At 47.4% G+C, this 55,133-nt stretch carries 70 protein-coding genes and 1 riboswitch (1 of these 71 running past the window's edge); of the genes, 65 read left to right on the top strand and 5 right to left on the bottom strand.

The genetic code is table 11. From position 1 onward, the window contains the following. The 32 genes from ACFQ3W_RS23425 to ACFQ3W_RS23270 form a co-directional block, all read left to right on the top strand. Positions 1-98 carry the 3' portion of a hypothetical protein gene (locus tag ACFQ3W_RS23425; RefSeq protein WP_379321649.1) on the top strand. 223 nt of this gene lie to the left of the window's left edge, so the window shows 98 of its 321 coding nt (coding positions 224-321); its start codon lies off the left edge, out of view; the stop codon is at positions 96-98. Between the two features lie 54 nt (positions 99-152). Next, complete coding sequence (terS, locus tag ACFQ3W_RS23420; protein ID WP_379321648.1) at positions 153-896, top strand: phage terminase small subunit; 744 nt, start codon at positions 153-155, stop codon at positions 894-896. Continuing rightward, positions 896-2,170, top strand: coding sequence for a PBSX family phage terminase large subunit (locus ACFQ3W_RS23415; RefSeq protein ID WP_379321647.1), 1,275 nt, complete (start codon positions 896-898; stop codon positions 2,168-2,170). The genes terS and ACFQ3W_RS23415 overlap by 1 nt, the downstream gene beginning before the upstream one ends. Positions 2,171-2,181: 11 nt before the next feature. Beyond that, a complete protein-coding gene (locus ACFQ3W_RS23410) occupies positions 2,182-3,618 on the top strand; it encodes a phage portal protein (protein ID WP_379321646.1) in 1,437 nt (478 codons plus the stop codon). Continuing rightward, the gene (locus ACFQ3W_RS23405) at positions 3,587-3,862 is read left to right on the top strand and encodes a hypothetical protein (protein ID WP_379321645.1); all 276 of its coding nucleotides are present in this window, start codon (positions 3,587-3,589) and stop codon (positions 3,860-3,862) included. The genes ACFQ3W_RS23410 and ACFQ3W_RS23405 overlap by 32 nt, the downstream gene beginning before the upstream one ends. Before the next feature lie 2 nt (positions 3,863-3,864). Continuing rightward, on the top strand, positions 3,865-4,887 hold the full coding sequence (locus ACFQ3W_RS23400) for a minor capsid protein (protein WP_379321644.1): 1,023 nt from the start codon (positions 3,865-3,867) through the stop codon (positions 4,885-4,887). Positions 4,888-4,900: 13 nt separating this feature from the next. Then, positions 4,901-5,167: a hypothetical protein gene (locus tag ACFQ3W_RS23395; RefSeq protein WP_379321643.1), complete on the top strand. Its 267-nt coding sequence runs from the start codon at positions 4,901-4,903 to the stop codon at positions 5,165-5,167. A gap of 120 nt (positions 5,168-5,287) precedes the next feature. Next, positions 5,288-5,932, top strand: a complete 645-nt coding sequence (locus ACFQ3W_RS23390) for a phage scaffolding protein (RefSeq protein WP_379321642.1) — start codon at positions 5,288-5,290, stop codon at positions 5,930-5,932. 195 nt (positions 5,933-6,127) lie between these two features. Beyond that, on the top strand, positions 6,128-7,084 hold the full coding sequence (locus ACFQ3W_RS23385) for a major capsid protein (protein WP_379321641.1): 957 nt from the start codon (positions 6,128-6,130) through the stop codon (positions 7,082-7,084). 13 nt (positions 7,085-7,097) lie between these two features. Then, on the top strand, positions 7,098-7,283 hold the full coding sequence (locus ACFQ3W_RS23380; RefSeq protein WP_379321640.1) for a head fiber protein: 186 nt from the start codon (positions 7,098-7,100) through the stop codon (positions 7,281-7,283). Positions 7,284-7,296: 13 nt separating this feature from the next. Next, on the top strand, positions 7,297-7,524 hold the full coding sequence (locus tag ACFQ3W_RS23375) for a hypothetical protein (protein ID WP_379321639.1): 228 nt from the start codon (positions 7,297-7,299) through the stop codon (positions 7,522-7,524). Next, positions 7,511-7,894, top strand: a complete 384-nt coding sequence (locus ACFQ3W_RS23370) for a DNA-packaging protein (RefSeq protein ID WP_379321638.1) — start codon at positions 7,511-7,513, stop codon at positions 7,892-7,894. The genes ACFQ3W_RS23375 and ACFQ3W_RS23370 overlap by 14 nt, the downstream gene beginning before the upstream one ends. Positions 7,895-7,896: 2 nt before the next feature. Further along, positions 7,897-8,253: an ABC transporter ATP-binding protein gene (locus ACFQ3W_RS23365; RefSeq protein ID WP_379321637.1), complete on the top strand. Its 357-nt coding sequence runs from the start codon at positions 7,897-7,899 to the stop codon at positions 8,251-8,253. A 1-nt stretch (position 8,254) separates the two neighbouring features. Continuing rightward, the gene (locus tag ACFQ3W_RS23360; protein WP_379321636.1) at positions 8,255-8,674 is read left to right on the top strand and encodes an HK97 gp10 family phage protein; all 420 of its coding nucleotides are present in this window, start codon (positions 8,255-8,257) and stop codon (positions 8,672-8,674) included. 1 nt (position 8,675) lies between these two features. Further along, positions 8,676-9,113, top strand: a complete 438-nt coding sequence (locus ACFQ3W_RS23355) for a phage tail terminator family protein (protein WP_379321635.1) — start codon at positions 8,676-8,678, stop codon at positions 9,111-9,113. Further along, the gene (locus tag ACFQ3W_RS23350; protein WP_379321634.1) at positions 9,106-9,291 is read left to right on the top strand and encodes a hypothetical protein; all 186 of its coding nucleotides are present in this window, start codon (positions 9,106-9,108) and stop codon (positions 9,289-9,291) included. Before ACFQ3W_RS23355 ends, ACFQ3W_RS23350 begins: the two co-directional genes overlap by 8 nt. Then, the gene (locus ACFQ3W_RS23345; protein ID WP_379321633.1) at positions 9,292-10,608 is read left to right on the top strand and encodes a phage tail sheath family protein; all 1,317 of its coding nucleotides are present in this window, start codon (positions 9,292-9,294) and stop codon (positions 10,606-10,608) included. Between the two features lies 1 nt (position 10,609). Further along, positions 10,610-11,071, top strand: a complete 462-nt coding sequence (locus tag ACFQ3W_RS23340) for a phage tail tube protein (RefSeq protein ID WP_379321632.1) — start codon at positions 10,610-10,612, stop codon at positions 11,069-11,071. Between the two features lie 22 nt (positions 11,072-11,093). Continuing rightward, entirely contained in the window at positions 11,094-11,510 is a 417-nt protein-coding gene (locus ACFQ3W_RS23335) for a phage tail assembly chaperone (RefSeq protein ID WP_379321631.1), read from the top strand. A 222-nt stretch (positions 11,511-11,732) separates the two neighbouring features. Next, on the top strand, positions 11,733-12,236 hold the full coding sequence (locus ACFQ3W_RS23330) for a hypothetical protein (protein ID WP_379321630.1): 504 nt from the start codon (positions 11,733-11,735) through the stop codon (positions 12,234-12,236). A 75-nt stretch (positions 12,237-12,311) separates the two neighbouring features. Further along, entirely contained in the window at positions 12,312-14,402 is a 2,091-nt protein-coding gene (locus tag ACFQ3W_RS23325; RefSeq protein ID WP_379321629.1) for a tape measure protein, read from the top strand. Further along, positions 14,399-15,088: a LysM peptidoglycan-binding domain-containing protein gene (locus tag ACFQ3W_RS23320; protein WP_379321628.1), complete on the top strand. Its 690-nt coding sequence runs from the start codon at positions 14,399-14,401 to the stop codon at positions 15,086-15,088. The genes ACFQ3W_RS23325 and ACFQ3W_RS23320 overlap by 4 nt, the downstream gene beginning before the upstream one ends. Positions 15,089-15,098: 10 nt before the next feature. Further along, positions 15,099-16,055: an XkdQ/YqbQ family protein gene (locus ACFQ3W_RS23315; protein ID WP_379321627.1), complete on the top strand. Its 957-nt coding sequence runs from the start codon at positions 15,099-15,101 to the stop codon at positions 16,053-16,055. Next, on the top strand, positions 16,052-16,393 hold the full coding sequence (locus tag ACFQ3W_RS23310) for a DUF2577 domain-containing protein (protein WP_379321626.1): 342 nt from the start codon (positions 16,052-16,054) through the stop codon (positions 16,391-16,393). The genes ACFQ3W_RS23315 and ACFQ3W_RS23310 overlap by 4 nt, the downstream gene beginning before the upstream one ends. Then, positions 16,390-16,785, top strand: a complete 396-nt coding sequence (locus ACFQ3W_RS23305) for a DUF2634 domain-containing protein (protein ID WP_379321625.1) — start codon at positions 16,390-16,392, stop codon at positions 16,783-16,785. Before ACFQ3W_RS23310 ends, ACFQ3W_RS23305 begins: the two co-directional genes overlap by 4 nt. Further along, positions 16,778-17,854: a baseplate J/gp47 family protein gene (locus ACFQ3W_RS23300; protein WP_379321624.1), complete on the top strand. Its 1,077-nt coding sequence runs from the start codon at positions 16,778-16,780 to the stop codon at positions 17,852-17,854. Before ACFQ3W_RS23305 ends, ACFQ3W_RS23300 begins: the two co-directional genes overlap by 8 nt. Further along, positions 17,851-18,435: a putative phage tail protein gene (locus tag ACFQ3W_RS23295; RefSeq protein WP_379321623.1), complete on the top strand. Its 585-nt coding sequence runs from the start codon at positions 17,851-17,853 to the stop codon at positions 18,433-18,435. Before ACFQ3W_RS23300 ends, ACFQ3W_RS23295 begins: the two co-directional genes overlap by 4 nt. Further along, complete coding sequence (locus ACFQ3W_RS23290) at positions 18,432-18,716, top strand: ketopantoate hydroxymethyltransferase (RefSeq protein ID WP_379321622.1); 285 nt, start codon at positions 18,432-18,434, stop codon at positions 18,714-18,716. Before ACFQ3W_RS23295 ends, ACFQ3W_RS23290 begins: the two co-directional genes overlap by 4 nt. Beyond that, complete coding sequence (locus ACFQ3W_RS23285; RefSeq protein WP_379321621.1) at positions 18,716-19,735, top strand: hypothetical protein; 1,020 nt, start codon at positions 18,716-18,718, stop codon at positions 19,733-19,735. Before ACFQ3W_RS23290 ends, ACFQ3W_RS23285 begins: the two co-directional genes overlap by 1 nt. 109 nt (positions 19,736-19,844) lie before the next feature. Then, positions 19,845-20,123, top strand: a complete 279-nt coding sequence (locus tag ACFQ3W_RS23280) for a hypothetical protein (RefSeq protein WP_379321620.1) — start codon at positions 19,845-19,847, stop codon at positions 20,121-20,123. 13 nt (positions 20,124-20,136) lie between these two features. After that, complete coding sequence (locus ACFQ3W_RS23275; RefSeq protein WP_379321619.1) at positions 20,137-20,343, top strand: holin; 207 nt, start codon at positions 20,137-20,139, stop codon at positions 20,341-20,343. Continuing rightward, entirely contained in the window at positions 20,340-20,987 is a 648-nt protein-coding gene (locus ACFQ3W_RS23270) for a M15 family metallopeptidase (protein WP_379321618.1), read from the top strand. Before ACFQ3W_RS23275 ends, ACFQ3W_RS23270 begins: the two co-directional genes overlap by 4 nt. Before the next feature lie 232 nt (positions 20,988-21,219). Here ACFQ3W_RS23270 and ACFQ3W_RS23265 read toward each other — a convergent pair whose 3' ends face one another. The 3 genes from ACFQ3W_RS23265 to ACFQ3W_RS23255 all read right to left on the bottom strand — a co-directional run bounded on the left by ACFQ3W_RS23265 (position 21,220) and on the right by ACFQ3W_RS23255 (position 22,618). Next, positions 21,220-21,459 carry a hypothetical protein gene (locus tag ACFQ3W_RS23265; RefSeq protein ID WP_379321617.1) on the bottom strand — a complete coding sequence of 80 codons (240 nt, stop codon included), beginning with the start codon at positions 21,457-21,459 and terminating at the stop codon, positions 21,220-21,222. Positions 21,460-21,600: 141 nt separating this feature from the next. Next, positions 21,601-22,026: a hypothetical protein gene (locus tag ACFQ3W_RS23260; RefSeq protein WP_379321616.1), complete on the bottom strand. Its 426-nt coding sequence runs from the start codon at positions 22,024-22,026 to the stop codon at positions 21,601-21,603. Positions 22,027-22,405: 379 nt separating this feature from the next. Beyond that, a complete protein-coding gene (locus tag ACFQ3W_RS23255) occupies positions 22,406-22,618 on the bottom strand; it encodes a helix-turn-helix domain-containing protein (RefSeq protein ID WP_379321615.1) in 213 nt (70 codons plus the stop codon). Between the two features lie 80 nt (positions 22,619-22,698). Here ACFQ3W_RS23255 and ACFQ3W_RS23250 point away from each other — a divergent pair, with 80 nt between their 5' ends. From ACFQ3W_RS23250 to prmC, 6 genes are all read left to right on the top strand, one after another. Continuing rightward, on the top strand, positions 22,699-22,944 hold the full coding sequence (locus ACFQ3W_RS23250) for a hypothetical protein (protein WP_379321614.1): 246 nt from the start codon (positions 22,699-22,701) through the stop codon (positions 22,942-22,944). Between the two features lie 93 nt (positions 22,945-23,037). Further along, a complete protein-coding gene (ychF, locus tag ACFQ3W_RS23245; RefSeq protein WP_379321613.1) occupies positions 23,038-24,138 on the top strand; it encodes a redox-regulated ATPase YchF in 1,101 nt (366 codons plus the stop codon). 185 nt (positions 24,139-24,323) lie between these two features. Next, a complete protein-coding gene (locus tag ACFQ3W_RS23240; RefSeq protein WP_379321658.1) occupies positions 24,324-24,668 on the top strand; it encodes a TM2 domain-containing protein in 345 nt (114 codons plus the stop codon). Then, the gene (locus tag ACFQ3W_RS23235; RefSeq protein WP_379321612.1) at positions 24,668-25,099 is read left to right on the top strand and encodes a TM2 domain-containing protein; all 432 of its coding nucleotides are present in this window, start codon (positions 24,668-24,670) and stop codon (positions 25,097-25,099) included. The genes ACFQ3W_RS23240 and ACFQ3W_RS23235 overlap by 1 nt, the downstream gene beginning before the upstream one ends. Positions 25,100-25,955: 856 nt before the next feature. Continuing rightward, positions 25,956-27,035 (top strand): peptide chain release factor 1, encoded by a 1,080-nt coding sequence (gene prfA, locus ACFQ3W_RS23230; protein WP_379321611.1) that lies wholly within the window; start codon positions 25,956-25,958, stop codon positions 27,033-27,035. Then, positions 27,032-27,934, top strand: coding sequence for a peptide chain release factor N(5)-glutamine methyltransferase (prmC, locus tag ACFQ3W_RS23225; RefSeq protein ID WP_379321610.1), 903 nt, complete (start codon positions 27,032-27,034; stop codon positions 27,932-27,934). Before prfA ends, prmC begins: the two co-directional genes overlap by 4 nt. 41 nt (positions 27,935-27,975) lie before the next feature. Here prmC and ACFQ3W_RS23220 read toward each other — a convergent pair whose 3' ends face one another. Next, positions 27,976-29,373 (bottom strand): sensor histidine kinase, encoded by a 1,398-nt coding sequence (locus ACFQ3W_RS23220; RefSeq protein ID WP_379321609.1) that lies wholly within the window; start codon positions 29,371-29,373, stop codon positions 27,976-27,978. Positions 29,374-29,376: 3 nt separating this feature from the next. Further along, the gene (locus ACFQ3W_RS23215; protein ID WP_379321657.1) at positions 29,377-30,087 is read right to left on the bottom strand and encodes a response regulator transcription factor; all 711 of its coding nucleotides are present in this window, start codon (positions 30,085-30,087) and stop codon (positions 29,377-29,379) included. A 213-nt stretch (positions 30,088-30,300) separates the two neighbouring features. Here ACFQ3W_RS23215 and ACFQ3W_RS23210 point away from each other — a divergent pair, with 213 nt between their 5' ends. The 27 genes from ACFQ3W_RS23210 to ACFQ3W_RS23080 all read left to right on the top strand — a co-directional run. Further along, positions 30,301-31,212: an ABC transporter ATP-binding protein gene (locus tag ACFQ3W_RS23210; RefSeq protein ID WP_379321608.1), complete on the top strand. Its 912-nt coding sequence runs from the start codon at positions 30,301-30,303 to the stop codon at positions 31,210-31,212. Next, positions 31,212-31,958 (top strand): ABC transporter permease, encoded by a 747-nt coding sequence (locus ACFQ3W_RS23205; protein ID WP_379321607.1) that lies wholly within the window; start codon positions 31,212-31,214, stop codon positions 31,956-31,958. The genes ACFQ3W_RS23210 and ACFQ3W_RS23205 overlap by 1 nt, the downstream gene beginning before the upstream one ends. Positions 31,959-32,003: 45 nt before the next feature. Then, a complete protein-coding gene (locus ACFQ3W_RS23200; protein ID WP_379321606.1) occupies positions 32,004-32,735 on the top strand; it encodes an ABC transporter permease in 732 nt (243 codons plus the stop codon). Between the two features lie 93 nt (positions 32,736-32,828). Beyond that, entirely contained in the window at positions 32,829-33,107 is a 279-nt protein-coding gene (locus tag ACFQ3W_RS23195; protein WP_379321605.1) for a hypothetical protein, read from the top strand. 197 nt (positions 33,108-33,304) lie between these two features. Continuing rightward, the gene (locus ACFQ3W_RS23190) at positions 33,305-34,495 is read left to right on the top strand and encodes an FtsW/RodA/SpoVE family cell cycle protein (protein WP_379321604.1); all 1,191 of its coding nucleotides are present in this window, start codon (positions 33,305-33,307) and stop codon (positions 34,493-34,495) included. Positions 34,496-34,613: 118 nt separating this feature from the next. Further along, entirely contained in the window at positions 34,614-35,288 is a 675-nt protein-coding gene (gene spoIIR, locus ACFQ3W_RS23185; protein ID WP_379321603.1) for a stage II sporulation protein R, read from the top strand. Positions 35,289-35,427: 139 nt separating this feature from the next. Continuing rightward, positions 35,428-36,570 carry an L-threonylcarbamoyladenylate synthase gene (locus ACFQ3W_RS23180; RefSeq protein WP_379321602.1) on the top strand — a complete coding sequence of 381 codons (1,143 nt, stop codon included), beginning with the start codon at positions 35,428-35,430 and terminating at the stop codon, positions 36,568-36,570. Between the two features lie 34 nt (positions 36,571-36,604). Next, complete coding sequence (locus ACFQ3W_RS23175) at positions 36,605-37,462, top strand: DUF72 domain-containing protein (RefSeq protein WP_379321601.1); 858 nt, start codon at positions 36,605-36,607, stop codon at positions 37,460-37,462. 443 nt (positions 37,463-37,905) lie between these two features. Beyond that, positions 37,906-38,466, top strand: a complete 561-nt coding sequence (locus ACFQ3W_RS23170) for a manganese efflux pump MntP (RefSeq protein WP_379321600.1) — start codon at positions 37,906-37,908, stop codon at positions 38,464-38,466. Between the two features lie 79 nt (positions 38,467-38,545). After that, a complete protein-coding gene (locus tag ACFQ3W_RS23165; protein ID WP_379321599.1) occupies positions 38,546-39,133 on the top strand; it encodes a low molecular weight protein arginine phosphatase in 588 nt (195 codons plus the stop codon). 63 nt (positions 39,134-39,196) lie between these two features. Further along, a riboswitch (ZMP/ZTP riboswitch) is annotated at positions 39,197-39,279 on the top strand. A 269-nt stretch (positions 39,280-39,548) separates the two neighbouring features. Beyond that, entirely contained in the window at positions 39,549-40,133 is a 585-nt protein-coding gene (locus ACFQ3W_RS23160; RefSeq protein ID WP_379321598.1) for a TIGR01440 family protein, read from the top strand. Between the two features lie 41 nt (positions 40,134-40,174). Beyond that, the gene (gene glyA / locus ACFQ3W_RS23155; protein WP_379321597.1) at positions 40,175-41,422 is read left to right on the top strand and encodes a serine hydroxymethyltransferase; all 1,248 of its coding nucleotides are present in this window, start codon (positions 40,175-40,177) and stop codon (positions 41,420-41,422) included. A 666-nt stretch (positions 41,423-42,088) separates the two neighbouring features. Beyond that, complete coding sequence (gene upp, locus ACFQ3W_RS23150; RefSeq protein WP_379321596.1) at positions 42,089-42,718, top strand: uracil phosphoribosyltransferase; 630 nt, start codon at positions 42,089-42,091, stop codon at positions 42,716-42,718. Positions 42,719-42,750: 32 nt separating this feature from the next. Further along, positions 42,751-43,905 (top strand): non-hydrolyzing UDP-N-acetylglucosamine 2-epimerase, encoded by a 1,155-nt coding sequence (gene wecB / locus ACFQ3W_RS23145; RefSeq protein ID WP_379321595.1) that lies wholly within the window; start codon positions 42,751-42,753, stop codon positions 43,903-43,905. 181 nt (positions 43,906-44,086) lie between these two features. Beyond that, the gene (locus ACFQ3W_RS23140; RefSeq protein ID WP_379321594.1) at positions 44,087-44,326 is read left to right on the top strand and encodes an AtpZ/AtpI family protein; all 240 of its coding nucleotides are present in this window, start codon (positions 44,087-44,089) and stop codon (positions 44,324-44,326) included. Continuing rightward, the gene (locus ACFQ3W_RS23135; protein WP_379321593.1) at positions 44,319-44,696 is read left to right on the top strand and encodes an ATP synthase subunit I; all 378 of its coding nucleotides are present in this window, start codon (positions 44,319-44,321) and stop codon (positions 44,694-44,696) included. The genes ACFQ3W_RS23140 and ACFQ3W_RS23135 overlap by 8 nt, the downstream gene beginning before the upstream one ends. Before the next feature lie 32 nt (positions 44,697-44,728). Next, positions 44,729-45,547 carry a F0F1 ATP synthase subunit A gene (gene atpB / locus ACFQ3W_RS23130; RefSeq protein WP_379321592.1) on the top strand — a complete coding sequence of 273 codons (819 nt, stop codon included), beginning with the start codon at positions 44,729-44,731 and terminating at the stop codon, positions 45,545-45,547. Positions 45,548-45,629: 82 nt separating this feature from the next. Then, positions 45,630-45,854, top strand: coding sequence for a F0F1 ATP synthase subunit C (gene atpE, locus ACFQ3W_RS23125; protein WP_379321591.1), 225 nt, complete (start codon positions 45,630-45,632; stop codon positions 45,852-45,854). A 125-nt stretch (positions 45,855-45,979) separates the two neighbouring features. Further along, positions 45,980-46,468 (top strand): F0F1 ATP synthase subunit B, encoded by a 489-nt coding sequence (gene atpF, locus ACFQ3W_RS23120; protein WP_379321590.1) that lies wholly within the window; start codon positions 45,980-45,982, stop codon positions 46,466-46,468. Next, entirely contained in the window at positions 46,465-47,013 is a 549-nt protein-coding gene (locus ACFQ3W_RS23115; RefSeq protein WP_379321589.1) for a F0F1 ATP synthase subunit delta, read from the top strand. The genes atpF and ACFQ3W_RS23115 overlap by 4 nt, the downstream gene beginning before the upstream one ends. Positions 47,014-47,028: 15 nt before the next feature. Then, entirely contained in the window at positions 47,029-48,543 is a 1,515-nt protein-coding gene (atpA, locus tag ACFQ3W_RS23110) for a F0F1 ATP synthase subunit alpha (protein WP_379321588.1), read from the top strand. 297 nt (positions 48,544-48,840) lie between these two features. Next, positions 48,841-49,704, top strand: coding sequence for an ATP synthase F1 subunit gamma (atpG, locus tag ACFQ3W_RS23105; RefSeq protein WP_379321587.1), 864 nt, complete (start codon positions 48,841-48,843; stop codon positions 49,702-49,704). Between the two features lie 142 nt (positions 49,705-49,846). After that, positions 49,847-51,241: a F0F1 ATP synthase subunit beta gene (gene atpD, locus ACFQ3W_RS23100; RefSeq protein WP_379321586.1), complete on the top strand. Its 1,395-nt coding sequence runs from the start codon at positions 49,847-49,849 to the stop codon at positions 51,239-51,241. Between the two features lie 61 nt (positions 51,242-51,302). Beyond that, a complete protein-coding gene (locus ACFQ3W_RS23095) occupies positions 51,303-51,716 on the top strand; it encodes a F0F1 ATP synthase subunit epsilon (RefSeq protein WP_379321585.1) in 414 nt (137 codons plus the stop codon). A 442-nt stretch (positions 51,717-52,158) separates the two neighbouring features. Continuing rightward, positions 52,159-52,410, top strand: a complete 252-nt coding sequence (locus ACFQ3W_RS23090; RefSeq protein WP_379321584.1) for a DUF1146 family protein — start codon at positions 52,159-52,161, stop codon at positions 52,408-52,410. Between the two features lie 259 nt (positions 52,411-52,669). Beyond that, the gene (gene murA, locus ACFQ3W_RS23085; protein WP_379321656.1) at positions 52,670-54,013 is read left to right on the top strand and encodes a UDP-N-acetylglucosamine 1-carboxyvinyltransferase; all 1,344 of its coding nucleotides are present in this window, start codon (positions 52,670-52,672) and stop codon (positions 54,011-54,013) included. 800 nt (positions 54,014-54,813) lie between these two features. Further along, the coding region (locus ACFQ3W_RS23080; RefSeq protein WP_379321583.1) for a hypothetical protein at positions 54,814-55,133 on the top strand (320 nt) is incomplete at its 3' end.

The following is a 55,133-nucleotide window of genomic DNA, read 5'->3' as shown; positions in this document are numbered from 1 at the left end:
AACCTTTTGAAACTGAAATCATTTTGATTGAACACCGGATGTTTACCGAGGAACAAGCATACGGTAATGACTGCCCTAGTGGGAAGTGCGATGTGTAAATAAGCGTTGCAAAACAACACAATCCAAAAATTGGAGGTGGGTGAGGTGAGATAATGGCCGAAAAACATCTATTAGCCGAGCAAGATTATATACAAGGCATGAAATATAAAGACATCGCAAAAAAATATGACGTTACAATCAACACGGTAAAGAGTTGGAAACAGCGGCATGGTTGGACGCGCACTAGGGGTGCGCCAGATGGGAAAAGTGTGCACACAAGCCGAGGGGGTGCGCCTCCTGGCAATAAAAACGCTGTAGGGAATGAAGGCGGTGCCCCTAAAGGCAATAGCAACGCCGTTTCTCACGGTTTTTTTCGAAAGTATTTCCCGGATGATGCGCTAGAAATCATGGAACAAGTTGCTGATCGATCACCTTTGGATATGCTATGGGATCAAATAACAATCCAGTACACAGCTATTATTCGGGCGCAGCAGATTATGTATGTGCAGGACAAAGATGAAATGATTAAGGAACTGAAAAAGCGAAAATTCGATGTGGTTGATACCAGCACTGAAAAAGAAAGTTCATTCGAGCAGGTTGTGACCGAGGAAGAATATGAATTTCAGTTTTCTTGGGATCGTCATGCAACATTCCTAAATGCTCAAAGTAGGGCAATGTCAACGCTCCAAAATATGATAAAACAGTACGAGGATATGTGTAAATATGATGTTGCCAATCAGGAACAACAGTTAAGAATAAGTAAACTAAAAGGTGAAATAGCACTGCTGGAGCAACAGGCGACAAAGGATGACGATAAACCAATTGAGATAGTAATCAAACGTAAGGGTGATGCCTAATGATTGAAAAAGAGGTAAACCCACACTTTGAGGATTTTCTTTTTGATTGGTCCACTAAGTTTCAATTTATATTTGGCGGATATGGATCATCTAAGAGTTACCATGTTGCTTTAAAACTCATCTTAAAGTTACTCAAAGAGAAGCGTACTGCATTAGTGGTGCGTGAAGTATATGACACTCATAGGGATTCAACATTCTCTCTATTAGAAGAGATTGTGATTGATCTCGGGCTAGATCATAAAATTAAATGTCTTACATCACCTATGCAGCTTCGTTTCCCAAATGGCAGCAAGATTATTTTCAAAGGAATGGATAAACCACAAAAGCTCAAGTCAATCAACAATATATCTATTGTATGGTTGGAAGAGTGTTCGGAGATTAAATATGCAGGTTTTAAGGAGCTGCTAGGACGTTTACGGCACCCAAAGCTTAAACTTCATATGATTTTATCGACAAACCCGGTGGGCGAGGATAATTGGTCGTATAAACACTTCTTTAAGGATGAGCAAAACAAGCGATTTGTCATAGATGACAAGGAAGTGTATGAAAAGCGTACTGTAATAGTGAACGATACGTATTATCATCATTCAACTGCTGATGATAATTTATTTTTGCCAGAAAGCTATATTAGCCAGTTGGATGAACTGAAAGATTACGATCCAGACCTTTACCGAATTGCTCGGGAAGGTCGTTTTGGCGTTAATGGATTGCGAGTGTTGCCACAGTTTGAAGAGTGGGAACATAGCGAGGTTATGAAAGCCATTGACTCTATAAGACAGCCTATCAAAAGGGTTGGTATGGACTTTGGCTTTGAAGAGTCGTATAACGCTATAGTTCGTATGGCTGTAGATCACAAAGAAAAGATACTGTACATCTATTGGCAATATTACAAAAATAAGATGACAGATGATCGAACAGCAATTGAAATAGAAGAGTTTAAGAAAACAGAAGAATTGATTATTGCTGATAGTGCAGAGCCTAAAACGATCCAGTTTTACAAGCAGTTAGGTTTCCGTATGAAGGGAGCTAAGAAGTTTCAAGGATCACGGCTCGCTAATACCAAGAAGGTTAAAAGGTTCAAAAAAATTATATGTTCGTCAAATTGCCATGATGTGATACGCGAGTTGAAATATTTGACGTACGCAGTAGATAAGGATGGAAATATCATTCCTGATGAATTTAAAATCGACCCTCATACTTTCTCTGCTATTTGGTATGGGCTAGACGGCTATGAGGTATCTGATCTTAAAGGTGGAAGCATTTCATTTGATTAGGAGGTGGAACTTTGGATACAACAATTTTACAAATTATCGAGGGTAACGCCCCTATGACTCTGGAACAGATCATCAAGCAATGGGTGGACGATTGGAATCGAAGCGATAAATGTAAATGGATGAAAATAGGAGAAGACTATTACAAAGGGCAGACCGACATTTTAAAACGTAAGCGTATGGTTATAGGTGATGGCGGCGTGTTGGTAGAGGAACAAAATCTAGCAAATAACCAGTTGGTATTTAACTATACCCGTAAACTGGTTGACCAAAAAATAGGTTATCTCTTATCAAAGCCCATGAGCATCCAAACAGAGAATCAAACCTACCAGGACGCTTTAACGGATTTGTTTGGCTCTAGCTTCCAACGTATTCTCAAAAACTTGGGCAAAGAGGCTGTAAACAAGGGGATAGCTTGGCTGCATGTCTATTACGACGAAAACGGCGTGCTGAGCTTCAAACGGATGCGGTCTGATGAAATTATACCGGTGTGGTTGGATGAGGACCATACACAGCTACAAGCGGTTATACGGCAATATAAGGTTGACACATACGTTGCCCAGACTAAGAAAGAGATCCATAAGGTCGAGTGGTGGGATGTGGTATATGGAGTCAAACGATATATCCATGATGGTGGATTGATACCAGACGAAGAACCAGAAAGTTCTCACTATTTTGCTGTCAAAGATGGCGTTGAGCGGCCGCTAAACTGGGAACGAGTACCGTTTATCCCGTTTAAGGCGAACGACGAAGAACAACCGCTCATTGAGATTATCAAAACGTTGGTGGATGACTACGATAAACGAGCATCCGACAACTCAAATAACCTTGAGGATTTGCCTAACAGTATTTATGTGCTGAAAGACTATGACGGCGCTAACTTAGGCGAATTTAGACGAAATTTATCGGCATTTCGTGCAGTTAAGGTAACTGGCGATGGCGGTGTTGATACTATCGGTTTGGATATCAATACAGAGGCATTTAAGACGCACCAGGAGCTGCTACGCAAGGGAATATACGAGTTTGGGCGCGGCGTAGACATGCAAACCGAGAAGTTCAACGGGGCCACAGGGGTAGCACTCAAGCAGCTATACAACGACTTGGATATGGATGCCAATATACTCGAAACCGAGTTTCAAGCCAGCTTAGAGCAGCTTTTATTCTTCATTAATGCACATCTAGCCAATACCGGAGTAGGTGACTTCTCAAACGAGACAGTCAAGTTCGTCTTTAACCGGGATATCATCATGAGCGAATCTGATACCGTCACAGATGCCAAAAACAGTATGGGCATCATATCAAAACGGACGATCCGGGCAAATCATCCTTGGGTGACAGACTTGCAAGAGGAAGAAGAGCAAATCAAGAAGGAAGAATCTGAGGCTGTGCTGGATTATCCGGGACTAGGAGGTGAGCAGAATGTTAACAATCAAAACAATGAACAAACTTGATGATTTGGTGTTCGCGCTGACTGAATCCATGCTTAAAGATGTTGAATCATTCAAAATTATTAATGCAGAGCACCTTGACGCATTAGCAAAGCTCATATCGGTGACTACATCAAAAGATGTAACTAGAACCGCATACCCAACTATCAATGTGAGTGTTTGTAAAGATGTTGATGTTGATAGCGTTGTAAAAAAGATTACTCAAACGCTAGAAAATGGCGTTAATGAGTACTACAACGGTTTATAGCCATGAAATCCGCTGAATACTGGCAGCGCAGGGCCGAAGCATCGGCAAAGATGCAGCATGTAAAGGCTGATATCTACGCCGAGCAGCTATCCAAAGAGTATGACAAGGCCATAGCGTCCATTAATCGGGATATTGAAGCCTTTTACGGTCGGTTTGCTGTAAATAATCAGATATCCTTTATGGACGCTCAGAAAACGTTGGATAAGGGCGAATTGAAAGAGTTTCGAATGACGCTCGAAGAGTTTACGGCCCTAGCTAAAGACAACGCTGACGGGCGCTGGACAAAGACTCTCAACAATGTCTATTACAAAACACGTGTGAGCCGTTTAGAAGCCCTTTTAATACAGATAAGGCAACAGGCTGAGATGTTAGCAGGAAGCGAACACAGCGGCACGACAGAGCTTCTGGCGGACACTTATAAAGAAGGATACTACCGGACGCTGTTCGAGATTCAAAAGGGAACTGGTTTGGGCACGACATTTGCAAAGATCGACGACAAAGCCTTAAATCAAGTCCTTAATGCAGAGTGGGCCGGTAGTAACTACAGTAAACGCATATGGGGAGATCGCGACAAGCTTGTGAGAGAGATTCAAACGAATCTTACACAGGCTTTTATTCGTGGTGACAGCATTGACCAGGTAACTAATACGATCCGCGACCGCTTTAAGGTGTCCAAGTCCAACGCAGTAAGGCTTGTACGCACAGAGAGCGCCTTTATAGCTGGCGAAGCAACCTACGCTGGGTATAAGGAAAGCGGCGTTGTAAAGCAGTACCAATTCCTTGCTACCTTGGACATGAAAACAAGCTCTATATGCCGGGACATGGATAACAAAGTGTTCAACCTTTCCGACAAGGAAGTGGGCATAAATTGGCCGCCGCTGCACTCTCATTGCCGCAGTACTACGGTTCCTTACTTTGGCGACGATGACCCGGGCGAACGGATAGCCAAAGATAAAGATGGCAGCTATTACTATGTACCAGATACCATGAGCTATCTAGACTGGTACAAAGGATATGTGGAATAGGAGGTGATAAAAGGTGATCAAAACATACCGAGCAAAGATTTTTGTGCAGGCCGTACAATTCCAAAACAGTTATGACAGTATTCAAGAAGTTATTGGCTTTGTTGGGCTTCCGGTCAACGTGGAGTACACTTCAGCAGGCGTGCAAATGCGCATTATCCGCAATCCTTACAACGTGATTATCGTTAAGGTTGGCGAGTATGTAACCAAAGCAGAGGACGGCACGCTTGGCGTAATCAGCGCTACCGATCTAGCCGCAAAGTATGATGAAGTGACAGCATAATACCAGCCATGTCGTATGGCTTTAAACTAGGCGCTGCCCTCTTTAAAGGTTCGGGGCTGACTGAACGTAATCCTAGCGTGAGGTGAACACGCAAATAAAACATTAAGGGAGACGAGATAAATGGATTTGAAAGAACTTTTAGGCGAGGACTTATACAATCAAGTCATGGCAAAGGCAGGCGATAAGCACAAGATTGCTGTAGTGTCTGACGGAAACTATTTTCCAAAAGAAAAATGGAATGAAGTCAATGAGGCTAAAAAGAAAGCGGAAGCCGATCTGAAAGACCGTGATAAGCAGCTAGAGGACTTGAAGAAGTCAGCAGGTGACAACGAAGAACTTAAGAAGCAGATTGATGCTCTGCAAAACGACAACAAGGCTGCTAAAGACAAATACGAAGCAGAGTTAAGAGACTTGAAGATCAATACCGCCTTGAAGCTGGCTCTTGCTGGTGAAGTGCATGACGCCGATCTTGTAGCCGGTCTGATCGACAAGGCCAAAATTAAGGTTAAAGACGATGGAGCAATTGAATCTGGTTTAGATGATCAAGTAAAGGCCCTGCGTGAAAGCAAGGCTTTTTTGTTTGTCGAAAAAACAGATGACAAGCAGCCTAGATTTAAGGGGTCTAAACCTCCAGAAGGTGGAGGCAGTAAACCAAACGGGAAGGTTAACCCGTGGAAAAAAGAAACATGGAATTTGACTGAGCAAGGACGCATTTACAGGGATGACCCTGAATTAGCTGCACAATTGAAGGCAGCGGCGAAATGATGGACAATGTCCAACCTCTTAAACCATGGGAAGTTGTGGTTTTCCATTGGGGTACAGCTATAAGGCATCGTAATGGACGGTGGGATAGAATATTCATTTCCCCTGATGCCCAAGAAATTGATGTTGGCAACTTGGACGTGATTTTACATGACAATGGAATCGAATTTATTACAAAAACTATGAGGTGATTAATTTATGGGAGCAACTAAAATTGCAGATGTAATTGTACCAGAAGTATTTAATGACTATATTATCGAACGAACTGCACAACTATCAGCACTTGTTCAATCTGGCATCATCGTACCCGATCCACAACTAGATGCATTGGCCGATTCTGGAGGCACAATCATCAATATGCCTTTCTGGTCAGACCTTAGCGGAGATTCTCAGGTGTTGAGTGATCAAACGCCACTAACAGTTAACAAAATCACGTCAAACAAAGACCAGGCACGGTTGCATACTCGTGGTAATGCATGGGGAGCTAATGACCTTGCGAAGGCTCTTTCTGGCGACGATCCTATGGGAGCTATTGGCGATTTGGTAGCTGAGTATTGGAATCGTGATCGTCAAAAAATGCTGTTTTCAACGCTTAAAGGTGTATTTGCAGCAGCCAGTATGTCCGGTAACGTATCTGATATTTCAGCAGCTACTGCCGATGCCGCGCTAATCAGTCCTGCAACAACCATTGATGCGCAATATAAACTGGGTGATGCAGCTGGGAAATTAACTGCATTCTCGATGCACTCCGCTGTATATGCATACCTGCAAAAACAACGGCTGATTGAATATGCGGTTGACCCAGTGACGGGCGTAACGTTTGCAACATACCTCGGTCGCCGTGTAATCGTTGATGATGGGCATCCGGTATCTAGTGGTGTTTATACCACTTATTTGTTTGGGTCTGGAGCAATCGGTTTCGGCAATGGTGCAGCTCCTGTTCCAACTGAAACGGATCGCGATAGCCTACAAGGTGAAGATATTCTGATTAACCGCCAACACTTCGTTTTGCATCCGCGCGGTGTTAAATGGACAGAGGCAGGCGTTACAGGTGTTTCCCCTACAAACGCCGAGCTTGAAGCTGCAACTAACTGGACTCGGGTGTATGAAAACAAAAATATTCGTATCGTCCAATTCAAACACAAAATTGGTTAAGGGGGCAGCTTAAATGAGCGCGAAAGACCTTAAAAAACGTACAACCCCTTATGGCAAGGTTGACGGGATTGTGGATTACCTTGAGACATTTCAAGCTGCTGCGCAGCCAGATAGCACCGCAACCGATATTGCGGGTTTAAAAGCGGATTTTAACGCTCTCCTTGCTAAGCTGCGCGCAGCTGGAATTATCGCATCATAATAGGAGGTGCAATATGGGACTTGCAGCATTTAACAGAATGCGTAGGTTAGAAGCCGAAAAGCTTGCAGAACAGACGCAAGAGGGCGAACCGGTAACAAAGCCTTTGGATGATATGAAGGTCACAGAACTGCAGGAATATGCCAAGGTAAATAATATCGACCTTGGCGAAGCAACAAAGAAAGCAGAAATCTTAGCCGCTATTCAGGCATCATCTGGCGGTGGTGATAATGCCAATAGCTGATCAATCCGAAGTTAAAACGATAGTAAAACTGCGATTGCAGCTTACTGACGCCACACATGATGCGCTGATTGATTCCTATATTCGGGAGATCGGTCGGCGTATTCAACATTTTTGCAACATAACAGAAATAACCGACATGCTTACGGATACATGGGCCAGTATGGTTATGGATGCGTTGCGCATTGAAATGCCAAGCGTGGACGAAATCAACGAGACAGCAGGGGGAGCGGATAACATCAAAGTAGGCGATACATCCGTTGCCCCCGTCTCTGCTTCGTCCGGATTGTCCAATACAACCAAGACGGTAATCGACCAGATTGTGCTTAATTACCGTACAGACCTAGTACGTTATCGTAAATTGAGGTGGTAGGCATGATTAACTATGCAAGACACCGCCGCAAGATCGAGAAAATGTACAATGACCGCGCTACGGTTACGCGAATGGAAAAGGTAAAGGTTGGCGGTGAAACAAAGCTACAGCCTGTAGTAAAGTACACCGACCAACCTTGCTTTCTATCGCAAAAGGCACTCGGGGCTAACAACCAAACAGAACCAGTGAACAAAATCGCCTATGAAACAAAGCTGTTTATATCACCAGACATTGAAATCCTACAAGGCGACATCATAGAAGTGACGCGAGGCTCTCTTAAGCGTGTTTATACCGCAGGGGAGCCTTTTCCCTATCCAACACACCAAGAAATAAGCATACAACGAAAGGATAAGGCTTGATATGGCTAAGTGGGGTAGCTTTGAATTTGGTGACTTTGAACAGATGGCGAAGCGGTTTAATAAGGCGATGGACGAGCGAGTCATTGAACGGTGGATCCGTGAATTCTTGTATGAAATGGCGCTTAAAGCACTTGCAAAAACGAAGCGGCGTACGCCAAGCAAAACCGGCGAGTTAAGAAACAATTGGCAGCTAGGGCGTGTGGTTAAGAAAGGAAATTCGTTTGAAGTCGAGATATACAACAATACCTACTACGCCAGCTTCGTAGAGTATGGGCATCGAACCGGCAAAGACTTAACAAAGTGGGTCGATGGCCGCTTTATGATGACGATATCTATGCAAGAGATTGAAAAGCAGATGCCAAAGTTTTTAGAAAAGAAGCAGATTGAATTGCTCAATCAGCTTATGAACGGCAGGGGGTGAGATGTTGCCAGAAGTAACAGTAAACAGTATAAGGGACGGCGTTATCTTAGCCCTGTCTAATTTCTTCCCTACGATGGATATTTTCGGGGAGTATATCGAGCAGGACTTTAATGCGCCGTGTTTTTATGTAAAGTTGCTCACTACATCGCATGATCATGAGCTGGATAGGCGTTATAAACGCTCTAATTCGTTCGACGTGCATTTCTTCCCGGCTGGGGCTGACTATAACAGGGAAGCTCATAGCATGGCTGAAAACCTGTACGTAGCGCTTGCCAAAGTCAATATAGACGGGGCGATATACAAGGGAACGAAGATGAACCATGAAATAGTAGACAATGTACTTCACTTTTTCGTGGACTTTAACTTCTTGGTGTCTACACCAAAGAATGAAATCAAAATGCAAACTCTCAAACAGGAGGGGAATGTAAAAAATGGCTAAAGATGAACAGGCCGTCGAGATTGTCAGCGGTTTTACAAAGGCACAATTTATGGAGTCTAGGCAATGGCAAGGCATCGATAAAGACGTTTTGTCGGTTGTGCTGGAGGATGACAAGACTTACACGATTGCAGAGGCTAAGAAGCTAATCAATCAATTTAATACGGGGAAGGTGTTATAGATGGCTGGAGGAACTTGGAACAGTCAAAATAAAGTGCGGCCCGGCGTTTACATTAACGTTGTAACAGAGCCTAAAGCGCTTGGAACAATCGGGGAACGTGGCATTGTAGCCTTGCCGTTATCACTTACCTGGGGACCGGTTAAGCAACTAATCACAGTTGAGGCAGGGGCAGACACAACGAGTGTACTCGGCTATGACATTAACGATCCTAAGATGTTACTGATCCGGGAAGCGCTCAAACGGGCTAAAACTTTGCTGCTGTATCGGCTCAATGATGGCGTTAAGGCAACGGTAACACAAGGTACATTGACAGCAACGGCAAAATATTCCGGCGAGCGCGGTAATGACATTTCAATAGTCATCCAGGCTAACATTGATGATGCTGCCAAGTTTGATGTTAAAACGCTTGTTTCTGGCGTTGTGGTAGATACACAAGTTGTTGCCAATATTGCCGGGCTAGTATCTAACGCATGGGTAGACTTCACAGGCACGGGTACGCTGACAGCTACAGCGGGGGCGGCGCTGGTTGGCGGTACAAATGGCACGGCGTCTAATGCGGATCACACTACATTTCTGGCAGCCTTGGAGTTGCAAGATTTTAACACAGTTGGCTTGACAACTGATGATCCAACGCTTAAGGCTGTCTATGTGGCCTTTGTAAAGCGTCTGAGAGACGGCGAAGGCAAAAAGGTACAGGCAGTTATGCCAAGCTATCCAGCAGCCGACTACGATGGCGTGATAAGCGTTAAAAATGGAGTTATCCTCTCCGATGGTACAACCATTACAGCAGCACAGGCAGTTGCATGGGTAGCAGGGGCTACAGCAGGAGCAACGGTCAACCAATCGCTTACTTATGCTGCTTATGATGATGCTGTAGACGTTGCACCGCGCTATACTAACGCTCAGATCGAGGATGCACTAAAAGCCGGAGAGCTTCTGTTTACAGCCTCAAACAGTCGAGCCATCGTAGAGCAGGATATTAATACCTTCCATACCTTTACGACCGAGAAGGGCAAACAGCTCCGTAAGAACCGGGTTATCCGTGTGCTGGACAGCATTGCGATTGATCTTAAACACACTTTTGAAAATTTCTACATTGGCAAAGTGGACAACAATGCCGACGGAAGGAACCTCTTGAAAAATGAAATTGTTTCGTACATGAACACCTTACAAAACAGCAACGCCATTCAAAACTTTGACTCCCAAAACGATGTAACTGTAACGGCTGGAACTGAGTCTGATAGCGTGTACGCCGAAATCATGCCCCAGCCGGTTGATAGCATTGAAAAATTATATTTGAAAGTGCGGGTGAAGTAAGATGCCATTTTTCTTAAGAGATGCCATCTCAGGGCAAGAGGGTAGCGCCTATGCGACGATTAACGGACGGGTAGAGGAAATGTTTTATGCCAAGAAAATCGAAGCTACAGCCGAGAAACAAAAGTCTGAGGGCAAGACGCTAGGCCGTAGAGGTACGCAGTCAAAGGCTAATGGATGGAAAGGTACCGGCAATATGACCATCTATTATGCTACGCCTCTATTTCGGCGCATGATGATTGACTATATCAAGACTGGTAAGGATACGTACTTTGATATCCAGGTGGTTAACAATGATCCAAGTAGCACTATCGGTAAACAAACTGTGATCCTCAAAAACGTGAACTTAGACAGCGCAATTCTCACAAAAATTGACGTCGATGCTGAATTTTTGGACGAAGAAATCTCGTTTACCTTTGATGATGTAGATATGCCGGACAGCTTTAACGCACCAACCTCAAACTAAAAAAACGAAAGAAGGAATATAAATGAGCTTAAGCGCATTTTTTGCACAAAACGTTGAACAGGAAATTACCGAGGAAGTTGTAGTGTCTGATCGCTTTAAAGGTGAGGATGGGGCACCCATCCCTTGGAAAATGCGGAGTATGACCGAAGGTGAGAACGAAACCATTCGTAAGTCATCTCAGCGTAAAATAAAAGAAAAAGGGAATGTGACATTTGATATTAACACCGAAGAATACTTGACGAAACTTATCGTTGCCAGCGTTGTATATCCAGACCTTAAGGACGCTGAGCTTCAAAAATCATACGGCGTCCTGGGGGCTGAGCAGCTTGTCAAGAAAATGCTCCTGGCTGGTGAATATGCGACATTGTTAGGCAAGGTCCAAGAAATTAATGGATTTGACAAAAGTGTAAATGATTATGCTGATGAAGTAAAAAACTAATTGATGAGGGCGATCCAGAGTCTACCTGTGCTCTATTCGCCCTCAATCGTTATAATATGATGCCATGGGAATTTGCGGCACTGCCCGTTGTAAATAAAGGTGTTTTGATAGGTATGATCGAATCAACGATTAAGGAAGAAAAAGCCGCTATGAAAAAATGAGCATTCTCCATTCCAATAGTGTATAATTTGGAAAAAGAAGAAATGTTACGGAGGGTTGCTCATGATTAAGGCTATAGTAAGCCTTGTTGATGGTCTGCCGTTAGCTGATGAAAACGCTCAGCTTGAAATTACTTTTGATGACTATTTTTTAATGATCACAGAACACAAAATGCAAGGATTTAAAAAAGTAGTGGTCAATATGTTTAAAATACCATTGGAAAACATAGTTGACACCGTTATAACAACACAGAGAGAAATCGTTGATAAGCAAAAAAGTGTAATAGGCAGAGGGATTGTTGGCGGTGTTATTTTTGGCGGCGCCGGTTTGATCCTTGGCGGCATGTCTGGTATCGGCTCAAAGAAAAAGACTCAAATTAGTGATGTATACATTGTTTCATACGTATCATCTGCTGGGGAAGTAAAAAATATCATCTTTTCAATGCCGCCTATGATGGTCAGTGTAACGAAGAAATTCGACAAAGAATTTAAGAGCAGAATTGTCACTATTCCAAAAAGTGAGGCTGTAAGAAGGGTTTTATCTGCGTCAAAAGAAACAGTCTTATAAAAGAGTTGATTAAGGAGCGCCCTCATTGATTTGAGGGTGCTTTAATTTTTGCCTGAAAGAAGGTGAATTTATCTGATGGCAACTGTTACGGGTACGCTGAAAATGTTTGATGCAATGACCGGACCGCTCAAAAGCATTACATCTGGAATGAATTTGATGGTTTCGTCAATGTATAAAATGCAGGATGCAACAAGCAGAAATAACAATATTGATAAGACTCTTGCGGCTGCAAAAAATCAAATAGCTTCGGCAGAAGTCCAAATAAATAGGGCTATTGAACAATCGACGAGATCCCAAAACAACTTTGAAAAAAGTGTAAGTCGCTCGCACAAAAGCAGCAATCAATTACTATCCGCTGTCAAAAGTATCGGAGCAGCGTATCTTACATGGCAGACAATAAAGCAAGCAATTCAAATAACGGATGAGTATACAAACACAAATGCCCGGCTCAATCTCATAAATGATAAGCTCTTAACAACGAAAGAATTACAGGAAAAAGTTTTTGCCGCTGCCCAAAGATCACGGGGAAGTTATTTTGATATGGCAAAGGCTATCGGCAAAATGGGGTTGCTAGCTAAAGACGCCTTCAAAAACAATCAAGAGCTTGTTGACTTCACCGAGCTGATGCAGAAATCATTCAGGATCAGTGGGGCAAGCACAATGGAACAACAGGCCGGTATGTATCAGTTAACGCAAGCCATGGCAGCTGGCAAGCTTCAAGGAGATGAGTTTCGTTCGATAATGGAGAATGCCCCTATGTTAGCGGAGGCAATCGCTAAATACACAGGCAAAACAAAAGGCGAGCTTAAAAAAATGTCTGCTGACGGTACCATCACAGCAAACATTATCAAAGGGGCAATGTTTAAAGCTGCCGACGATATCAACAAGAAATTTTCTCAAATGCCAAAAACTTTTGGAGATTACTTTAATAGTCTAAAAAACATAGCTATACAAAGTTTTGCGCCGCTTATGACGAGACTTAACGCATTCATCAATAGCCCCAGTGGTAAAGCCTTTTTTAGTTCAATGGAAAAGGGAATTGTACTTGTGTCTAGGGTGCTGCAAAGTTTGGTTGATGGTTTTGTATGGCTAACTCAGGTCATACAATATAACTGGCCTATTATAGCCGGCATATTGGCAGGAGTAGGCGTCATCTTGGCGGTTATGGCATATCAATCAATTCCGTTACTAATTACTAGGTTATGGCTTATGATAGAGCCTATAATGGCGCAGGCTGCTGCTTGGTTAGCTGTAAACTGGCCTATTGCGTTAGTTGCCTTGGGCATTGGTCTTATAGTTGCTGCACTAGTCCATTTTGGCGTATCCACTCAAGAGGTTGTTGGCTATGTAACTGGTGCTTTTTACACCATGTTTTCAGTAATTTATAACAAAGTTGCTTTAGTCTGGAATGTATTTGCAAGTTTTGCCGAATTTTTGATTAACCTATTTATCGACCCGGTATATGCAGTTAAAAAGCTGTTTTATGACTTAGCCACAACATTTGGTAACTACATTTACAACATGGCACGGTCAACAGAGGACTTTGCAGGAATATTTGTAAAAGCAATCTTAAAGGCCGTGAATAAGGCGCTTGAAGGGTTTAACTGGTTGGCTGATAAAGTCAATGATACCTTTGGTACCGACATTGGCAAAATGGCTCTGCTGGATGAAAATAATGTGCATGTCGTCAGTGATTCGCTCAAAAATATGATGGATATGCTCGATAAGCCGACCAGCACAAAAAACGTTGTTTCGATAAAACGTATGGAACAAATGAATATGTCGGACTCCTTCAAGAAAGGGTACTCTGCTGGGTATGGTTTTGCAGACAAAGCTATTAACAAAATCAACAATTTCACAAAGGGACTCTCCCCGGCCACTGGTAAAGACAGCTTCTTAGGTGGAAAAGGTAAACTACCAAATATTGATAAAGTAAACAAAGTAGGAAAAATCGAAGATAAAGTAGATATCAGCAGCGAGGACCTAAAGCTAATGCGCGAGTTGGCCGAGATGAAAACAATTCAAAATTTTGTTTCTCTCACCCCTACGGTTAGCGTTAGTACAGGTCCAATCAACCAGGGTGCTGACTTTGATCAAATCGTTGCAAAAATCGAAACAGTGCTTGAAGAGAGCATAACTGCACATGCTGCGGGGGTGTACAAGTGAGATACTCCATAACTTTGTCTTATAACAATGAGGCTGAAGCAATAAGGCTTCCGGTGCTGCCTGAAAAATTCGAGATATCTACAACCGGTGACAGTAAATCATATGACATTTCAAAACTTGGAGAAATCAATGTAATTAAGGGACCAAAGCTATCAGATATTTCATTTGATAGCTTTTTTCCTGCTTCTTGGTATCCCGGGGCCAGCATTGAGGAAAGGGAATTTTTTGAACCGCAATATTATATCGATAAAATCAACGATTGGTGGGGCAAAAAGCACCCTATACGGATTGTATTAACTGGAACCAATTTAAACATTAACTTGCCTGTGAGCATTGAAAAATTCGCGCTCTCTGAAGAAGGCGGCGCAGTAGGGGATGTATACTATCAAATATCCCTTAAAGAGTATCGCTTTTACGCTGCCCATAAGATGGAGGTAAAAAAGCCAACAGCCAAAGCAGGAACGACAACAAAGGCAAAAATCACCGCCAAGAAAAAGCCGGTTAGACCTGACACAAGGGTAAAACCTAAAACCTACACGGTAAAGGCCGGGGATAACCTATGGAAGATTGCACAAAAGGCGCTGGGCGATGGCAGCAAGCATAAGCAACTCCAAACGCTCAATGGCATCACGGACAGCGAAGCCAAAAAACTACCGGTCGGCAAAGTATTAAAGTTGCCAACATAGGAGGCGTGGTATGTTACAGGTATTTACAGATAACAAGCTGGGTGGAGTGTATGACGTCTCCGAGCTGGTGACTGACGCCACTTGGAAAACATCACGGATCGGCAAGCCCGGGAGCTTTGACTTTACCATGCTGCAAGACAGTAACTATAAAATATCTAACGGGGATATCATCTCAGCAAAATGGGATGATAAGCCCCTTTTTTATGGCTATGTCTTTTCGGTGGGCCGGAACCAAGAAGAAACCATAAGCATCAAAGCGTATGACCAGCTCAGATACCTAACAGCTACAGACACTTACGTATTTAAAAACACCACAGCCGCCGCCGTAGTAAAGCGGATCGCCAACGACTTTGGGCTTAAGTGGGGTAACATCGTAGATACCAAATACAAAATACCGTCTATGGTTGAGGATGGGCAAAAGCTGCTGGATATCATTGATAAGGCTTTTGCACTTACAACGATCAACACCGGAAGCATATACGTCTTTTACGATGATTATGGCAAGCTGGCAGTCCAAAACGTCAAAGACAGGATAGTAGATTTGATTATTGGCGATGAAAGTCTAATGACTGACTTTTCGTATGAGCAAACAATTGATTCTGACACCTATAACCGTATTAAGCTGGTCAAAGACAATAAAAAGACCGGCAAAAGGGATGTTTACATTGCCCAGGACAGCGCCAATATAGCCAAGTGGGGACGCCTACAATACTATCAAAAAGTCGAAGAGAACCAGAATGAGGCGCAAATAAAGGCCTTGCTCGATCAGTTGGCGAGAGCCAAGAACCAAGAGACGAAAAGCCTTAAGATTGATGCTTTGGGCAATCCTCTGGTACGTGCTGGAAGCTACGTTAAAGTTGTAATCGAAGAACTGGCTATAAATGAACTGTTTTTGATTGACGAGTGCTCTCATAAGTTTTCGGGCAGCGATTACACAATATCAATTGATGTGAAGGTGGTTAAATGAGCCTAGCTGAATCGATTAAAATACTTGGAGCTAGTGCCGTCGGTGCTGGGAACCCGGTGTCTGTTATGTTCGGCTCCGTGACAAAGATAAATCCTCTTGAGGTAAACGTGGATCAACGTTTTACACTCGATGAGGATTTTTTAATTGTCCCTGCTTCGCTCACTAGATACGAAATCGATCTGAAGCATAAGCACAACACAACCGGAGGCCCAACAGAGGAAGCACTAACCGAAAAGATTGTAATCCGCGAAGGCTTAAAGGTTGGGGATTCCGTATTGCTGCTCCGGGTACAAGGCGGTCAAAAATATGTCGTATGGGATAAGGTGGTGAACCCATGATACCGATCGGTGGCGACCTGCTAGAAGCTGAGAATGAAGAAGAAACAAGCCGAACATATGGGATAGACTTCGCAGGCGGCAAGGCTACGGGCATTACAGACGGTTTAGAAGCAGTCAGGCAGGCGGTATATAAGATACTTCAAACTGACCGTTTTGCACACTTGATCTATGATGCCAATTACGGCAGCGAGATAACCGGACTGCAAGGCCGCAGCGAAGGCTATGTAAGGTCCGAAATAGATCGGCGTATCCGGGAGGCTTTGTTGCAAGATGACAGGATCTCGAGTATCGAGGATATGCAGATCACAATTAACGGTGACGAAGCTGTAGCAACCTTTACCGTGGTTTCAGATTACGGGGATTTCACTAAGGAGGTGAATGCAGTTGTATGAGGACCAAACCTATGAAGCTATTTTGAACCGGATGCTGGAACGGGTGACAAACGATGTTGACAAGAGGGCAGGCTCGATAATTTATGACGCCTTGGCCCCGGCTGCTGCCGAGCTTGCTCAATTGTACATTGAATTTGACGCAAATCAGAACCTTGCATACGCAGATACGGCAACGGGAGAATACCTAGAACGCCGAACAGGAGAGTTCGGGATTAACAGGGAGCCAGCAACAAAAGCGCGGCGTAAAGGGCTGTTTTATGCGTCTGGTGATATGCCTATCGACGTGCCTGTAGGTAGTTGGTTTTCTATCAACGACCTTGATTTTACGGCAGTAAGTAAAATTGAAACTGGTCAATGGGTTTTGGAATGCGAAACGGCTGGCGTGGTGGGAAACAAAGAATTCGGCCCATTGCTTCCAAACGACTACATCGACGGCCTTGCCCGAGCAGAGCTTACGGATGTATTAGTTCCCGGGGAAGATGCCGAAACAGATGAATCGTTACGTCAGCGTTATATGAGCGCCATTAACGAGCAACCTTTTGGCGGCAATGTGGCTGACTATAAAACCAAAATCGCTGCAATTAACGGCGTGGGCGGTGTGAAGGTATTCCCGACCTGGAACGGTGGAGGGACGGTCAAAGCAACGATCATAGCCAGTGATTTTAGCACTCCTTCCACAACGCTTATTGATCAGGTGCAGACGTTGATTGACCCGGAAGTAAACAGCGGTCAGGGCATCGGATTGGCTCCAATAGGCCATAAGGTGACGATCACAGGGGCGCAAAACATTACAATCAACGTATCGGCAACGCTCACCCTAGCAGCAGGAACCACAATAGGGCAGGTACAAAGCGATGTAACAGAAGCAATCAGTGACTACCTGTTATCACTCCGGCAGTCATGGGCCAATGACACAGCGTTAATCGTGCGTGTTGCTCAAATCGAGTCGCGTATCCTTACGGTCCCGGGTGTTTTGGATGTTACCAACACACAGCTTAATGGGGCGGCTGCTAACGTAACTTTGACCAATGAGCAAATACCGGTGATCGGGACGGTGACTCTCACATGAATAGGCTTTTAGAGTACCTTCCTGAGATTTACCATGATGTACTCGATTTTGTACAACTCACGGAATCTGGATCTGCTGAGATTATAACGGCAGAACAGGCGATCAAAACACTGTTTGATGATCAATTTGTTACTGAGGCGTCAGAGCAGGCCATCAAGCGGCGTGAAAAGATACTAGGTATACAAGCCGACCCAGCAACGGAAACGCTAGATTTCAGGCGTAAGCGGCTTATAAATCGATACTCAACTAAGCCGCCTTTTACAGTGAGATATCTCCAAGACCGACTTGATTATCTAGTTGGTAAGGGCCTGACAATCGTAAGTGCTGACGCACAAAACTTTATTCTAACTGTTACCACTAACATAGATAATGCAGCAGTGTTTCGAGAGGTCGAACGGACTGTACGAGTGGTTAAGCCTGCAAACCTTATATATCAGCAGAAAACAAGCTTACAAGGCACTGTAGAGCTGGAAGAACACATAAAGAAGCAGGAAATCATATGGAATTACAAGTTGGACGGCTCATGGACACTTGGAGAAAAGTCATTTGCTGACTTAGGACCGGAGGTGGTTATTAAATGATTCAGCCTACTTATCTATCAGAGGTTGCCAACTATACAAGCGGTCAGATTGCCAAAGTGGTACTTAATGATAGCGTGGAAATCACCAATTTCACTGTCAAAGAAGTAACTGCTTCTACAGTTGGTTTACAATACATCGTCCCGGCTGCTTCTATTTCACTTGTTACTAAGATTGATCTTAAGAAAGCAAACGGTGATGTGATTTGTACAAATAACGTGTATGTTCCGATTGTTTCGGACACTTTGCTTTTGCAAACGATTTTGATTAAGGAGGCATCATAATGGCAAAGACAGATTGGACATTAACTGATACGGTTAAACCAACTGATTTAAACGGGATCGGGCAAGAAATCAACCAGAACAAAGAGACCGTTGATACTCATCTACTGGATAACTCAAAACAAGTGCCCCATTTGGGAACAACATCCAATGTGGGTGACGCCTATAGCATTACAACCACCGAAACCATAAATGCAAATCAAAAGTTTACGATCAAATTTAACTCTGCAAGCACTACATCCCCTACATTAAAAATCAATGCTGGTGTAGCATGCTCTATCAAGAAAGCAAATGGAAATGCTGCAAAACTTTATGCGAGTGTCTATACACTATTTTGGGACGGCACAAATTTTATCTTATTGGGTGAAGGGGGTGAGACAGGCACAGCAACAGCAGGAGATGTAAGAGCTGGTAAAACCATTGGTGGAGATACACTTGTTACTGGCACGTTACCCGTGCAGGCAACCACAGCACAGACGATTACGCCGGGCACGACTAATATTGTTAAGGCTGCTGGTATATATGATGGGCCGATTACTGTGTTAGGTGATGCGGACTTAGTGCCTGGTAACATACCGAATGACACTAACCTTTTTGGCATACAGGGTGCCCTGGAGCGATTAACCACAACCGATAAACAGAGCATTGCAACGCAGATTACTAATAAGGGCGTAGCAGCAAGTGTAAGCGATGCACCATCAATGTTAGCTGCAAAAATCGGGCAGATTGCTGTAGGAAAATCATTTATTTCTGCAAACCTTGGAACACCATCTTCTTTATCAATACAATATGATTGTGGTTTTGTACCAGCAATCATATTTGTATTATCTACAGCGCCCAACGGGACAACGTCTGGGGCTACACTTGCTAAATCATCTCTTTGGGGCGGCACGGAATATAAATTCGTTGGTAGTGGCCAAACTGTATGGCCCGAATCTGTTAGTGGTAACGTAGTAACGCTTACTGTGACTAACTATAATGGATGGCCGACAAACGTGCGGATATTTGCATGGGGTGAGTAAAAAACAAACCTGACAAATAACATAATAATCACAATACAACGCCAAAAGGCGTTTTTATTTCGCCCTCGAAGCCTATCTGGGGGCTATTTATATTAAGGTGGTGTTTAAAATGGAGTGGCAAACCGTGGTGGCGATTGCAGCCGGAATAAGTGCTATCTTTTTAGGCTGGACTAATTACAACAGGACAGTGAAAAAGGATGTTGCACAAGACTCCGGCAGCAACATGAGCTTGAAAACAGATATGGAATATATCAAACGTGGCGTAGATGACATGAAGGTGGAACAGAAGATTCAGGGCCAACGTTTTGAAGCTTTTTCCGAGAGGCTTACGCGAGTCGAAGAATCTGCTAAACAAGCCCATAAACGAATTGATGATCTTAAAAACTAAGGAGGTATTATAAATGACAATCAAATGGTTAAAAGCGGCAGGTATCCGCGCAGTTAAGACAGCAGCACAAACAGCGATCGGTGTAATTGGGGCTACAACGGTATTTAGCCAAGTTAATTGGTATGTGGTTGGTGGAACGGTTTTGTTGGCTACTATCACTAGCCTTTTGACGAGCTTGGCAGGGCTACCAGAGGTTACAGATAGCGGTGATAACAAGTGATCACTCTCGACTACGTAAAAAGTAAATCAGCATCGAAGCTATCCGGCTTGCATCCAGTCGTGTTAGCAGCTACGGAACGCCTTATAGAGCGCACATATGCTCAAGGCGTTACTATTATTATTACGCAAGGTTTACGCACTGTAGAAGAGCAAAACTACCTCTATGCACTTGGCCGCACGAAGCCCGGCAAGATCGTTACTAATGCTCGCGGTGGATACAGTAATCATAACTTTGGCGTGGCTATAGACTTTGCCCTGCTAATGCCTGACGGTAAAGTATCGTGGGTTGTAAACGATAACTGGATGAAGGTCGTGGGGATCGCCAAGGAGCTAGGCTTTGAATGGGGTGGAAGTTGGAAAACATTTAAGGATTATCCGCACTTTGAAATGACGTTTGGGCTTACTACCTCCCAATTTAGAGCTGGTAAGCAACCATCACAAGCACAAATTAGCGAAGCATATAAAAAGATTAATGGGGAGATGGAAGACGTGGAAAAAGCTAAAGTCTATGTAAACGGTGAGAAGATCGAGGACGGCTTTGTGCTGGAAGGCCGTGTATATGTCCCACTTCGAGCAGCCGGTGAAGCGTTCGGGGCAAAAGTGAATTGGGATAATGATAAAAAAATAGCTTCGATTACAAAATAATCCATGCTATACAGTGTAAAAGCCCACTAACCTCAATCGGTCGGTGGGCTTTCTTCATTTTCAAATCTACTTTTAAACCATAATGGTCGCCCCTCAAACAATGCATCAGGCCGGATCATTGACCCTCTGTATCCCGGTTCCAAAGCTCTCATACCTGACTTTGTCACATTCTGCTGCGTGGTGCCCATATGACGAGCCACCCACGCAGCTCCAACATATTCAAGGGGCGGTGCTACTTTACCAACATTACGCCCACAGGTTCGTCCCAGTTACAAGCTTCGGATTCGTCCGTGGTTTCGTAATTGATTACTGACCATGTGATTAGATATTCATTCCCTTCAGCGTCAATTGCATGAGCAATGTATTGTTCACCGTTGTCACTTACATATGGATCTTGGATGGTTTTCAATGTTTTGCCTTCCCATTCAACAATAGTGGAGTTTGTTGCGTTCAATTCGCTAAATGATTTCATTTAATATCGTCCTTTCATCCTCATCCGGTGTACCCGGCTTATTGGCTCCGTTCGTATTCCCTTGCTGTGACTTAAATATAACATGTATGGTTGTGTAATACAACCGAACATAATGCGAACATAATGTTAAATATTAAATGGTCATTGTTTTACATCATTAGGCAACTCATACTGTTCTCCATCACCTGGTATCGCCGGATCAATGTATTTAAATATATCCAGCCCCAAATATTTCTCCATTAGTATGCTTGATTCAGCGCTTATCAGGCTCCACAACATACTAAATTCATAATTATACCCCCTACATAGATAACGCGCTTCTATGCCTTCTCCAGTTCGTTTCTCGCCGTATACCTTTAACCCGAGCAATCTAAACTTGCGGCGTACTTCCTTATGGTCATCCTCCACACGCTTTATCGCCGTATCCAGCAACGTCACATATGGCCGTGGTGTTCTAAACACTTGCTCGGCGATATGCTTGTCACGCTCAAACGCTGACAGGATCAGCGGTAATAAAATGTATAGCTTTACATAAGAGTAATCCTCATTAGATAATCCTCTTGGCATTTTCATCACCTCACAATAAGAACGTTTGTTCTTATAATAACCAATGACGAGCTATTTAATCAAGACGTTTCTAAATCTGTCCGCTCACAATATTACCAAAATGGTAATATATCGTTGACAGGAACGCTTGTTCGCATATAATTAAATATACCGCAGGAAAATCATGGATAGTGCAAAAGTTCTAACTTTGTGGGCGTGGTACATAAAGCGCTTACAGTGGTCGAATTAAGTATTAATGTATAAGCGAGGTCGGATTAATGAAAAGGAAATAAGTGCTATTGAAGAGGAAGTGATGAGGAAAAATACATAGAATAGTAAAACTTGATTTTTAGTTAAGTTTCAGCTGGGGAGGGGCTTGCGCTCCTACCGCCTGCTAGTCTCATTTCCAATCGTGTAGTTCTTCCATTGTACAGCGCAATAATTGAGATGCTTTCGCTGCCAACTGGTAAGAAAAAAATACTTTTCCGCTGATCACTTTGGAAATATGAGACTCAGTAACATCCAGTTTGAAAGATAGTTCTCTTGCTGTTAGGTGGTTTAACTCAAGCAATTCAGGCAGGCGGCTTCTCCCTGGTTCTCGGAGTTGTGCCATGTTTTCCACCTTGCCATTTATTTGTATCCTTTCGACATTATATATGTTTCGGACAACTTATGAAATAGGAGATGAACATCATGTTAGTCCAGTGGCTGGAACCTGTTATTGAAACAAAAAGCGATGAGATTAATGATGAAATTATTAATAATGAAGAAAGTCAACTTTATGAGCAACTTGTAACAATCGTGAAGCAAAACGGAATGCTAAATTCCGACGATGCCATTGATATTGAAAATGTTTTTTTGCTTGCGATTAGAAAAGCAGTATACATTGCCTATAAAAAAGGTCTAACGGATGGAATAAATATCTATAGAAAAATTTAAAAAGCGAAGGGATCTCTTCGCTTACTTGTTCTATAAATAACTATTGATATATAATGCCTATGATAAATGAAATGCTAAGGAGTTGTTATATAAATGCCACTCTCTTGTGGAATAGTAGGGTTGCCGAATGTCGGGAAATCTACATTGTTTAACGCGATAACCCAAGCGGGGGCGGAATCCGCCAACTATCCGTTTTGTACGATCGACCCGAACGTCGGCGTGGTGGAGGTTCCGGATGAGCGCCTTGATAAATTGACGGAGCTGGTCGTTCCAAATCGCACTGTTCCGACGGCGTTTGAATTTGTCGATATCGCCGGCCTCGTACGCGGTGCAAGCAAAGGCGAGGGACTCGGCAACAAATTCCTGGCGCACATCCGTGAGGTGGATGCGATTGTTCACGTTGTCCGCTGCTTCGAGGATGAGAACATTACGCACGTTGACGGGAAGATCAACCCGATCAGCGACATTCAAACGATTAATTTAGAGCTGATACTAGCCGACGTTGAAAGCGTGGAAAAAAGAATCGAGCGCTCCCGCAAAAATATGAAGGGCGGCAATAAGCAGTATGAGCAGGAAGTCGAAGTGCTTGAGCGCATCAAAGAGGCGCTGTACAACGACCAGCCGGCTCGTAGTGTGGAGCTTTCGGATGAAGAGAAAGTCATCGTCCGTGACCTGCATCTGCTTACGTTGAAGCCTGTGCTTTATGCGGCGAATGTCAGCGAGGACGGCGTTACCGATGTGGACAACAATCCGTTTGTACAGCAGGTGAAGGAGTTTGCCGCTGCAGAAAATGCCGAAGTTGTGCCGATCAGTGCCAAAGTGGAGGCGGAAATCGCCGAGCTTGAGGGCGAAGATAAAGCGATGTTCCTAGAGGAGCTTGGCCTTCAGGCCTCAGGTCTTGACCGTCTGATTCAAGCGGCATATCGTGAGCTGGGACTTTATACGTATTTTACAGCTGGGGTACAGGAGGTACGTGCGTGGACGATTCGTAAAGGCACGAAAGCTCCACAGGCAGCCGGTGTCATCCACTCCGACTTTGAGCGTGGCTTTATTCGGGCCGAGGTCGTATCCTATGATGACCTGGTAGCCGCCGGATCTATGAACGCAGCGCGTGAACGCGGCCAGCTCCGCCTTGAAGGGAAAGACTATGTTGTTAAAGACGGGGACATCATGCATTTCCGTTTTAATGTGTAAAAAATTGTATTTTTATCAGTGAATTTTACAATAAAAATAGGAGGTTTTGCTCATAAGAGCAGCCTCTTTTTTTATTTTTCGAAAACGGGCGAAATGGAAATTTTTTTATTGTATTGCGTAAGTGCAATGAGTATACTGAAATCAGTTTTTTATCACCATTGAAGAGGAGAGTTTGTCAAATGAGTATGGATTACGGCATTTCAAGAAAGAGCCAGTTGGATACCCGCGAGCTTCTGCTTTTGGAGGCTGAGGTGAAAAGTAAAGGCAAAAACATGGTCGTTGCTTACGTTTTGTGGTACTTCCTTGGCATCTTCGGTGGCCATCGGTTCTACATGGGTAGAAACGGTTCTGCAATTGCGCAGCTTATTTTGAGTATCACCGTATTTGGCATGATCGCTACGTTTGTTTGGTGGATTGTCGATGCATTCCTGCTGCATACTTGGGTAAAAGAACATAACGCTATGGTGGAAAACCGCTTGATCGATCAAATTTTCATGGACCGCGGCAGATCCCCGGAATACCCTATCTAATGAACATGACGAAGAGCGATCTAACCACGACAGAGCTGCTTTTGCTGAATTCAGAAATGAACAAACGGGAGAAGTCGCTCGGGTTAGCTTATCTCATGCTGCTGGCAGGTCATTTAGGTGTGCATCGTTTCTATTTGAAAAGAATTGGTACGGGTGTCATACAACTCTGCTTATTTTTCCTGGTAATCCTTTTTTACATAGTGTTTGCTATTTCGGTTGGGGTAGAAAGCGTAGAATCACCGGATAGCATGTATTCGTTTTTCTTTTTGATCCCCGTGGTCTTGCTGGCGATCGCCTTAACAGTATGGGTCATCGTGGATGCATGTCTGCTGCCGGGAATGGTCCGAAAATGGAATGCGGAGCTAGAACAGTCGCTGATTGCCCAAATCATTGCTCACCGTTCTCCAGCCGGATTCGGTATGCAGAGATAAAGGAAGTACATTTTCAAACAGCACATATCAATATCAGTACAGCTTAATTCTGACCGTGAGCTTCGGCACCTTGCTGGGCTCGCGGTTTTTTTATGTGGGCGAGCAGCATATTTTGGACGCGTGATCATCGAAAGCTGCCCAACGAATGCAAGCCGACGATAGCAGATCAATGAAAGCAGGACATCAAAAGTAGGTCAACGTGGGTAAGACATTGATAGTAGATTGACGTAAGCGGATTAACGAAAGTAGATCAACGAAAGTGGAGATTCTCTAACGAACCCAATAAGCGCTATTTGGAGGGAAAACGGCTTTTTGAAGATCTAACGAACCTGAGACACGCTATTTGCATGTTTTTTCGCCATTCATCAGCAAAAAAGGCAAAATAGCGTTAACTGAGTTCGTTAGAATCTACAGGAGAGCACTTTGGGCCAAATAACGCTTATTCAGTTCGTTAGCGCTGGGTCAACCCTGTAGTTTTCTGGGTTTCGGGTATTGGGCAGACCAATTGATTGGTTAAAAGCACAAATAGAATGCACCCAGTAACCTGAATAAACCGAGTAAAATGAAAAAGCCCAGTCAGATGAACACGTTAAGTAATGAACACGCCGAGTAAAATGAAAACACCAGGTAAATGAACGTACCTAGTAAATGAACGCACCGAGTAGCTGGATATACCGGGTAAAATGAACACATCTAGTAAGATGAGCACGCTCAGCAAAATGGCTGGTTCAGCAAACGGGGGTCTAGCCATTATCAACAAACTATGTTATAATAAAAAGTCGTTTATCCTTGTAGTTTGTGAATTTGGGTGAGCGATTTTTTTAGGAAATTGTGACGTAAAGAGAGGTGACTTCCCTTGTTGGACCGACTACAATCGCTTGCTGACCGGTATGAGAAGCTGAGTGAGCTGCTCTGCGATCCGGATGTGGCGAACGACACTAAGAAACTGCGGGAATACTCCAAAGAGCAATCGGATCTACAGCCGGCTTATGAGGCGTACACCGAATATAGAAATGTAATCGGAGAGCTGGAAGCTGCAAAAGTGATGCAGGCGGAGAAGCTGGATGATGAAATGCGCGAAATGGTGAAGATGGAAATTGATGATCTTACCGAGCGCCAGCAAGCTCTGGAAGAGAAAATTCGCATTTTGCTGCTGCCCAAGGACCCGAATGATGATAAAAACGTAATTGTCGAAATTCGCGGTGCTGCCGGTGGGGACGAAGCGGCTTTGTTTGCTGCCGACCTGTACCGGATGTATACGCGGTATGCCGATTCGCAAGGCTGGCGTGTTGAAGTGATGGATATGAACGAAAGCGACCTTGGCGGCTTTAAAGAAGTGATCTTCATGATCAACGGCCGTGGCGCTTACAGCAAAATGAAATACGAAAGCGGCGCGCATCGCGTACAGCGTATTCCTTCTACTGAGTCCGGCGGACGGATTCATACGTCGACTTCGACGGTAGCGGTGCTGCCGGAAGTCGAGGATGTGGACATCGAAATCCTCGACAAGGATATTCGTGTAGATACGTTCTGCTCCAGCGGGGCGGGCGGACAATCCGTTAACACAACAAAATCAGCCGTGCGCGTAACGCACATTCCGACCGGGATCGTTGCAACCTGTCAGGACGGTAAATCGCAGAACTCCAATAAGGAGAAAGCGCTGCAGGTCCTGCGGGCCCGTATTTTTGATATGAAACGGCAGGAAGAAGAAGCAAAGTATGCCGGCGAGCGTAAGAGCAAGGTCGGTACCGGGGACCGCAGTGAACGGATCCGGACGTACAATTTTCCGCAAAGCCGGGTAACGGATCATCGGATTGGTATGACGCTGCACAAGCTGGATCAAGTCATGAACGGAGAGATCGAGGAGATCGTTTCGGCATTGACGATTGCGGAGCAAGCGGAATTGATGGAAAAAGGAGAACAACACATCGGATGAGTGAAGGATATGTATTATCTGGAGCTTGCAGCATTTGGGAAGCCCGTAAAGAGGCTTCTTCTTTTTTAGCGGCGGCGGGTGTAAGCGAGCCGGAGAGCAACGCCGAGCTGCTGCTTCGCCACGTGCTCGGCATGTCCGGCGCGGCGTATTTAGCCGCGCTGCGGGATTCTTTCCCGGCGGACAAGAGGGACGCCTGGGAAGCGGTGATCCGCCGCAAAGCGGCGGGCGAGCCAGCGCAGTATATCATCGGGGAACAGGAGTTTTACGGCTTGACCTTTCAGGTCACGACGGACGTGCTGATTCCCCGCCCCGAAACGGAGCTGCTCGTGGAGCGAATCGCCGTCGAGGGCGATTTGCTGTGGCCCGGCGGCGCGCCAGCGGCCGCCGACATCGGCACCGGCAGCGGCGCGATTGCCGCTGCCCTGGCCCACCTGCGCCCAGCATGGCGCATTACGGCGAGCGATATCTCGCCGGAAGCGCTGGCGGTGGCGCAGGGCAATGTCCGGCGGCTCGGCCTCGCGGTGAAGTTCAAGCAGGGGAACCTGCTTGAACCGTTTGCCGGCGAGCCGCTGGACATCGTGGTGTCCAATCCGCCGTACATTCCGGCGGAGGACATTGCGCACCTCCAGCCGGAGGTGCGCGACTACGAGCCGCGCGGCGCGCTCGATGGTGGCCCGGACGGGCTTGCGCCCTACCGGACCATGCTGGCGCAGCTCGCGCTGCTCCCGGTCCCGCCTCGCCTGATCGGCTTCGAGCTCGGCATGGGCCAGGCCGAAGCCGTCGCTGACATGCTGCGCGCGGCCGGCTTCTGGGACGAGATCGTCACAATCCCCGATCTCGCCGGTATCGATCGCCATGTGATTGGCATTCGCCGCGAAGAAGCTGCGAAGTACAAGTAGGCCGGCCCAACTGCGAGCCTATCTGGCGGTTCCCCTTGAGCCTAACGATCTGCTACGAGTACCGGAAGAATAATTTCCGCCAGCAAGCCCTGCTCGGGCTCGCTGGTCAAGATAAGCTTGCCCTGGTGAGCCTTGGCGATCCGGGAGATCATAGGCAGCCCAAGTCCATGTCCGTCAGGGACATGGGCTTTTCTTTTGGAGGACGAAGGCAGCTCCAGTAAATAAGGCAGATCCCTCTCCGGCAGCCCTTTTCCGTCATCGGATACGATGAAACGGCAAGTTTTGCCGTCCTCGTCCAAGGAGGTCCTCAGCCAAATTTGGCAGCCCTCCGGGTTATGCGTGATACCATTCTGAACGAGATTCGTGACCGCACGAAGCAGGAGCTTCTCATCCCCCAAAACTTTCAGGCTTTCGTCAGGAACGTCAAGCTCTAGTGTATATTCATCCCCCAGACCATTATTCAGAAATTCCGTGGCAACCTGTCGGGCGAGTGCAGATAGTCTCACGGGCTTCAATTCCAGGGGCTGCATTTCATATTCGAGGACGGAAACAAGATTTAAATCGCTGATCAGCGAGCGAAGCTTTTCGCTATGGCGCCGGATGATACCGGCTTTTTTTCGTTGGTCCTCAGGCACAGAGCCGTCTTCCTCCAGCTCGCTGGCATAACCAAGAATCATGGACAGCGGCGTTCGAATGTCGTGCGAAATGCCGGCGATCCAGTTAGCCCGTGCTTCATCCCGCGCCTTTAACGCGGCGTTCTTGTCCTGAAGGAGGGTTGATGTGTGATTGATGCTGTCAGCCAGATCACTGAGCACCCCTTTGGGTTCAAGATGGACGGGCTGTTCCTTGCCAAGGGCGTGGATCCCGGCGATCAGCGGCTTTAAGGATTTGATTTGCCTGGACCCAATCAGAATCGCCAGAAGTAAAGCCAGCAGCAAATTGCCACTGAGCAAACCAAGGGAGCGTAGTGGGATTTCCCTTACCCAATCCGTGGGAAAGAGAGACTCATACTTGGCGATGCTGTCCTTCGGGTAGCCGATGACCACAAGCCCTTGACCATGCTCCCACACAAAAGTAGGGTACGAATTCAAAAAATTTCTTGAAAACTGCGCTACTTGAACAAGCGAGTAGGTGCGCGGAATTTCGGTGGGCAGTTGATGGCTCCAAACCACATGCCCATTGGGGGCCACCAGCATAGCCCAAACATGAAGCTGGCTGAGCTGCTGCTCGGCCTTCGGATCAAGGGTGTAGCCTGCCTGCCCGCCTACCGGTTCTAGGCTTTTCGCCACTTTCTCCACCACCGCCTGCGGAGATTCGCCCTCATAGGTGCCCCGGAAAAACCAAACGGCCAGAATGATAAAATTCAGGACCAGCAGAAAAAACGAAATCAGGATCGTCCCAACCACGAAACGCCGCAAAATACGTACGGCTCCATCCATCGATTACGCCTCCCCTGCCAGCAGCTTGTAGCCTAACCCTCTAACGGTAAGTAAATAAACCGGATTGGAAGGAACGGGCTCAATTTTTTCCCGGATGCGCCGAATATGAACCATTAAAGTATTTTCATACCCGGCGTAGTCGTCTCCCCACGCAGCTTGGCACAGGGCGTCGCTCGTTACAATGCGGCCCCGGTTCTCGTAAAGCTTTAGGAGCAGGGCATGCTCCTTAGCGGTGAGCGGCTGCTCGCCCGTTCCCCCACTGACCACCGCACTTTCCAAATTGACGGTGCATTCGCCAAGCTGAAATATCGGCAGTGCTTCACGCACGGGCATGGTGTAAACCCGCTTTAATACAGCCGTCAGTCGCAAGATCAATTCCCGTGGTAAAAACGGTTTGACTATATAATCGTCGGCGCCAAGTCCAAGCCCGAGCAGCCGATCCTCATCTTCTCCTCTCGCGGATACAAAAAGCACAGGAATTTGTGAAAACTGCCGGATGGAGGTCAGTAAGCCAAAGCCGTCGCCGTCCGGCAGCATAACATCCAGAATGGCAAGATCCGGTTTGCTTGAGCGGCATACTGCCAAAGCCTCCACGCAATTGCCCGCATGATAGATTCGCGAAAAGCCTTCTTTACGCAAAAATCCGTCAATCATCGTACGAAGCTCCTGTTCATCGTCGACGATGAGTATTTTTTTCTGTTTTACATCTTCTATGTTCATGTTCATCCCCTGCCTGACTAGAAAAACAATGATGTTCTTATTCGATTGAATGATCCTCAATCCCTGCCGTGCAAAACACATCGAACCCATCCCTGCTCTGATTTAAGGTTGGCGTAAGGTTAGCATCAGGTTGATGTAAGGTCACGTCTCTACAATGAGTAAAGGATGAAGCAAGGTTCACTATATTCGAATAGGAGTGAAAATACATTGAACACGATCGTATCGACGCATAACCTGTCAAAACGTTACGGGGGCGCATACCGGGTCAATGATGTGAATTTGACCGTTTACGAGGGGGAGGTCTATGGCTTCCTTGGGCCGAACGGAGCTGGCAAAACGACTACACTGAAAATGCTGTTGGGACTGGCCAAGCCAACTGAAGGAAAAGTGATGATTTTAGGAAAAGACTTCTACGAGAACAGCCAGGCGATATTGCACCAGACGGGTTCGCTGATCGAGTCTCCTTCTTTCTACGGCCATTTGACGGGCCTGGAGAATATGCGGGTCATGCAGCGTTTGCGTGAGGCTCCGGACAAAAACGTCATGGAGGCGCTGCATATCGTCCGGCTTGAGAACCAAAAGGACAAAAAGGTATCGCAGTATTCCCTCGGCATGAAGCAGCGTCTCGGCATTGCCATGGCTCTCCTCGCTTTTCCGAAGCTGCTCGTCCTTGATGAGCCGACGAACGGGCTCGACCCTTCCGGGATCGGGGAAGTCCGGGAGCTGATCAAATCACTGCCGCAAAAGTACGGAATGACAGTGATGATTTCCAGTCATTTGCTGTCGGAAATCGAACAAATCGCCACTTCGGTCGGCATTATTAATGATGGCAAGCTGCTGTTCCAGGGAAGCATGGAGGCCCTGCAGCGCCGAAGCACGCCAAGCATCCTGATCAAAACGGAAAATAACGAGGCAGCTGCAAAATTGTTGCTATCCGGCGGCATCAGAGCACTCCCTAAAGGAGAGGTACTCGCGTTGGAAGGCATAGACGATCGGCGGGTAGCTGAGGCCAATCGCTTACTGGTTCAGGCGGGTATCGATGTCTTGCGTATCGAAGAGCATAAGAGAAACCTCGAGAGCATTTTCCTCGAGCTTACGGGAAAGGAGAAGAGCCTGTAATGGGATCCGTCTTTCTTGAATTTTATAAATTGCGTCGCAAACGTATCTTTCTGATGATTCCGCTGCTTTTATCTGTTGAGCTAGCTTGGGCCTGCATTTCTGTCAGTATGGCGTTGGCTCAACATCCGGGTGAGGTAGGCTGGGCAGATACCGTCATGACGGTATCCTCAATGAATGGGTTGTTTCTGCCGATCCTGTCAGCGGTCATCGTCTCCCGCATATGTGACATGGAGCATAAGGGGAACACATGGAAGATGCTAATGTCCGCTTCGGTCAAACGCAGTCGTCTGTATGCTGCAAAATATGCTTGTGCCGTGCTACTCCTGCTTTTTGCCGTAATTCTGCAGGTGGTCGTGATTACAGCTTTCGGAGCAGCGAATGCTTTTCCAGCGCTACCGGGAGGAATGCTGCTGAAATTTATAGGTTCAGCGATGCTTACCAGTCTGGCCGTTGTTGCCTTGCAGCAGTGGGTGTCACTCGTGGTGAAAAATCAAGCCTTCGCCCTTTCATTAGGTATGTTCGGCGGGTTTATCGGATTAACCGCCGATCTATTTCCTGCTGCGATACGGCGATTTTTCATCTGGTCATACTATACGGGGCTGGGTCCGGTCACCTACAGCTATGAGAACGAGATCATGAAGTTCGTTGATAATCCTGTCCATCCGATCCTGCCGCTGATAGCCTTGCTCGCAGCGCTTCTTGCCTACACCCTGGGAAGCATTCACTTTGGGCGTCAGGATGTTTAGTGTAGAGGCGAATGAAGACTGCACAACAATTATGGGGGGACAAGTATGTTGAAAAGATGCATTCAAGCGGAATGGATGAAAATGCGCCATTCCTACCTATGGCCGATACTGATAGCACTTCCTGTGTTCAGCACGCTGCTCGGTTGTGCCAATTACTATATGAACCGAGCGGCTCTGACGAACGGCTGGTACAGCCTTTGGACGCAGGTGAGCCTGTTTTACGGGGAGTTTTTTCTGCCGGTGCTGATTGCGATCTGCTGCGCTTACGTCTGCCGGCTGGAGCATATGAATAAGAACTGGAACATGGTGATGACGGCTCCAGTATCCGCCGCTAGTATTTTTATATCCAAGCTTACGATCGTAGGGACACTCATTTTCCTGGTGCAAATCCTCTTTACGGTCCTCTACTTAGTGGCAGGATATGTATTAAGTATGCCGTTCGCTGTTCCAGAAGAAACTGTGGGTTGGGTATTCCGCGGCTGGATTGCCGCAATTACGATTAGCTCCGTTCAGCTTGCATTATCCCTGCGTATCAAAAGCTTTGCACTTCCCATCGGGATCAGTGTTTGCGCGGTATTTATCGGCATTGGGCTTTACGTGGGTAACATCGGCATGATCTTTCCTTATTCGCTGCTAACGATCGGGATGGGCGTGCTTAGCCAGGAGAAGCTGACGAGTATGCAGACGATTCAATTCTTCGTCATGAACCTCGTCTTCCTGATGCTTGTTTCGGCGTTATCCATCAGACGACTTAAGCGGAACGATGTGAACGCTTGAGAAAATTAGGTGAAACTCGTCCTCCAAATGCCGCCAACTCTTTCTCGCTCTCTACATAGAGTATGGTATCAATAGAAAAGGAGGGCTTTGGACATGCCAGTAACATTAAACTTCCCGTACACGCTTGGTGCGGGAGTAGGGCAAGGCTTCTACGTAGCTGCAGATCCGCCAGGGACATCGGGAATTGTAACTGTATCAACGACGACGGGAACCATAGAGCTTCGGATTACCCGCTATAACGCTACTACTTTTACTACGACTGTTCCGGCTGGAACGACCTTTGCGGTGAGCATTGGTAACATTCAAACGATTGGTATTTTTGCGGTGACGGCCGCAACAGGAACACTTTCTTTCATTACGAATGTTTTTTGAGGAAATGCCTGTTCCAAGAGCTTCTGACAATTTTGTCAGGGGCTCATTTTTCATTTTTGGGCGGTAAACCGACATATAATATAGAGGAGAATGAGTGTTTGTACTTTTGGACGGTTTCTTTTAAAGTATAACTATGGGATACAAGGATAAAGGAAGTTAGAAGCCGGGTCGAGCCATTAACGGAAAAGAGGATTAACGTGCTAAACAAACTTAAGAAAATCGATTATACGATCGTATTTATCCTGGTGTTACTCATGATTATCAGTATCGCGGTGGTTTACAGCGCTACCGTAAATACCGAATACCATGGCTATCATCTTCGCGTGGCTGCTTATTATGCGCTAGGTTTTCCCGTCTTTTTTGCGGTTTCTCTGCTGGATTACCGATTGCTTATGAAATATGCGCCGTTTTTATATGCATTCGGGCTAGGGCTGCTGGTGCTTGTGATGTTCGTCGGAAACACGTATTACAATGCGACGGGCTGGATTACGATCCCGATCATCAAGCAAAGCTTCCAGCCCGCAGAGCTTTTTAAATTGCTGCTTGTCATTTTTCTCGGCTTTCTCCTGGTTCGGAAGCGCAAACTGCGTTTGTCATTTTGGCGTGATGTGTTTCCGATATGCCTGCTGACCTTCCTTCCTTTTGTAGCAGTTATGGCACAAAATGACCTGGGTAACGCCCTCAGTTATATCATCATCCTTGCCGGGATGCTGTGGATTGGAAATATAAAATATACGCATGCCCTCATTGCGCTTGTAATTTTTGCAAGCTCGGTGTTTGGAGGGATCACGGCTTACAAGGTTTATCATGACCAGGTCTATTCCTTCTTTAAGGAAATTGGCCGGGAACACTGGATAAGCCGGATTGATCCATGGCTCGTGCCGGAAAAAGCCTCGGTGGATGCTTCATACCACACGAGAAATGCTAAACTGGCGATTGCTTCCGGCGGTATGACCGGAGAAGGCTACATGAAAGGCGAAACGGTTCAATCGGGCCGTGTTCCGCTGACTTATTCTGATTCGATCTTTGTCGTGGTAGCTGAAGAATTCGGATTCCTCGGGAGTTCGCTGCTATTGCTGCTATATTTTGTACTCATTCATAGGATGATTTTAATTTCACTGGAATGCCGAGATCCTGGCGGACCGTATTTGATTGTCGGCATTGTTGCCATGTTGCTATACCAAATTTTCGAGAATATCGGCATGTTCATCGGCCTGATGCCTCTGACAGGTATTACTTTGCCATTTATCAGTTCGGGGGGGACCTCGCTTCTCATCAATATGATGAGCCTCGGGGTGGCGATGAGCATTCGCATTTATGGGCAAGAGAAGGAAGAGGAGAACAATATTTCTTCACCCCGCTTTGCTGCGGTCAAAACGGAGCGGTAACCGATCGTTATTTTAAGTCTCCTAGGTGATTTCATTTTTAATAGATTCATAGGTTTACATCTCTCTCAACCGGACATACTGATAGACATCAGCGTTTTGGTGGGAGGAGAAGTAGACGATGAACCATAATCGACCATTTCGTCATCGGCATAAAATTGCACTTATTTTATTTAGTTTCCTGATGCTGCTTATGTCCTGGGAAGGACAAATGAATGATACAGCCGCAGCAGCGGGGGGGATTCCTCAGGACTCGATTCGGCTGCGTATTTTGGCCAATTCGGACGGAGCGGCGGATCAGGCGGTTAAGCGCCGCGTACGCGATGCCGTTGTGGAACAGATGAACAGCTGGGTAAGCCAACTTGAAGATCCACAAAGTCTTGAGGAGGCCCGTCTGGTCATTCGCCAGAACATGGCGGCCATTGAGGATCAGGTGGGACAAACTTTAAAGGAAAACGGCAAGAATTATAGTTATAAAGTTGAGCTTGGGATCGTTCCTTTTCCTACGAAAATGTATGGCGGGGAAGTTTACCCGGCTGGGGATTATGAGGCGCTGCGCGTTACCCTGGGCGAAGGGAAGGGCAAAAACTGGTGGTGCGTATTGTTTCCACCGCTTTGCTTCATTGACGCGGGCAGCGGGGATGCGGTAGCCAAGGATGGAGCGGCAGGTGCCGCTAAGCTCGCCTCTGCCGGAGGTCAGCCGGTACAGGCGGGACCTGAGCAGGCCGAAGTTCGCTTCTTTTTATGGGACATGCTGGTTCGGCTTTGGGACTGGATTGTAGGCTTGTTTTCATGACGGATTGTTAGGTTTCTGTGAACCGTGCGGAGGAGCTCCGGACGGTTTTCTTTCTGGCCCTAGGACCTATCAGGGCTATTCTCGCAGGTTCGTTCGGGTATAATAGAAGCATATTACTGAAAGTTTGGGATGAGACACGATGAATGGAAATGAAGAAAAATGTACGGTTGGAGAGTTAACCGGGGACGCTAATAAAAATACACGCTGGTGGGATGTAACGGCTGAAGAGGACGCTACGGCCGAGAAGTCTCTGCAAGAAGCGGCGGCCGTATTGGCTGCCGGAGGAACGGTGGCGTTTCCGACGGAAACGGTATACGGACTTGGTGCGGATGCGCGGAATACGGAGGCGGTGGAGGCCATTTTCGAGGCCAAAGGGCGACCGTCCGATAATCCGCTGATCGTTCATATTGCCGAGATGAGCCAGCTTGAAGGTCTGGTCGCTGCCGTAGGCGAGACAGAGCGGCGGCTCATGGAGGCGTTTTGGCCCGGGCCGCTGACGCTGGTGCTGCCCGTATTGAATGGCGCCGTCTCCCCGCGGGTGACGGCGGGCCTGTCCACCGTGGCCGTGCGCATGCCGGCCCACGATGTCGCGCTGCGGCTCATCGCCGCAGCGGGCTGCCCGGTGGCGGCGCCCAGCGCCAACCGGTCCGGGCGGCCGAGCCCCACGCTGGCGAGCCACGTGGGCGAGGATTTGACCGGCCGCATTGACGGCATCGTCGACGGCGGGCCCACCGGGGTGGGCGTGGAGTCGACGGTCATTGAGGTCGGCCGGGATGGGGGCATCACCGTGCTCCGCCCTGGCGGGATCACGGCGGAGCAGCTCGCCCGCTTCACGCAGGCGGGCGTGCGGCTGGACGCCGCCCTGCAGCAGCCTGCTGCGGGCGGCGCCGAGGCGAGCCCGGCCGCGCCGCGCGCGCCGGGCATGAAGTACACGCATTACGCCCCGAAGGGCGTTATGCGTCTCGTGCGCGGGGCCGCCGCCGACAAAGTGGCGGCCCGCATCGCTGCCGAGCTCGGCGCGGCCAAGGCGCGCGGGGAGAAGACCGGCGTGCTCGCCTTTGACGAGCACCTGCCGCTCTACCGCGCGGACTGCGTGCAATCGCTTGGCAGCGAAGCGGAGCTTGAGACGGCGGCGCACCGTCTGTACGCGGCGCTCCGCCGCTTCGACGAATGCGGCGTCACGTGCATTCTGGCCGAGACCTGTCCGGAGACCGGTCTCGGTGCCGCCGTCATGAACCGGCTGATGAAAGCAGCCGGACACCGGGTCATCGAGGTAGACTGACCCGGGAAGAATCGTGGGAAAGGCAGGGGGAGATATGATCGAAATCGGGCTGACCGGCTGGGGAGATCATGACGATCTGTACCCTGCCGGAACGTCAGCAAAGCAGAAGCTGGCATGGTATGCACGATACTTCTCCGTGTTAGAAGTAGACAGCTCCTTTTACGCCATTCTGAATGAAGACACGTACCGGCGCTGGTTGGCGGAGACGCCGCCGGGCCTATCGTTTATCCTCAAGGCATACCAAGGGATGACGGGACACGCCAGAGGAAAAACGCCGTTTGGTGGACCAGGTGAAATGTTCCAGGCCTACCTTGATTCCATCCGGCCGGTGGTGGAGTCCGGTCGTCTGAAAGCGATTATGTTTCAGTTTCCGCCTTGGTTTGATTGCAATCCTGAGCATATTCGCCAGCTTCGGGCGGTCCGAAAGTGGATGGGTGCACTTCCGCTTGCGCTGGAGTTTCGTAATCAAAGCTGGTTTAGCCGGGATACGCGCGAGCGAACACTTTCGTTCATGCGTGAGGAAGGCTGGATTCATATCGTTTGCGATGAGCCGCAGGCAGGTCAGGGATCGGTGCCGACAGTGCTTGAGCCGACGGACGCGAATTTGACGCTCGTTCGCTTGCATGGGCGAAATGAGAGCGGCTGGATGCAAAGCGGGTCTCCGCATTGGCGGGAGCTTCGCAATTTGTATCGCTATAGCCGCGAGGAGCTTCTAGAATGGCGAGACAAGCTGGTTGAACTTGAGTCCAAAGGGACGAAGGAGATCTGTATGATCTTCAATAACAATTCCGGCGGCGATGCCGCTGCAAATGCGCTTCAAATGATGGAGATTCTAGGCCTGCCGGTACGGGAGCTGCCCCCTAGGCAGATAGATTTGTTTGGCGAAGCCTAAGGATGATTCGGATTAGCGAGCCAGGCAAACTCAGCTGCCCACATCCTTGTTATTCGCCCGACCAGCAGTCCTCGTATAAATAGAGTGGCTTCGAAAATAAGGGTAAATTATGGACCTATTTGGGTGCTTTTGAGAATTAATATGAATTTAGGGGTAATTTTTGGCCCTATTTTGGCGGGGAACCCCTAATATCGTGGGTGTTGCAGTACTTTTCCGAAAATAAGGCCATTAAATACCCCTATTTCTACAAATCACCCCAAAATTGCTGAGATAAGGCCCTTTTTTACCCTTATTTTCATCCGCCCCGCCTCGATCCGACCCGACCCGGCCGGCCTTTATATTGTTCTCCGCCCCCTAAACTCCTATAACCCCTCTCCAAGTCATGAAATGAAACCTGTCCGCATATGGTTGTACAAAACACTCGGACTTGGAGGATAAGCGGAATGGCGGAGGCTTATGAGCGGCTTGGGGAGCTAATGACGATCCTTCTAATGGCGATGGCGCTAGGAATGGATGCATTTTCCCTGGGGATTGGCATTGGAATGAAGGGAGTTCGGCGAGCCGATGCGCTCCGGATCGGGATGGCGGTGGCTCTTTTTCACGTGTTGATGCCTCTGCTCGGCATTTTAGCGGGCCAATATGTCGGTGTTCTGCTGGGAAATTTGGCGAGGTATGTGGCTGGAGGGCTGCTGTTTCTACTCGGTGCTCATATGATTGTCAGCTCGGTCAAAGGCAGCGGGGTGCAATCGATCAACCATCGGACCTGGTTCGGTGTTCTCTTGTTTTCATTAAGCGTCAGTATCGACTCGTTTTCCGTCGGCGTAACATTGGGCATGTTCCGTGGGGACTGGCTGTTAACCGTGCTGACCTTTGGCTTTTTTGGCGGCCTCATGTCGGTGCTCGGACTCGTGATGGGCCGCGGGATGGGTCAGAAGCTGGGCGATTACGGAGAAGCCGCCGGAGGAGCGATTTTACTTGCGTTTGGTCTCTTATTTATCTTTTGATAAAATAACAGTGAAAAGAAGCGACGTATTCGCGCCCATAAAAATATATTGAATGATCCGACATGGAGGTGAAAATCGCATGCGCATTTTGTTTGTATGCACGGGAAACACATGTCGCAGCCCAATGGCGGAAGGCATGCTGCGTAAAATGGCCCGGGAACGGAGCTTGGATATTGAGGTTCGTTCCGCCGGAGTGGCGGCGATGGACGGTATGGCAATTTCACGGCACGCCGAGGCGGTGCTGCGGGATTTCGGGGTTATCGATCCGATCGTATCGAAGCAGCTGTATGCCGAATTGACGGAATGGGCCGATTTGATTCTTACGTTAACCCAAGGGCATAAACGTCAGGTGGTTCATACGTTTCCAGAGGCGGCCGAGAAAATCTATACCCTCAAGGAATTTGTAGAAGATGATAAAACCGTGGTGGCGGAGCGGGAGGAGCTGCAGCGCTTGATTGCAGACCGGGAGCTTAACAAGGTGCTGGGACGGGAATGGACCGCAGCCGAGGAAGAGCGGCTTAACGTGCTGCGGCAGCGAATGCCGGTTCACGATATATCCGACCCTTTCGGTGGCTCCAGAGAGGATTACAACCGAACGGCGGCGGAAATCCGAACTTCCTTAGAGAAATTGCTTGATAAGCTGAAGGACGGTCCTTATTCGGTTTAAGGGAGAAAACTGGAAAACCGTTGCATTTGTCCGGCCGATGCTTTATTCTAAAAACAGAAACTTTAGTTCCGATGTAACTGGCGACGAGAGTGGATCAAACCACGATGGAGCATCGGAGTATACGGCCGGTCGCCTGGGCAAAGAGCACGACGTGTTGGTAGCGTCATGCTCTTTTTTTGTTGCAAGAGGTCGCTTTGTCGTTGTTAGTTTTTCTTATCTTGAGGAAAAAGAGGCTTTCCGCTCTTCGGTAATTCGGTGCTTCTTTCCGCTCTCCCTTCATACCATATATCGCCTCCATTGATAACTTTGCAAGGGCCCTCTTAAGTTTTTGGGCACCTTATCCGGCGGTTTTAGGTATAATAAGGACAGACTCTAAGGATGTTGTGACTTCTTTGGACAGAAGGGAGTAAGCAGAATGGAAAAGGAAGAACTCGAGAAGATTCGGGAGCAGGTAGCGGAAATCGTGGAAGAAGTGGCCGGTGCAGCTCAGCTTGGTCCTCACCAGCTAATGGTCATCGGCGCTAGCACTAGCGAAGTGGCCGGTAAGCGGATTGGAACCGGTGGGGCTGAGGATATCGCCGCCGCAATCTATACCGGGATTGATCAGGTGCGGTCCAAGTACGGCTTTGATGTTGCCTTTCAGTGCTGCGAGCATTTGAACCGCGCGCTGGTCTTGGAACGGGCTGTGCTGGAACGGCTGGGTCTGACGGAAGTCGCCGCCGTCCCTGTGCCAAAGGCTGGGGGATCTATGGCCGCTACTGCTTATCGACGGTTCGCCTCACCATGCTTGGCAGAGACGATAGAAGCTCATGCCGGGGTGGATATCGGCGAAACGCTGATCGGGATGCATCTGCGCCGCGTTGCTGTTCCGTTTCGCCCATCGATACGATCGGTTGGAATGGCGCGTGTCACTGCTGCCTGGACCCGGCCGAAACTGATCGGCGGAGAACGCGCGGTTTACGCTCTACCTCAAGTTCAAGAGTCATCGAATTGTGAATAGCAATATTTTAGAAAAGTGTACAAAGGGAGGATTACGGAAATATGGACAATTTGAGAAAACAAGATCCGGCAGTGCTGGAAGCGATGAACCTGGAGCTGGGCCGCCAGCGGAACAATATCGAACTGATCGCATCGGAGAATATCGTTAGTGAAGCTGTTATGGAAGCGATGGGCTCGGTTCTGACGAATAAGTATGCCGAAGGTTATCCTGGCAAACGCTATTATGGCGGCTGTGAACATGTCGATATCGTTGAAGATATTGCGCGTGATCGGGCAAAACAATTGTTTGGTGCAGAGCATGCCAATGTACAGCCTCACTCCGGCGCGCAAGCGAATATGGCCGTATACCTCGCCGCACTCAAATATGGAGACACTGTTCTGGGCATGAATCTGGCTCACGGCGGGCATCTGACGCATGGCAGCCCGGTGAATGCTTCCGGCCTTTTATACAATTTTGCCGCTTATGGAGTTCGGGAAGACAACTTCCTGATCGACTATGACGAGGTCCGTAAGCTTGCCTTTAAGCATCGTCCTCGCCTTATTGTTGCTGGCGCGAGCGCTTATCCGCGCATCATCGATTTTGAAAAACTGGGTTCGATCGCAAACGATGTGGGCGCCCTGTTCCTCGTCGATATGGCGCATATCGCCGGCCTAGTAGCTGCCGGTTTGCATCCGAATCCGGTGCCGCATGCTCATTTTGTGACAACGACGACGCACAAAACGCTGCGTGGTCCACGCGGCGGGATGATTTTGTGCCGTCAGCCATGGGCAGCTGCCATTGATAAAGCGGTATTCCCAGGTACACAAGGCGGTCCGCTGATGCATGTCATTGCTTCCAAAGCTGTTGCTCTAGGTGAAGCTTTACAACCTTCCTTCAAAACTTATGCGGAAAACGTAGTGAAGAACGCTCGTGCTTTGGCCGAGACGCTGCTTGCCGAAGGCCTTAACCTGGTATCGGGCGGTACCGATAACCATCTGATGCTGATTGATACCCGTAATCTGAACATTACTGGTAAAGATGCAGAGCACGTCCTTGATTCGATCGGAATCACGGTCAACAAGAACGCAATCCCATACGATCCGACCAGTCCATTCGTGACTAGCGGAATCCGTCTTGGTACCCCGGCGGCGACTTCGCGCGGCATGGATGAAGCAGCCATGAAGGAAATCGGCCGCATCATCGCGACTACCTTGAAATCGTCGAAGGATGAAGCTGTTCTGGCCGCCGCTCGCAAACAAGTTACCGAGCTGACGGACCGCTTCCCGCTTTATACAAACTTGAAGTACTAGTCTAAAAAACCGTGGGTGGATCGCCGCGGTAGATATACAAAAGCTCTAAAGCACATGCGCGAGTGAAGGGGGAATTCTCCTCTTTAAGCTCGCGCTTTTTTTAGATTAAAGAATTTATAAGTTTTCAGCGAAGCTGAACAATTCTTTAATCGCAAGAAAAACTACCGATTATTGCGGTCTGGCTCCTTAGAAAGTACATCGATAGACGTTTTTCTTATTTTGCGCTTTTCGATATTAACTGCATAACCTACATCTAATGCTAGCCACTATTCGGAAATGGGCCTATTCAGGCCAACTTAACTGTACTATTTACAGCTATTTGCCGAAATTGTGTTAAGGCAGCGCATTTAGCTGCACCAAATACAACTACTTTATTTGAAAGCCCTCCAACTCCAAGGTTCGGAACCGGAAGAGAACTTTGACGATTCAAGTCAAGATTCAAGACAATCTACTGCATATGTATTTGCATTGGCTATTTCTCAGTCTAATAAATGCAGTAACAAAAGCATCTAAGCAAGCGGCTTCTTTTTGACGTCTTTGCAACATGTCGGGGCGATGGTGAAAATGGTCAAACGGAGTGATATAATAGACAAGATTTGTGTATCATTCGAAGAATGGAAACAACAAGGCAAGTAAACACTTAGCAATAAACCGGAGGGACAAACAATGGCAAAATTGGTGGTATGTGATCACCCCCTGATTCAACACAAACTGACTTTTATTCGCGACATGCGCACGAACACGAAAGACTTCCGCGAGCTGGTGGATGAAGTCGCAACATTAATGGCTTATGAAATTACGAGAGACATTCCGCTCGAATCGATCAAAGTACAAACGCCGGTTGCAGAAGCGGAATCGAAAGTGATTTCGGGCCGTATGCTCGGACTTATTCCGATTCTCCGTGCCGGTCTTGGAATGCTGGACGGCGTGCTGAAGCTTCTTCCTGCGGCAAAAGTAGGCCATGTCGGACTTTTCCGCGATCCGCAGACATTGCAGCCGGTGGAGTATTATATAAAGCTGCCTACCGACGTACAGGAGCGTGAGCTGATTGTCATCGACCCGATGCTCGCTACCGGCGGTTCCGCTATTGCGGCCATTGATGCGCTTAAGAAACGGGGCTGTACGCAAATTAAAATGATGAATCTCATCGCCGCTCCGGAAGGAATTAAGGCGGTACAGGAAGCTCATCCGGACGTAGATATTTATGTAGCTGCGGTGGACGAGTGTCTGAACGACCATGGTTACATTATTCCTGGCCTTGGCGACGCAGGTGACCGCCTCTACGGAACGAAATAAATAGAACGATTTTTTTAAGGAAGGAAAACGATATGTCAAAACTAAAAGTGATGACCGTATTCGGCGTTAGACCCGAAGCGATCAAAATGGCTCCACTCATTTTGGAATTGCAAAAGCACCCCGATCGGATTGAGTCCATCGTGTGCGTAACGGCTCAACACCGCGAGATGCTGGATCAGGTGCTGGATGTTTTTAAAATCGTGCCGGACTATGACCTCGACGTCATGAAACCTAACCAAAGCCTTAACGAAATTTCGATTCGCGTGCTCCAGGGGTTGGAAGGTGTTTTTCGTGAAGCTAAGCCAGATATCGTGCTTGTCCATGGCGATACGTTGACGACTTTTTTGGCGAGCTATGCCGCGTTCCTGCAAAAAATCAAGATCGGCCATGTTGAAGCAGGGCTCCGCACCTGGAACAAGCTTTCACCGTATCCGGAAGAAATGAATCGTCAGCTTACCGGGGTTTTGGCGGACCTTCATTTTGCACCGACGGAATGGTCGGCTGGAAATCTCCGGAAGGAGAATAAGCCGGAGTCAGCTATATATGTCACAGGCAATACGGTTACCGATGTGTTTCAATATACAGTACAACCGAATTACAACAATTCTGTACTGGAATGGGCCGCCGGGAAGCGGCTTATTCTTATGACGGCTCACCGTCGCGAATCGCAAGGGCAACCGCATTTGAACATTTTCCGGGCTGTAAAAAGGATTGCTGATGAGTTCGAGGATGTAGCCATCGTCTACCCGGTTCACCCAAGCCCTGCGGTCAAAGAACCCGCATATGAAACTTTGGGAAACCACCCTCGTATTAAACTTATTGATCCTCTGGATGTGGTGGATTTGCACAATTTCTATCCTCACACTCATCTTATACTTACGGATTCCGGCGGTTTGCAGGAAGAAGCGCCTTCTTTTGGCGTTCCTGTGCTTGTGCTACGCGACACCACGGAACGGCCTGAAGGAATCGAGGCGGGAACGCTTGAGCTTGTCGGTACAGACGAGGAGATGGTTTATGAGCGGACAAAGGCTTTGCTAAGCGATCAGGATACTTATAACTCCATGAGCCGGGCAGCCAATCCATACGGAGACGGGAAAGCCTCTCAAAGAATTGTCAATGCGATTTATCACCATTTCGGATTTTTGGACGAGCGTCCAGAAGAATTTCACAAAAAGTTCACAAATTAGTGAAAAATTGCTTTGATCATAAGCATGAAAAAGTATACAGTATTACTGTACGCTGTACGCAATTAGATCGGGATTACAAGGATGGATTTAGCATTTTGTAACGTTAAATCACTAAAAAACCTCAATTGACAACAACTCTTCACAATTAGTAAAATGAATTGGGATTATTAGGGTGGCTGATATGGGAAAACCGACAAATCCTGGGAATGGTAATCCAATGAAGGCTATCACTTTAGTGACCGCTTTAGGAATAAATCTGGCCGTTTGCACGGTTGGAGGCTATTTTCTGGGATCCTGGCTTGATCGACAATGGCTGGGAAATGGTCTGGGAATTGGCCTTGGAGTCCTGATCGGCATTGCAGCGGGAATATCAGGTATATTTGCTTTGATCAAGTTAGTCTTGGGGGGAAATAATGGATGAGCTGTCGAAATACAGCCGTGCTTTGACAGCCGGGACTCTTGGTTTCTTAACCCTTTGCTTTATTGGGGGCGCTTTACTGCCGGATTACCTGAGTATTTTGTTAGGCATGGCGCTTGGCGCATCGGTGAGCTGGATTAACTCCTATTACTTGGGCCGTAAGGTACGGCGGGTGCTTGATATCGCAGCCGAAGGTACGGGCAAGCGGGTAAATATGGGTTTTCTGACTCGAGCTGCGCTGGCGGTTTTGGCGGTATTCGCCGCAATGCAGTATCCGCATTACTTAAATGTATATGCGGTTGCCGGAGGTCTTGCTTTTGCACAATTATACCTTCTTTTTATAGGCATTAGATTCTCTCGTAAACCTGAGTAGAATATTCAACTTGAGAATGGGGGTGAGTAAATATGCATGAAGCTCCGGTTATTAATCTAGGCGGACTAGATATCGACCTTTCCATCATATTGATGATGGTCGTAACTTGTACAATCGTTTTTGTGGTTGCCAAACTGGCAACTCGAAATCTGTCTGTCGAAAATCCCGGAAAATTGCAAAATTTTATGGAGTGGGCAGTCGAATTCGTTCGGAATATGATTACCAGCACGATGGATTGGAAGAAGGGGAAACCGTTCTTGTCTTTGGCTTTGACCTTAATTCTGTTTATTTTCGTTGGTAACATGCTAGGCCTTCTCTTCGGTGTCGTTACAGAGTATGATGATCCGGCCAAAGCGAAAATTTTTGGCCACGAGATTACATCCGTCACCTCATTTATGAAAGAAAACCAAGAGAAGCATCCTGGGGAAGAGGTACACGCGGAAGTGGCTTGGTGGAAGTCTCCGACAGCTGACGTCGGCGTGACGATGGGTCTCGCACTGCTTGTATTCTTAATTTCGAATGGGCTTGGGTTATTCAAGAATACCAAGAATTATCTCAAGCATTACATTCAGCCGTATCCGTTCTTTCTACCAATCAACATCATTGAGCAGCTTTCGAAGCTGCTAACGCATGGTGTTCGTCTATACGCGAACATTTTTGCAGGTGAGGTTTTGATCTCGACGATCATGGGACTCGCGAAAGCGAGCACCATCGGGGCCATCTTCTCTATACCTCTCCTGATGGCTTGGGACGGATTCAGTATTTTTGTAGGTGCGATCCAGGCATTCGTTTTCGTAACACTGATGATTGTGTACATATCGCAATCTATCGAAACGCACGAGGAACATTAATTTTTAGGTCAAGGAGAAGCGAATACTTCTACCAGGCTTAATAAATAAAAAATTATGAAATGACTTTTAAGGAGGATATACAATGGGAGCAATGGCATTAATCGCGGCAGGTATCGTAGCAGGTTTGGGCGCGCTTGGCGCTGGTATCGGTAATGGTCTTGTTATCAGCAGAACAGTTGAAGGGATTGCACGTCAACCCGAAGCTAAATCGACTCTTCAAACTACAATGTTTATCGGTGTTGGTTTGATCGAGGTACTTCCAATTATCGGCGTAGTCTTGGCCTTTATGTTTTACGGTATGGCTTAATAGAACATTGGAAAAGAGATTGGCGGGGAAGGCCACAGCCGTCCGCGCCTTCTTTTTAGCCCCTACGGGGCCAAGGTTGATTTACACGTTTATAACGGATAGGCTTCGGAAAGGAGTGACTAAGTTTGAAATTCGTATGGGAAAACACCGTTATCGCTTTGATTGCGATCGGGATTTTATACTTCTTGTTAAACAAATATGCTTTTGGTCCGCTTTTTTCCGTCATGGAGAAACGTCGGCAACTGGTTCAGCAGCAGCTCAGCGAAGCTTCTCAAACCCGGGAGCAGGCCACTACTTATGTAGAAGAGCAAAAAGCAGCTCTGCAGCAAGCGCGTAAAGAGGCATACGATATCATTGAGCAATCAAAACAAACCAGCAACAAACAAGCTGCACAAATGCTGGAGCAAGCGAAGAACGAAGCAACCCGTCTGAAGGAAGAAGCGGTGCGCGACATTCAAAGCGAGAAGAATCGTGCGGTCGAACAACTTCGCAGCGAAGTTGGCGCTGTATCGGTGAAGATTGCTTCGAAGCTGATCGAGAAAGAAGTCAGCGAAGACAAAGTGCAAGAAGAGTTGGTTGATCAATATCTTAAAGAAGTCGGTGGCCGCTCATGAGCCGTGAGACTGTAGCCGCCAAACGGTATGCCAAGGCACTCTACGAGATCGCTGCTCAGGAGAACCGGACGCTTGAGGTGGAGAACGAACTGAAATCGCTCGCCGCTTCCTTTCAAGCAGGCGACGAAGTCGAACGCTTCATTTTCTCCCCTAATGTGACGGAGGAAATAAAGTGGGAAGTGATCTCCAAAGCGATTGAAGGCAAATTGTCCAAACCGGTAGTTTCTTTGGCGAAGCTGCTTGTGGAGCGCGGCAGATTCGGACTTCTTCCGGAACTGCTCGACAGCTACATCAAAATATCCGGCGAAGCGCTAGGTATCGCGAATGCAGTTGTTTATTCCACTTACTTGCTGAGTGAAGAGGAGAAAAACCAGGTTGCGGAAGAATTCGGCGCATTGGTGAATAAGAAAATCCGCGTAGAGAACGTCGTAGACAAATCTCTGCTTGGCGGAGTGAAGGTCAGAATCGGCGATACTCTCTATGATGGAAGTTTAGCCGGCAAGTTGGAACGGCTTGAAAAGTCTTTTCGAAGACAAGCACTGTAGATAGGGGTGAAACACTTGAGTATCAGACCTGAAGAGATCAGTACACTGATTAAAAGTCAGATCGAACAATATAAAACGGAAATTGAAGTGGCCGAAGTTGGCACCGTTATTCAAGTTGGTGACGGTATCGCCCGTGTCCACGGACTTGAGAACGCCATGGCAAACGAGCTGCTAGAGTTTGAAAACGGCGTTTTTGGTCTTGCACTGAATCTGGAAGAAAGCAATGTCGGTGTCGTTATTCTTGGACCTTACAGCGAAATTCGTGAAGGAAATCAAGTGAAACGTACCGGTCAAATCATGCAGGTCCCTGTTGGGGACGCTCTGCTTGGCCGCGTTGTTAATCCTCTCGGTCAGCCGGTTGACGGTAAAGGCCCTGTAGCAACAACGGAATTCCGCCCGGTAGAAAACAATGCACCAGGCGTTATCGACCGTAAATCGGTACATGAGCCGATGCAAACCGGGATCAAAGCTATTGACTCGATGGTTCCAATCGGCCGCGGTCAACGGGAACTCATCATCGGTGACCGTCAAACCGGTAAAACCGCTATTGCCATCGACACGATCATCAACCAAAAAGGCAACGGCGTGAAATGTATCTATGTTGCAATCGGTCAAAAGCAATCGACCGTTGTTAACGTGGTTGAAACGCTGCGCCGTCATGGTGCCCTTGACTATACCATCGTTGTGACGGCTTCCGCTTCGGAACCATCACCTCTTCTTTACATCGCTCCATATGCCGGTGTAGCTATGGCCGAGTACTTCATGTACAAAGGCGAACACGTCCTCATTATCTATGATGACTTGTCCAAGCAAGCTGCTGCATATCGCGAATTGTCCTTGCTGCTTCGCCGTCCACCGGGTCGTGAAGCATTCCCTGGTGACGTATTCTACTTGCACTCCCGTTTGCTGGAACGTGCGGCAAAGCTTAGTGATGCGCTTGGTGGTGGCTCGATTACCGCGCTGCCGTTTATCGAAACGCAGGCATCCGACGTATCAGCTTACATTCCGACGAACGTTATTTCCATTACTGACGGACAGATCTTCCTGGAGTCCGACTTGTTCTATTCCGGCCAACGTCCGGCTATCAACGTCGGTATTTCCGTATCCCGGGTAGGTGGCTCTGCGCAAATTAAAGCGATGAAGAAGGTTGCTGGTACACTTCGTCTGGACCTGGCCCAATATCGCGAACTACAAGCCTTCTCCCAGTTCGGTTCTGACCTGGATAAATCGACGCAAGCCCGGTTGACTCGTGGTTCCCGCATGATGGAAATTCTGAAGCAGGGCGTTAACCAACCGCTTCCTGTAGAACAACAGGTTGTCAGCTTGTACACGGCAACTAAAGGTTTCCTGGACGATATTCCGCTCAGCGACGTACGCCGTTTCGAATCGGAATTCTTGTCCTTTATCACAAGCCAGCATGATGACGTGCTGCAGTCGATCCGTGACACGAAAGACTTGACGGCTGATAACGAAGCTAAGCTGAAAGAAGCTATCGAGCAGTTCAAACGCGGTTTTGCGACTAAGGGATAAAAAAGCTTGAGACATAAACCGGCCTTCAGCCTTTACGCGAAACGCCGGTTTGTGGCTGTGTAAAAAATAACTTTGGCTTCGCCAAAAGGAATTCGAAAAATGAATCTTTAAGCAAAAGGTTGAAATGATTCTGAAGAAGCGAAGCGTTCGCCTTTGTGAGCGGATTTCTCCAGTTGTTGAATTTACCAATTCAAGAAATCCGCGAACAACAGCGATCGTAAGAACATTTTCAATATTGCAGCGCAATAGATTCATTTAAGGATTTTGGCTTCGCCAAAGTTTTAAGGTGGTGAAATCATGGCAAAAGGGATTCGCGAGATTAAGCGCCAGATCAAAAGTATTCAGAACACTCGGCAAATCACCAAAGCAATGGAGATGGTAGCCTCAGCTAAACTGCGGAAAGCCCAGGAGAAGGCTCAAGCTTCTCGGCCTTACGCCGACAAGCTGAAAGAGGTCGTTTCCAGCATCGCTGCGGGAACGCAAGGGATTACCCATCCGATGCTCGTGTCGCGCCCGGTGAAGAGAACCGCTTATATTGTAATCACATCTGATGGCGGTTTGGTCGGTGGCTATAATACCAATATTCTTCGGAAAGTGACGGACTTGATTAAAGAACGTCACAGTTTCCCTACAGAGTATGGGCTGTTTGTTGTAGGCCGTAAAGGTAGAGACTTCTTTAAACGCCGGAACTACCCGGTTGTTGAAGAAGTGACGGAGCTGTCCGATACGCCGAAGTTCTCGGATATCAAGTCTTTGACGTATGCTGCCGTTCGCGGCTTTGAAAACGAAGAGTACGATGAAATCTACGTCTGCTACAACCGATTCGTCAATGCTATTACCCAACTGCCAACCGTAGATCGTTTGCTTCCATTTGAAACGATGGGAACGGAAGGTCCAGCAAGCAGCTATGAGTATGAGCCTTCACCGGAGGGTGTGCTCGAAGTGCTGCTGCCGAAATATGCGGAGACGTTAATTTTTACGGATCTTTTGGACGGTAAGGCGAGTGAGCTTGGCGCCAAAATGACGGCGATGGGCAGCGCAACGAAGAACGCTACCAAAATGATTAATGAACTGACACTCACTTATAACCGTGCGCGTCAAGCGGCCATTACTCAAGAAATTACGGAAATCGTCGCAGGTGCGAACGCGGCGCAAGGCTGATAGCTGAGGATTAACCGGTTACGAAGACAGTTTGCGGTAACGCGGCTCAGCGTTTTGTCTTTTTTGTGCAGCAAGCCTGCAAAAAGGACTTTTGTGCAAAGTAAGAGCATGGCTCCGCAACACTTTTAGGAGGGAAACAAAGATGAACAAAGGACGCGTTGTCAGCGTAATGGGTCCGGTTGTTGACATCGAATTTGAGCGTGGTCAACTGCCGGAAATCTTCAACGCAATTAAAATTGTGAAGCAGGAAGGCGAAGCTACTGAGCTGATCCTGGAAGCTTCCAACCATCTGGGCGATAACCTGGTTCGCTGTATCGCCATGTCTTCCACGGACGGCCTTGTGCGTGGCACAGAGGCTATTGACCTGGGAGCACCGATCTCCGTACCGGTAGGGGAAGCTACGTTGAGCCGTGTGTTCAACGTGCTTGGCCATACGATCGATAACAAAGGGCCGGCAGCAACGGAAGTAAGACACCCGATTCACCGTGAACCTCCGGCATTTGAAGATTTGTCTACGCAATCGGAAATGCTGGAAACCGGAATTAAGGTTATCGACCTGCTGGCTCCTTATGCGAAAGGCGGTAAAATCGGTCTGTTCGGCGGCGCCGGCGTAGGCAAGACGGTTACTATTCAGGAACTGATTCACAACATTGCCCAGGAACACGGCGGTATTTCCGTATTTGCCGGTGTAGGGGAGCGTACCCGTGAAGGGAACGACCTGTACATGGAAATGTCTGAATCCGGCGTTATCGAAAAAACGGCGATGGTGTTCGGACAAATGAACGAACCGCCAGGTGCACGTCTTCGTGTAGCCTTGACCGGTTTGACCATGGCTGAATATTTCCGCGATGAAGAAGGCCGCGACGTGCTGCTCTTTATCGATAACATCTTCCGTTTCACCCAAGCGGGTTCCGAGGTTTCGGCTCTGCTCGGACGGATGCCATCTGCGGTAGGTTACCAACCTACACTGGCTACAGAAATGGGTCAACTTCAAGAACGGATTACCTCGACGAAGAAAGGTTCCGTTACTTCCATTCAAGCCATCTACGTTCCTGCGGATGATTACACCGACCCGGCTCCAGCTACGACGTTTGCTCACCTTGATGCAACGACGAACCTGGAACGTAAAATTTCCGAAAAAGGGATTTTCCCTGCGGTCGATCCGCTGGCTTCCAGCTCCCGGATTTTGACGCCGGAAATTGTGGGTGAAGAGCACTATGCCGTAGCCCAAGGCGTGAAGCAAATTTTGGCTCGTTATAAAGAGCTTCAAGATATCATCGCCATCCTCGGGATGGACGAATTGTCTGATGACGACAAGACACTCGTGGCACGGGCGCGGAAGATCGAGCGCTTCCTGTCACAGCCGTTCAATGTGGCCGAACCATTTACCGGGTTCAAAGGTAAATATGTACCGATCGCTGAAACGGTCCGCAGCTTCAAAGAGATTCTGGACGGCAAACATGATGACCTTCCGGAAGCAGCGTTCCTCTTTGTAGGGACGATCGAAGAAGCCGTTGAAAAGGCGAAGACGCTGTAACACCACGCCGATGATGCGGATGCTTCAGAAATGAACTGTCCCACGAACAGGAGGGATAAACTTGAGCACCTTTTTATTAGAAATTGTCACTCCGGAGCATGTCGTGTTCTCGAAGGAAGTCGAAAGCATGACTGTCCGCGGCATTGAGGGGGAGCTTGGCGTCATGCCAGGTCATATACCGCTTGTGACGCCGCTGCAGGTAGCACCGGTTGTGGTCAAGAATGGTAAAGAAACAACGATGATTGCGGTACATGGCGGCTTTGTTGAAATTCAAAGCAAAAAAGTGATCGTTTTAGCCGAGAGTGCGGAACTTCCAGGGGATATCGATCTGGAGCGGGCGATCGCAGCCAGAGAGCGGGCTGAACGCAGATTGGCCGCCCGCAGTAATCAGGACCGAGTTGATCAGCGTCGGGCAGAGCTTGCGCTGCAACGTGCGGTAACACGGATCAACGTATCCAGCCGCAGAAATGATTAGAATCTTAGTGGAAAAATCGGATCCTTCGACAAGAAGGGACCGGTTTTTTCTTTTTTTTCGCAGGAAGAAGGAATAAAGTATACACTTGCAGAACATAACTATAAGATCAACAGCTTTTTCAAAGTTTAGGTTATATCGATTTTCCCTCTATAATTTCCCCCCTTACAAGTAGATTCTCTGTGGCTTGATCGCAATTAAAGCCGATTTATGCGCTTCCAGAAATTTTTTTTGGTTTAGTATCATTTGGAAACCCTTTCAGTGAAAAGAAAAGCTGGATTATTACCTCTCTGCCAAGTATGATATATAGGGTCTATATTTTTACATGTTCTATCCGATAAACATATTATGGTGATGGACTTATCGTCCTTAGCCTTTTGAAGATAGACATTAACCGATTAGGTGGCAGCGGCATAAATATACAATGTGGTGGGGTGGAAGTGAAATGAGTCCAATTGAGAATATACCCGCTTCTGTCGGTGTCAACGGCCTGACGGCCATCCTTGTATCATTGGCTTGTATTGCCGTTTCCTGGTGGGCGCTGCAGACTTTGAAATTGGATCTGTTGCTCCGGTATCCAAAAGGACCGCAAGCGAAGCTGCTTCAGCTATTGCTTGCCGTTGTGCTGGGACGTTTTGTTGCATCTTTTGTTATCGAGTATTGGGGTTACACTCAAATGTTGAAGTATATGTTCTAAGGGTGCGGACGCATCCCTGGAGCAAAGAAATTGTCGAATAACATCATATCAATATGTCAACAATGGGATTAAGGACTACGACTCAAAACTATGGACTTAGACCAAGGATTGAGCGGTTTATCCACTCAAACGAGTTTTTTCGACAGGATTGGAGTGTTGTCTGCCTTAAACGACAGGTGATATGATGGAATTTAGGGAATAAAGCGGGAAATCTTTTTCCAAAAGAAAAAGTGAAAATGAACGCGCGGAGGGAACCATGATGAGCAAATTTATCGTCCGCGGTGGCAATGTTTTGGCCGGGAACGTAAAAGTCAGCGGAGCTAAAAATTCAGTGCTACCGATCATTGCAGCGTCTTTGCTGGGTGAGGAAGGAATTAGCGTAATTAAAGACGCGCCTCCTCTTGACGATGTAATGACTATAAATAAAGTTTTGGAATCACTTGGAGCGAACGTTACATATGACCGGGAAGTCATTACGGTTGATGCGCAGCACATCGCTTCATGTGAGGCACCATATGAATGGGTGCGAAAAATGCGGGCGTCTTTTCTTGTCATGGGTCCCCTGTTATCTAGAACGGGCTATACACGGATTTCTCTACCTGGAGGCTGTGCGATCGGCACGAGACCGATTGACCAGCATCTGAAAGGCTTTGAAGCGATGGGTGCGGAGATTAACCTCGGCCAAGGCTTTATTGAGGCTAAATCCAATGGTCGTCTGCGCGGGGCTAAAATATATTTAGATGTAGCTAGTGTCGGTGCTACTGAGAACATTATGATGGCAGCTACGCTGGCTGAGGGAACGACTATCATCGAGAATGCGGCGAAAGAGCCGGAGATCGTTGATTTGGCCAATTACCTGAACGGCATGGGTGCTGTAGTTCGCGGCGCAGGCACGGGCGTCATTCGTATCGAGGGCGTCGAGAAGTTGCACGGCTGTGAGCATACCGTAATCCCTGACCGTATTGAAGCAGGAACGTTTATGATTGCAGCTGCAATTACGGGCGGAAATGTGTTTGTAGAAGGCGCTATTGCCGATCATTTGGGTCCGGTAATTTCAAAGCTGGAAGAAATGGGCGTAACTATTGAGCCACAGGAGAACGGGGTTCGTGTTATTGCCAATAAGCCGTTCAAAGCGGTGGACGTCAAAACTTTACCATACCCAGGGTTCCCTACAGATATGCAATCGCAAATGATGGCTTTGCTGCTCGCTTCCGAGGGGACGAGTGTCATTACGGAGACTGTGTTTGAAAATCGCTTTATGCATGTTGACCAATTCCGTTTAATGAACGCGGAAATTAAGGTTGAAGGTCGCAGCGCGATCCTCACCGGGGGAGCTAAGCTGAGCGGAGCGAAAGTGTGTGCGACGGATCTTCGCGCCGGGGCAGCTTTGATCATTGCTGGCCTTGCTGCGGAAGGAACGACGGAAGTTAGTGGAACACATCACATTGATCGTGGATACGTGCATCTGGCCGAAAAGCTATCCGGTCTTGGTGCCGATATCTGGCGCATTAGTGTGGAAGAGAAAGAAGCGGCCACCGAAAAAGTATTGGTATCCGTTAAAGAGGAAGTGCCAGTTCTGAAAATTCAGCCTTCGTGGGCTTAATAATATGATGTTGGAATAATGCACATAAAATACTGATTACAAGAAAAACCATGCTGAGGAGCATGGTTTTTCTTTGTTATGGGCAAGGAAAAGCCGAAGGTTCTGGCGAAAAAACGCCTGATCGAGGGAGAGGTAGCTGGCAACTGGTAACGGGCTCAATCCTCATACTTTGCATAGGTAGAGGTTAGCGCCAGCCAGGTGATGCTGTCCGTGGAAGGGATGATAGGGGTAAATAATGGCCCTATTTTAGGTTTGAGAGGCTTTTTTCATAAAAAATAGGGGAACTTAATGGCCTTATTTTGTGAAAGTTGGCCGGATTCAGGCGGAATTTTACGTTAGCGACGGAAATAAGGCCATAATTATCCCCTATTTCAATGGAAAGTGGGATTTTGGCGGTAATAGGGCCACAAAAGTCCCTTATTTATTTTGCGCTATATAGCGCGCATGATATTGGAAGCTCCAGACCAGGGGAAGTGTCAAGTGTCTTATCGTGTGCGTAAGTTCGGTGTGCATGCGTGCGTTGTCGAAGCAGATGATGTTGTTCGTGATGTAATTTAAGCTGTGACAGCAATGGTAGTGGGGAACGTGGAAACGTTGAAAAGTGAGTGCATGACAAATTCCTGAGGGTGTGAGCGCACGGCGTCGAAAAACGGGAAATCGGGTTCTAGTAAATCCCCAAAACTCATATCTATAAGTATAGCGAGTAAACGGTATAACCTAACGAAAAGCTAGGATCGGAATCGTTACTCGAAATGAGCTAGTAGGGAAGCAGTTGGAAACGATGGAGGTAGACTTTGGCGATGCAGGATAAACCACATGCTTTGAGAGTGAATGTAAGTACTCGTTCGGAGGCGCGAGCCGATAAAGTAGCGGCGCCGGATGGAGCTTTGGATGTTCATATGTATAAGAACAAAATAGCTACATCCGGGAGAGGGGGTTCCCGTAGGCTGACGGCAGCCGAGGGAGGGGGGCAGCAGCGGGCGGATCACGATCCGCCGGTCCGCCCGCTGAAGGCGGCGGCCGGGCCGATGGCCCCGGCCGCTTCCCGCGTGCGAGTGAGCGTACGCACGCGGCCCCGCCCGATCTACCGCCCCTCGGGGGGCGGCAGATCGGGCGCCGG

This window comes from Paenibacillus puldeungensis (genome assembly GCF_042678945.1).
Lineage (GTDB): Bacteria > Bacillota > Bacilli > Paenibacillales > Paenibacillaceae > Fontibacillus > Fontibacillus puldeungensis.
This window is presented reverse-complemented; position numbering and strand designations above follow the sequence as displayed.

Coding starts and splice junctions, on each gene's coding strand:
- terS (WP_379321648.1), top strand. CDS start 153: ATGGCCGAAAAACATCTATTAGCCGAGCAAGATTATATACAAGGCATG.
- ACFQ3W_RS23415 (WP_379321647.1), top strand. CDS start 896: ATGATTGAAAAAGAGGTAAACCCACACTTTGAGGATTTTCTTTTTGAT.
- ACFQ3W_RS23405 (WP_379321645.1), top strand. CDS start 3,587: ATGTTAACAATCAAAACAATGAACAAACTTGATGATTTGGTGTTCGCG.
- ACFQ3W_RS23400 (WP_379321644.1), top strand. CDS start 3,865: ATGAAATCCGCTGAATACTGGCAGCGCAGGGCCGAAGCATCGGCAAAG.
- ACFQ3W_RS23390 (WP_379321642.1), top strand. CDS start 5,288: ATGGATTTGAAAGAACTTTTAGGCGAGGACTTATACAATCAAGTCATG.
- ACFQ3W_RS23385 (WP_379321641.1), top strand. CDS start 6,128: ATGGGAGCAACTAAAATTGCAGATGTAATTGTACCAGAAGTATTTAAT.
- ACFQ3W_RS23380 (WP_379321640.1), top strand. CDS start 7,098: ATGAGCGCGAAAGACCTTAAAAAACGTACAACCCCTTATGGCAAGGTT.
- ACFQ3W_RS23375 (WP_379321639.1), top strand. CDS start 7,297: ATGGGACTTGCAGCATTTAACAGAATGCGTAGGTTAGAAGCCGAAAAG.
- ACFQ3W_RS23370 (WP_379321638.1), top strand. CDS start 7,511: ATGCCAATAGCTGATCAATCCGAAGTTAAAACGATAGTAAAACTGCGA.
- ACFQ3W_RS23365 (WP_379321637.1), top strand. CDS start 7,897: ATGATTAACTATGCAAGACACCGCCGCAAGATCGAGAAAATGTACAAT.
- ACFQ3W_RS23360 (WP_379321636.1), top strand. CDS start 8,255: ATGGCTAAGTGGGGTAGCTTTGAATTTGGTGACTTTGAACAGATGGCG.
- ACFQ3W_RS23355 (WP_379321635.1), top strand. CDS start 8,676: ATGTTGCCAGAAGTAACAGTAAACAGTATAAGGGACGGCGTTATCTTA.
- ACFQ3W_RS23350 (WP_379321634.1), top strand. CDS start 9,106: ATGGCTAAAGATGAACAGGCCGTCGAGATTGTCAGCGGTTTTACAAAG.
- ACFQ3W_RS23345 (WP_379321633.1), top strand. CDS start 9,292: ATGGCTGGAGGAACTTGGAACAGTCAAAATAAAGTGCGGCCCGGCGTT.
- ACFQ3W_RS23340 (WP_379321632.1), top strand. CDS start 10,610: ATGCCATTTTTCTTAAGAGATGCCATCTCAGGGCAAGAGGGTAGCGCC.
- ACFQ3W_RS23335 (WP_379321631.1), top strand. CDS start 11,094: ATGAGCTTAAGCGCATTTTTTGCACAAAACGTTGAACAGGAAATTACC.
- ACFQ3W_RS23330 (WP_379321630.1), top strand. CDS start 11,733: ATGATTAAGGCTATAGTAAGCCTTGTTGATGGTCTGCCGTTAGCTGAT.
- ACFQ3W_RS23325 (WP_379321629.1), top strand. CDS start 12,312: ATGGCAACTGTTACGGGTACGCTGAAAATGTTTGATGCAATGACCGGA.
- ACFQ3W_RS23315 (WP_379321627.1), top strand. CDS start 15,099: ATGTTACAGGTATTTACAGATAACAAGCTGGGTGGAGTGTATGACGTC.
- ACFQ3W_RS23310 (WP_379321626.1), top strand. CDS start 16,052: ATGAGCCTAGCTGAATCGATTAAAATACTTGGAGCTAGTGCCGTCGGT.
- ACFQ3W_RS23305 (WP_379321625.1), top strand. CDS start 16,390: ATGATACCGATCGGTGGCGACCTGCTAGAAGCTGAGAATGAAGAAGAA.
- ACFQ3W_RS23295 (WP_379321623.1), top strand. CDS start 17,851: ATGAATAGGCTTTTAGAGTACCTTCCTGAGATTTACCATGATGTACTC.
- ACFQ3W_RS23290 (WP_379321622.1), top strand. CDS start 18,432: ATGATTCAGCCTACTTATCTATCAGAGGTTGCCAACTATACAAGCGGT.
- ACFQ3W_RS23285 (WP_379321621.1), top strand. CDS start 18,716: ATGGCAAAGACAGATTGGACATTAACTGATACGGTTAAACCAACTGAT.
- ACFQ3W_RS23280 (WP_379321620.1), top strand. CDS start 19,845: ATGGAGTGGCAAACCGTGGTGGCGATTGCAGCCGGAATAAGTGCTATC.
- ACFQ3W_RS23275 (WP_379321619.1), top strand. CDS start 20,137: ATGACAATCAAATGGTTAAAAGCGGCAGGTATCCGCGCAGTTAAGACA.
- ACFQ3W_RS23265 (WP_379321617.1), bottom strand. CDS start 21,459: ATGAAATCATTTAGCGAATTGAACGCAACAAACTCCACTATTGTTGAA.
- ACFQ3W_RS23260 (WP_379321616.1), bottom strand. CDS start 22,026: ATGCCAAGAGGATTATCTAATGAGGATTACTCTTATGTAAAGCTATAC.
- ACFQ3W_RS23255 (WP_379321615.1), bottom strand. CDS start 22,618: ATGGCACAACTCCGAGAACCAGGGAGAAGCCGCCTGCCTGAATTGCTT.
- ACFQ3W_RS23250 (WP_379321614.1), top strand. CDS start 22,699: ATGTTAGTCCAGTGGCTGGAACCTGTTATTGAAACAAAAAGCGATGAG.
- ychF (WP_379321613.1), top strand. CDS start 23,038: ATGCCACTCTCTTGTGGAATAGTAGGGTTGCCGAATGTCGGGAAATCT.
- ACFQ3W_RS23240 (WP_379321658.1), top strand. CDS start 24,324: ATGGATTACGGCATTTCAAGAAAGAGCCAGTTGGATACCCGCGAGCTT.
- ACFQ3W_RS23235 (WP_379321612.1), top strand. CDS start 24,668: ATGAACATGACGAAGAGCGATCTAACCACGACAGAGCTGCTTTTGCTG.
- prmC (WP_379321610.1), top strand. CDS start 27,032: ATGAGTGAAGGATATGTATTATCTGGAGCTTGCAGCATTTGGGAAGCC.
- ACFQ3W_RS23220 (WP_379321609.1), bottom strand. CDS start 29,373: ATGGATGGAGCCGTACGTATTTTGCGGCGTTTCGTGGTTGGGACGATC.
- ACFQ3W_RS23205 (WP_379321607.1), top strand. CDS start 31,212: ATGGGATCCGTCTTTCTTGAATTTTATAAATTGCGTCGCAAACGTATC.
- ACFQ3W_RS23200 (WP_379321606.1), top strand. CDS start 32,004: ATGTTGAAAAGATGCATTCAAGCGGAATGGATGAAAATGCGCCATTCC.
- ACFQ3W_RS23195 (WP_379321605.1), top strand. CDS start 32,829: ATGCCAGTAACATTAAACTTCCCGTACACGCTTGGTGCGGGAGTAGGG.
- spoIIR (WP_379321603.1), top strand. CDS start 34,614: ATGAACCATAATCGACCATTTCGTCATCGGCATAAAATTGCACTTATT.
- ACFQ3W_RS23180 (WP_379321602.1), top strand. CDS start 35,428: ATGAATGGAAATGAAGAAAAATGTACGGTTGGAGAGTTAACCGGGGAC.
- ACFQ3W_RS23175 (WP_379321601.1), top strand. CDS start 36,605: ATGATCGAAATCGGGCTGACCGGCTGGGGAGATCATGACGATCTGTAC.
- ACFQ3W_RS23170 (WP_379321600.1), top strand. CDS start 37,906: ATGGCGGAGGCTTATGAGCGGCTTGGGGAGCTAATGACGATCCTTCTA.
- ACFQ3W_RS23165 (WP_379321599.1), top strand. CDS start 38,546: ATGCGCATTTTGTTTGTATGCACGGGAAACACATGTCGCAGCCCAATG.
- ACFQ3W_RS23160 (WP_379321598.1), top strand. CDS start 39,549: ATGGAAAAGGAAGAACTCGAGAAGATTCGGGAGCAGGTAGCGGAAATC.
- glyA (WP_379321597.1), top strand. CDS start 40,175: ATGGACAATTTGAGAAAACAAGATCCGGCAGTGCTGGAAGCGATGAAC.
- upp (WP_379321596.1), top strand. CDS start 42,089: ATGGCAAAATTGGTGGTATGTGATCACCCCCTGATTCAACACAAACTG.
- wecB (WP_379321595.1), top strand. CDS start 42,751: ATGTCAAAACTAAAAGTGATGACCGTATTCGGCGTTAGACCCGAAGCG.
- ACFQ3W_RS23140 (WP_379321594.1), top strand. CDS start 44,087: ATGGGAAAACCGACAAATCCTGGGAATGGTAATCCAATGAAGGCTATC.
- ACFQ3W_RS23135 (WP_379321593.1), top strand. CDS start 44,319: ATGGATGAGCTGTCGAAATACAGCCGTGCTTTGACAGCCGGGACTCTT.
- atpB (WP_379321592.1), top strand. CDS start 44,729: ATGCATGAAGCTCCGGTTATTAATCTAGGCGGACTAGATATCGACCTT.
- atpE (WP_379321591.1), top strand. CDS start 45,630: ATGGGAGCAATGGCATTAATCGCGGCAGGTATCGTAGCAGGTTTGGGC.
- ACFQ3W_RS23115 (WP_379321589.1), top strand. CDS start 46,465: ATGAGCCGTGAGACTGTAGCCGCCAAACGGTATGCCAAGGCACTCTAC.
- atpG (WP_379321587.1), top strand. CDS start 48,841: ATGGCAAAAGGGATTCGCGAGATTAAGCGCCAGATCAAAAGTATTCAG.
- atpD (WP_379321586.1), top strand. CDS start 49,847: ATGAACAAAGGACGCGTTGTCAGCGTAATGGGTCCGGTTGTTGACATC.
- ACFQ3W_RS23090 (WP_379321584.1), top strand. CDS start 52,159: ATGAGTCCAATTGAGAATATACCCGCTTCTGTCGGTGTCAACGGCCTG.
- murA (WP_379321656.1), top strand. CDS start 52,670: ATGAGCAAATTTATCGTCCGCGGTGGCAATGTTTTGGCCGGGAACGTA.